The organism is Micrococcales bacterium, assembly GCA_009784895.1.
In the GTDB taxonomy this organism is placed as follows: domain Bacteria; phylum Actinomycetota; class Actinomycetes; order Actinomycetales; family WQXJ01; genus WQXJ01.
The window spans coordinates 1-45,657 of sequence record WQXJ01000015.1; the positions used below are offsets into that span (position 1 = coordinate 1).

A 45,657-nucleotide genomic window follows, 5' to 3' on the forward strand; every position below is an offset into this window, starting at 1 on the left:
GACAACACAAGTCACCGCCTGATCACCCGGCAGATCGACATAGAACCCACCCGACACACCAGCCGCATTAGTAGTCGCGACGCTTTGGCTCGGATTATTGGTTAGATGACAAGTCGCCACCAGCCCCGACTGTTGTAGCAACTCCCAATCAGTCTTATTGGATTGAGTCACCAAAACCGTGGTAGTGCCCGTAGCCGAAGTCACTGGCAAAGGCAACGCCGCCAAACCCGAAGCGTTGGTCGTGTCCTGAACCTGGGCCGTGGTGCCAATCGCCGCCGTGTAATGCCAACCCTGGGCCGGCGAACCAGTGGTGGCATTCACCGACGCCTTGTCCTGGTTAGGAGAAGCTTCACGCGACAACACTTGTAGCGGGGCAGTGAAATACTGGCCGTTCACCACAACACAAGTCACCGCCTGGTCACCCGGCAGGTCCACATAGAACCCACCAGGCACACCAGCCGCATTAGTGGTCGTGACGCTTTGACTTGGACTATTGGTCAGATAACAAGTCGCCACCAGACCAGACTGCTCAAGCAACTCCCAATCGGTCTTGTTTGTCTGGGTCACCAAAACCGTGGTAGTGCCCGTAGCCGAATTGACTGGCAAAGGCAAAGCGGCCAGGCCAGAAGCGTTGGTCGTGTCCTGAGCCTGGGCCGTGGTGCCAATCGCCGCCATGTAATGCCAACCCGAAGCCGGGCTACCAGTGGTGGCATTCACCGACGACTTGTCCTGGTTAGGCGACGCCTCACGCGACAACACCTGCAACGGGGCAGTGAAATATTGCCCATTGACGAAAACACAAGTCGCTATTTCGCCGGCCGGTAGGTCAAGGAAAAAGCTATCGCCCGGCCCAGGAGTCGTGGACAGGATCGTGTTCTGGTCAGATTTGAGAAAACACGTGGCGTTCACACCGGACTGTTGCAGCAGTTCCCAGCCGATTTTTGTTGTTTGAGTGACAAGCACCCGGGTGGTGGTGTTCGGTGTGATCGGGACTGGCAGGCTGACCAGACCGGTGTCGTCAGTGGTCCCGTCGACCTGCTCGCCGCTCGAAACGACCTGGGCGGTGTAATGCCAATCCGAAGCCGCAGCACCGGTCAGCCTGTTTACATATGCCTTGTTCTGGTTGACGGGCGCCTCACGCGCTTCGATTTCCAGGGCGGCGGTGCATCGGCCGGCAGCTATTTCCTCGAGATATGTCGACACCTGGGCAAAATTGGCGGCCAAATAGTAGTCACTGTCCAGTGTCCGTCCACTTATGGACTGGAGTGAAGTGGGTGAAACCGAGACTTGGCCCACGCCAAATCCAATCACCCGTGTCCCGGCCAGTTTGAGGGCATTGGCAGCCTGGGCGCCGGCTGGGTCGTCTGACGGGGCGCCGTCTGTCATGAAAATGACCACGTCGGTTGGGTTACCAGCATTGATCACATTGCGCAAAGGGGGGCCATAGTTGGTGCCACCAGTGGCCCGCCACCCACTGTAAGTAGCCTTGACCTGGTCGGCCCCCGCTTGTGTGCGAATCGAAATGGGCGTTGTCCGATTAGTCATTCCGGGGATTGGAGAAACGTTTGAGAAGGAATAGACCGTGAAGGTCGTGTCTGTCCCGGTCAAGGCGTCGACAAAGACGTCGGCCGCGTTGGTCATGTCCCGCTCGTAGCCGGCCATTGACCCGGAATAGTCCATCACCAATGCCACGTTGAGTGAACAGCCGGCCGGCAGGGGCGGGTTCGGGGCAACCAAATGGAGTGCCGGCTGCTGCAGCGTGCGGCCGAACCTGTTGTTCATGATGCTTGTTTGGAACTGGCTGGCCGGATTGGCGGTGTTGTGAACAAAGACCCACCATTCGCTGCCGGCAGGTGTTTGCACTCTCCAAGTCTCGCCTGAGTGGTTCTGGTGGTAGGAGGCAGGCACAAAGAAACTGCAAAAGCCGGCGGTATCAGACACACAGGTCGACCAGTTTTCACCGACCGGCGTCCAGGTTGGTCCCGGACCTAGAACCGCCAGTTCGAGCTCAATCCCCCCCATCGTTAGTGGCTGAGCCGCTACCACGCCAGCGATGTGGGTGCCCCACAGAGGGAACTGTAATTCCACTTCGTCCGGTTCGACCGCCTGGGCCGGCGGAGTCAGGGTTGGCGCCGCTAGCACAGGCACGACCAACGCCAAAACGGCGCCAAAGGCCACCAAGGCTCGAGAAAATAACGTAACGGAGGGGGCGCCTAGACGCCCGACCGGCAGCTCCAGTGCCATCGTCGGTCATCCTTACTGGGTTGTCGAATCGGGACTAGGTTTCCTGAGAGCTTAGTGGTCGACCCGACCCGGGCTGTAGGGCCACGCCGTCGCCACGGGCCAGACTCGGCCCATACAGCGCTTGGTCCGGGCCATCGCCTGCCACTAACCGGGTGTCGAAATGGGCCGTGGTAGTCGCCTGTCGTGGGGTTATGCGATCCGCCCGAGGCCAAAGCGTCACCTGCTACCGATTCCCAGCCGAGCGACATCGGCCGCCCAGAGCCCATCAAAACATCTAGGTGGTAATGCCCACCGTGCCTTGACAACACCACGGTGGCGAGCTGACTCATGCTAGGCGCGGTGCTGCGCCAAGCGGATTCGGCTTGAATGCCTGAGCCGTCTTCCAATCAGCGCCATGGTCAGTGCCAGCAGCACGGTTCCTAGCAGGGGCACCAGGCTGCCGGTAACGGGCAGGCCGCCGGCCGCGGACCCAGGCGGCGACCCAGGCGGCGAGCCCGGCGGCGTGAAACCGGCGTTGGCGGCGTTGCGAATCGTCACGGTGGTGACTGGATCGGCCGCACCGAGTAGCAGCGTCTTCGGGACGACGTCACAGGTCCCCCAGGTCATACCGTCGATCGCCGGTGGGGTGGCCTCAGTGAACGTCAGGGTGTCGCGGTGATGCAGTTTTGGGCCGTTGATGATTTTGCCGTCGGCCGTGATGGTCAAGAACCCGGGCAAAGCGTTGCCGTCGGCATCGGTGGTGACAGGCCGGCCGCTTAGATCTTCCACAGTGTAATCAACCCGGAACTGGGTGCTGGCCGGAACCAAATTGGCGCCGCTGCCGTGGACCACCTTTTGAATACGGAACGAGGCATCAACCTGGGGAAGGATAATCGAAACCCTTGGTGTGGCTTGATTGGCAACCTCAACGACCACCGGGTTGGCAGCGTCCAGCACCAGGGTCGAGGGACTGATGACAACGCTGCCCCAGGTGTAGTCCGCCCCCGGCAGGGCAGGGTCCTCAACAAAGGTAATCCGGTCACCGTGGTGCAGCCCGGACAGCCCGGTGACAATGTCGCCCTTGGCATTAATCGTCACGGTCCCCGTTCCAACTGGGCTGATATCCGGCAGGCAAACGGAAATCAGGGGGTTGGTGACAGTATGTGAATGGCAGGCGTTGTAGTGCACTGTGAACGTTTCGTTATCGTCAACAAGGCCTGTGGCGCCGGTTACCTTCTTGTAGATTTGCCAGTCGAGCGGGACCACGGGCAGCTCGATATCGGGATCCTGCGGGTCGAGCGCGGTGTTGGTGACGCTGATGGTCATGCCCCCGGCGTTGGCGGCATCTAGCCGCAGGCTACTTGGCACTATTTCGACGTTCCCCCAGACCAGGCCGCTTTGTGGGGCCGGCGCTAACTCGGTGACGGTGACCCAATCACCATTGTGCAAATCCTGGGGCGTGCACCACGGAACGCCTGGGACTATCTGGATTGTGGCCGGTAGTGGGTCGCCGTTGGCGTAGGTCGTGACCGGATTGCCATCAAAGTCGACAACAGTGAAGCTGACTGTGAAGGCGGTGCCAGCTGCGACCAGATTCCCCGGATCATCCAGGGTTTTCTCGATACAGAAGGGGACAGTGATAGTTGGATCACCGGTGCTGATGCCCAGGAAAGCCTCATTGGTCACCGTGACGTCGACTGGCGGCGTGGTGTTGCCATTGAGCACTATGGTGCTCGGGTCGATGGTCGCGTTACCCCAGTACCAACCAGTGGGAGGATCAGGCAGCGGGGTGACCTCCCTAAAGGTGACCCGGTCGCCGTGGCGCAGGATCGGTCCGTCCACCACCGTGCCATCGCCACGCAAAGTCAGGGTCGCCGGCAGCGGGTCACCCTGGGCGTCGAACAGCACCGGGGCGCAGGCGTCAATCGGGGCGACCGGCGGGGGGTCAAGAGGCCGGCAGACGCTGAACTCAACTGCAAACTGGGTGTTCGCCAGAGCGCCAGCGGCCTGGGGTGGTGTGATGTTCTTGTGAAGCCGGAACGTCGCCGGAGTCGCGACGGGCCGGGTCGCCCGGTTGGTCACGGTGACGAGTTGACCTGGGCTGCCGCCGCCGATGACGATGGTGCTGCCGGGCGTGAAGGTGACGTTGCCCCAGTTGACACCCGGGATAGCCCCTGGGGTGGCTTCCTGGAAGCTGACAAGATCCCCGACCAGGAACTGCGGTCCGTTGACGATGGTGCCGTCAGCCAGGATGGTGAGGGTAGTTGGCAAGGCCACCCCGTCTTCACTCTGGGTCAGGTCTGTGCAAACCGCGCCGCCAAGCTCAGGTCGGCAAGCGGTGACTAGAACCGTAAAAGCGGTGGTGGGTGGGACAAGCCCTGGAGGATCAGAGTCAACCGCCTTGTTGATCCGGAACGTTCCGGTGGCGTCCTTTGGCACGCATCCAAAGCCATAGCCACCTCGCCACGGGTAGTTGTGGTGCTCACCGCCGCGCCCGGCCCTAACCACGTTGCCGCCCAAGTAAAACCGGCCGTTGGTTGAGGCCGTGACGGTGGAATTGGTGGTGCGTGGGGCCACGATCGAACCCATCACCTGTGAGGACCCGGGAATGTCCAACGTGGTGGCATTCGGGAAGTTCCACAGCAAACCCGAGGCAGCTGCCCCATAGCCTTGGGGGTTGCCGGAGAAATCGTCAACCCGAACTCCATCGAAGGTGACATAGTTGTGCAGCAGAGTGGCAGGGCTGCCGGTGACATTGATGACCACGGGCACTGGAGCGCCATCAGGACCAGTCGGCAAGCCCCTGAAGTCCAAGGCGCCGTTGGCCGCCGTTAGCTGGGCCGCAGTAATAGAGAACACCTGCAGCGGCGCGGAGGCGTTCGTCACGGTGAAGGTCCCGCCGGCATAGGTGCCGGTGGTGGCCAACGCGTTGAGCGCATCGGAGGTGACGGTCAGGTCACTGCCGAAACTGGCCCAAGGCGCAATGGCGGCCGGACCCAAGTTGGTCCGGATGTCACCGACCGCGCCGGTGGCCGAATAGATGGTGCCCGTGGCTGTGCCGCCTATGTCAGCCTTACCGTTGATCAGGTCCGCGCCCATTTGCGCCCCAATCTGCAACGATCCGGGCGGGGTCACTGTGACGTTGCCGCCAACTGCCAGCATCACGCCATCGTGCGGGGCGACAATTCCGGAACCAACGCCAACCACACCAATTCCCAGCCAACTGCCGTTGTTTTGGGTCAGGTTACCTTCGACCACGGTGACACCCTCAGACTCCACGAAAGCTGGATTGAGCGTGTAATCACCGCCTACCCAGGTGGCGTTATTCGCGTCCTGAAAGAACGTGCCGGGAATGCCGACACCAGGCATATTGCCAGTATCAGGACAGTCATCCGGCGACATAACCATGGGTTGGTTGGCGCCCGGTGGCCCGCTGTTGGGTTGGCCCAAAACCGGCGGGGCCGGAATCGCCAGCAGACCAGCGACCAGGCCTAACAGGCCGAGCAAGGCCAGGCTAAGCGCGCCAGCCCGGCCTGCGCTGACATGAAAGCGGCGGCGGATGGCTCCTGCCGAGCCTCGTCCGGCCTTGGCGCCACGCAACTTGCCAGCATCAGAAAAGACCGCCAAGCGCCCTCGGTTACTTTGATTGGGGTGGCCATTTTTGCAGGCACCACCCTCAGATCCACGAAACATGCCACATCCTCATGGTTAATTTGTAAACCGAGGGGGGCGATCCGTCGCTGCCCTCCCTCGCTGGCTCCGCTCGCCAACGCAGGGCAGCGAAGCCCGCTGGACAGCTCACATAATTGGGCTGACTAGTATTTCGAGCGTAGCCTACCGGGACGCTAATCTGCTCGTTTATTTGGCTCGTTGTCTTGATTGTCCCGGAATCCCAGGCCATTCTCGAATCCAGCAGGCAAACGACTCACCGCAGTTTCGACCGGCGTTTTCATCAGTCCTCCCAAGTAGGCCTCGCGCGGTCAGTTGTGCGTCCACCGAGCGCTAAGGAAGGCGTGGAACGGCATGAACGGGCACCATCCGGCACCCCCGTGTCGGCCTGGCGTGTGCGTCATTTGCACAGGTCATGGCCCTAGAGTAGCCGCGACCAACGGCAGGTCGCAGGGTAGCGAAACGCCAATTGTGGAGCTGAGGGGAATTGAACCCCTGTCCGGCCCACGTGAACCAGGTCTTCTCCGGGCGCAGCCTGTCTGCGGGATTTCTCAGCCTCGGCACTCCGACAGGCGAGGTGCCGCCAGGCTCAGCCACCAAAGAGTCCCCAGGCGCCTGGTGGCGTGACACCTGAGCAGTGGGCTTCTAAACGACGCCAGATCCTAGGGCGAAGCCATCCCTAGGCTGACGGGCATGCGCGCTCGCCTCAGGCGGCGAGAGCAAAGCCGGTGCGATTAGATTTAGCACCTATTTTTGTACGTGGAGCGTTTACGAGATAACCACGCCTCCTCGGCCCGCTTCTCCTGCCTCGACGTACACCGTCGAAACCGATCAGCCCCTCTGTTAAGTTGTTTGAGTTGTGCCCAAGGATTCTATGCCATTGGCTTTGGCATCACATCGCTTCGCCCTTTTGTCTCCTAGGATTGGCCCATGGGAGATCACTCCCCAGCCAACCAGGCGGCAAAGGTTGGCGTTGGTGGCCTTCCCAGGCGCCGGCATCGGGCGACTGCCGCCTACTTGGCAACGGCGCTGGCCGCCACGCTATTCCTCAGCGCCTGTACCTCTGTCCCGGCGCCCGATGACGTTGCCACGCTTGAGCAGTCAACCTCACCTACCGCCTCGCTAACCCAGGCGGATACCGCCCGAGAAATGGTCAAATGCCTGGCCAGATCCGGCATCGAAATCGAGGCGAACCCACTCGACGACGGGCAGCTGATCGTTCTGCCACCGTTGGATTCCGTCTCCCACTTGATTGACCCTCAGGGCCTGCGCTTCGGTGGATTCGACCCACAGAAGGTGGACCCTGATCTGGTCGCTGGCCTGTCCCAGGCCATCGACCGGGCCGCGGCCGGCCGCGAAGGCAAGTGGGTCTTTGTGCAAAACGGGGAGGATCTGTCCGTCGAGTTTGAGGCCTGCGCCCAAGAGACCGGCTATTCAAGCCCGGTTGTTGGGCCGGACCCACTCGACGAGCAAGTCGAGCGCCAGCTACAGGCCCAGGCAGCGGCCGAATGGGCCAAATGTGCCCGTGAACACGGCTACCCCGAAATTGGCGATCCTGAGCCGGGCGAGGTCGGGTCGGGAGAATTCCCAACGGTCCTGCTGCCCTTTTCGATCAGCGAAGAGGATCTGACAGCGCTGGTTGCCGCCTGCCCAACCTTCGACCGCCAAGTCCAAGAGGACTTCGACGCCAAATACGACGAGGATCCGAAATCCAACCCCCGTGCCAGCGAGGTGCCCCACTGGCCACGGGTGATGATCGAACTTCAGGGCACCGACAGTCCCCTAGACCTCGACCCTGAGGCGCAGAAGCGCTACAACCGCCTCGACGCCATCATCAACGCCGAGAAGTACGACTACAACGGCGCTGGCTACGGCGACGACTAGCGCCGGACGGGCTGGCCGGCTTTGGAGCGATTGTGCCGTGCCTGCCGAGTTATCTGCCCGCGTGATGGGCCGGTAGTGTTACTACATGCGGCGCCCCCCAAAGCCCCAACGCCTACTGTGCGCGGGAGTGAGGGACACAACTGTGCACAGATCTGTGAGACTCGGCACGCCCCGGCGCCTGCTCCCCGAGCGTTTTGCAGCTGGTCTGGTTGCAGCGGTAATGGCCAGCGGCCTGGTCTTGGTGGCATGCTCTGGCAATTCGCCCGATGACGTGGCCACGCTTGAGCAGCCGACCTCACCTACCGCCTCCCTAACTCAGGCGGATGCAGCCCGGGCCTTGGTCAAGTGCATGGACAGGGCCGGAATCAAAATGGAGCTGATTGAAGCGGAAGACGACCAAGCTTGGGCCGGACCGATGGGCTACTCCTCCTTCGGCACGCGCGACCCAGACGGTTTGCCCGGCTTTGTCGGTGTAGAGACCGCTAGCTACGCGGACTGGCAGCGGCTGGACCAACAGCTCCGGCAAATCGGCCAGGCACGACCAGGCTCATGGATCTTGTTGATCGACGGCCAGGACTATTCCGAAGCCTATGACGCCTGTATCAAAGAGAGCGGCTATACCGAGCCGGGTTTCCAGATGGATCCGGTTGAAGACGCTCGAAATAGGCAGCTCAATGCTGAAGCGGGCGCCGCGTGGGCGGCCTGCGCCCGCGAACACGGCTACCCGAATGTCGACGACCCCGTTCCCGGCAAACCCGGAGACGACGACTACCCAACCATCGTCCTATCCTTTTCGATGACCGATCAGGCCCTCAAGGCGCTGATCGCCGAATGCCCCACCTTCGACCGCCAGATCCAGGAGGAATACGACAAGGCGTCCGAGGACCCTAACTTCGACCCAGACGGCTCTAAATACCCTCGGTGGCCGAGCATTGACTTCGACTACGTCTGGCCTGAAGATCCCAACGACGCCAGTCAGGCGGAGATTGACAGGCTGAATGCTCTTGTCGGCATCACCACCGCCGAGCAAGACGCCTACCGGGGCTCAAGGCTCGAAGGCGACGGGCCTGCAACAATGTTTCTCGGAGGCGGGTGACCGTCCTTGCGGCCATCACTGAGCCGCCAACAACTCGAAGACACATTGCTCGCAAACCAAGGCCATGCGCTTGGCTCAAGCAGCTCGTCCTCACTGCTTGCGGGGCAAATGCGCCAGGTCAACACCCGGTGCGATTGGCCGCTAGTATTATTACATGCGGCGCCCCCCAACGCCCCGACGCCTGTGGGCTAGGCGTCTGCTCCCCTGCCTGACTGCGGCGGCATTAGCCGGCGGCCTGGGCCTGGCAGGTTGCACTGACAATTCGGCCGATGTCGCCTCGCTTGGCACCGCCGGCCCCAAGAAGGGCCAACCGACCCAAGCTGACACCGCCCGCGCCCTGGTCAAGTGCATGGACAGGGCCGGAATCGAGATGGAGCTCATGGAGGAGGAAGGTGACCAAGCCTCGGTAATGCCCAAGGACTTTTCCATCTATGCCCAAGGCAACCCTGACGGTGGTTGGGGAGCTGCCGGCGACGAAGGTGCCACAGAGGCTGATTGGGACAAGCAAAACCAACTGATGGACAGCCTGGCAGAGTCCAAACCCGACTCGTGGATCCTGGTGATTGACGGCGAGGACGTCTCCGAGGCCTTTGACGCTTGCGTCAAGGAAAGTGGCTACACCGAACCGGAGTTCCAAGTGGACCCGGTTGAGGATGCCAAGCAAAGGCAGCTTGACGCCTCGGCGGGCGCCAAGTGGGCGGCCTGCGCTCGCGAACACGGCTATCCAAACATCAAGGACCCCGTTCCTGGAAAACCCGAAGACGACTACCCAACCGTGGTTCTGCCGTTTTCAATGACCGAGGAGGCCCTAGAGGCGCTGGTCGCCGAGTGCCCCACATTTGACCGCCAGGTCCAAGAGGACTACGACCAGAAATCGCAAGACCCAGAGTTCGACCCGGACGGCTCAGAGTATCCGCGCTGGCCAAACATCGATTTTGACTACGTCTGGCCTGAAAACCCAGACGATGTCGATCCCAATATCGAGCAGAAGTGGGACCGTTTCTGGGAAATCCTATTCGCCGAGCAGAACGCATACTACGACTCTTTGTCCGGCGATGGCGGATACTCGGTCTCGGTCTTCGGGGGCGGGTAACCGACGTGAACGTAGCCCCCAGGCTGAGTCCCCTTGAGGGCCCATGACGGCCGGATCAAAGCCCAGGAAGTGGCTTAAGCCGCTTATCATCACCACGTCGATTGCCCTGGTGTTGGCGCTAGGGGCTGGGCTGGCGGTGTGGCTGGGCCAGCGGCAAGGTACTGGCCAGGACAAGGCCGAAATCCACACCGCCCAGGTCGAACTGACCTCGCTGACCGCCGCCTTGGAGCTGACCGGATCACTCGGCTACGGCAAGCCACAAGACCTTGGCGGCGGCGGCGGCATAGTCACCAAGGTGCCGAAGGCCGGCCAGGAGTGCCAGGCCGGAGAGGTGCTACTAGAAACTGAGGGCAAGCCTGTGTTCTTGCTGCATGGGGACACGGTTATGTACCGGGACATCAAAGCTGGCACCTCGGGCCCAGATGTCACCGCCCTGCGAGCCGCATTGACTGAGCTGAAATACGACGCTGGCGCCGCCTCGCCCATCTATGACGCTGCCCTATCAAAGGCCATCGACAGTCTCTATGCCAACGCCGGCTACGCCTCGCCATCGGAAGACCCCGAGGCCAAAAAAGCCAAACAAGAAGCCGAACAGGCCCTAATCCAGGCCAAAGCCGCCCTCAGCGAGGCCGGCAAGACCGACCAGGCCGCCCTAGCCCAAGCCGAAGAAGACGTGCTCAAAGCTCAGCGCGAGCTGGCCAACCCGCCTGAAGGCATGAGCCGGGAAGACGCCCGTGGCGCCCTGCGCGTAGCCCAGGCAGCTCTCAACGATCTGAAAGCACCGCGGGACACCAGCGCTGAACAAGCCGCAGTGGCCGCGGCCCAACAAGCGTTCGACGACGCCTTGCTGACGCCGGTTGGGCCGAAAGACATACTCATGGTGCCGACCGAAACGCTGCGGGTGGACCAGGTCAAGGTCAACCCCGGGGCGCCAGCTGATTCGGTTGTGGTGACCTGGACCGACACCACCATCTTTGCCAACGTCGAACTGACCGACGCCCAGAGAGCCAGCTTTTCGACTGGCGCTGAGGTCAAGGTGACCTTGTCCAACGGCGAAGTGGTGGACGGCAAGGTTGGCGAGTTGACCGAATCCACTGTGGATGAGATGGGCCAGTTCTTCCCAGCCAAGGCCCGCATTGACATTGAGGACCAGGATGCCCTGGCTGAGGTTGGGCTAGGTTCGGTCAAAGTTGACCTGGTACAGGACACTGCCAACGAGGTCTTGGTGGTACCGGTGACCGCCCTGGTGGCGTTGGCCGAGGGCGGCTATGCGGTCGAACTGAAAGACGGCACTCTAGTTGGGGTCGATGTGGGCCTGGTGGCCGACACCCGCGCCGCCATTACACCGACCACCGGTGAGCTGAACGAGGGCGATGAGGTGATCATCCCTTGAGGCCAGCCCAGGGTCTGCCTCATTTGGCCTTGCGTGGCGCCTCGAAGACCTATCCCGGCAACCCGCCCATCCACGCCTTGGACAACGCTGACCTGGATATCGCGCCGGGTGAGCTGGTGGCGGTGGTGGGGCCGTCCGGTAGCGGCAAAACCACCATGTTGTCTCTGATGGGCACGCTCGACCAGCCGACCTCCGGTGAGGTTTGGGTCGACGGGGTTAACACCGGGCAGTTGGGTGAGGCCGCCCGTTCGCGGCTGCGCTCAGACAAGATCGGCTTTGTCTTCCAGCAGTTCTATCTGCTGCCTTCGCTGACTGCTTTGGACAACGTTGCCACCGGCATGCTCTACCAGGGCATTAGCGCGTCACGGCGGCGCGCTTTGGCGATGGAAGCTTTGGGCCTGGTCGACCTGTCCAACCGGGCTACGCACCGGCCCGGTGAGTTATCTGGCGGCGAGCAACAGCGGGTGGCGATAGCCCGGGCCATGGCCGGCGGGCCGTCGATATTGTTCGCGGACGAGCCGACTGGCGCGTTGGATCAGGCCTCTGGCAGGCGGGTGCTTGAAGCCTTACGCCAGGCCAACCAGACCGGCGCCACTGTGGTGGTGATCACCCATGATGAGCACCTGGCCGAGGACTTCGACCGGCGTGTGGTCATGTTGGACGGCCGGATCGTGGCCGATGCCGGCCCATCAGTTGCCTGGGATGCCTCACCTGAGGAGACAGTGGTGTTATGAGACTGTCGCGGCGCCGCCGCCTGCGGCCAGGCGACGTGGTGGCAACAGCCACCTTGGGGCCGCGCACGCGACTGGTGCGTTCGCTGCTTTCGGCCGTGGGAATCGCCATCGGCGTTGCCGCCCTGGTGGCCATGCTGGGTTTGCCAGCTTCGAAAACAGCCCAGTTCGAGAAAGAGCTAGACGAGGCCGGTGCCAACCTGGTCAGGGTTTATCCCGGCCAGGACATGCAGACCCAAGCGACCTACCCTTTGCCAGAGACTGCCCCGGCCATGTTGGCCCGGATCCGACCGGTCACCTCGGTCGTCACGACCTGGACGGTACCGGACGGCCGTGTCTACCGCAGCGACCTGGTGCCAGCCAACCAGACCGGAGCCCTCTCGGTGGGCGTGGCAGAGGGCGACTTGCTGGGCACGTTCAAGGTCGAAATGGCCCAGGGCGAGTGGTTTTCCAGGGCCAACCTCGAACTGCCGACAGCTGTGTTGGGATCCTCGGCCGCCCAGTATCTTGGCGTTGGTGTGGGCGCGCGGATTTGGTCCGACCAACGCTGGTGGGCCGTGGTTGGCGTGCTCGAACCGATGATGCTGGCGCAAGAACTTGACGCCACCGTTTTTTTGGCCCGCGGGCCTGTGACCGAGGCCTACCCCGATCTAGAGATCGACGCCGTTTACGTGGCCGCCGCCCCGGCCAAGGCGGCCGCCGTCAAATCTGTCGCCGCGGCCACCGCCAACCCGGCTGATCCTCGCCACGTTTCGGTCGAATCGTTGGCCGACCTTGGTTGGTTTCAGGACATCGCCCTGGACCAGTTCAGGAACCTGGCCCTAGGCCTGGCGGCGATCGCCCTGCTGGTGGGCGGAATTGGCATAGCCAACACCATGGTTGTGGCGGTGATGGAGCGCCGGGGCGAAATCGGCTTGCGCCGTGCCATGGGTGCACGCACCGGCCAGATCGCCCTCCAATTTGTGCTCGAGGCGGCCCTAATTGGATTCACCGGCGGCCTGATCGGTATTGGCCTTGGGGCCTATCTGGTTTTCTTGATCACGGCCTTCCAAGCCTCGGTCTTCGTTGTCCCGACCTGGGTGCTGTTGGCCGGGCCGGGCATCTCAATGCTGATTGGCGCACTGGCCGGCCTGTATCCCTCGATCAAAGCCGCCCGGGTCTCCCCCACTATCGCCCTGCGCGCCATCTGACTCGCCTTGACTTACCCTGGCTGGCTTAGGCTCGCGCTGGCCTGGCCTGGCTAACCCTGGCTAGGGCGACCAGACCTCCACCAACGCGTCGATTTTCTGCTGTGTGATTTGGTCAGGGGTAGCAGCATCTCGGCGCGGTTCGCGTCCGTCCCAGCCCGGGGCGTCATACCCTAATCTGGGTTCAATGTCACCGGCCACGAATCTACTGATCGGACAGGCCTCGAACAGCAGACCGAGCTCGGTTGGGGTGATGCTGAGAGGCAACACCGCCATCGGCTCGGTTTGAAAGCCGTCCGCGCTAAGGGCCTCGACATCGGCGATACCCGGATGGCCGTTGTCCCTGGCGCAGGCAATCCACTCGTTTGTGACTTCTGCTACCGCCTGTTTGAAGGCCAACTCCTGAGCCGGATCAAACCCCCAAATGGGCGGTACGTAATCGATCGTCTCGGCGCATTGCCTGTACGGTTCGGTGAAGTCGCCAGTATCGGAGATCAGATAGCTCCACCCAACGGCATCCGCCGGCGATGACGCGAGTTCCGCCTGGTACTTGGCTTCCAGGTCCCCCATCCTGCGCTGCTTGGCCTCAGCCTCTGCCGGGCTATCGTTTTCCCCTCCGCCCATGTGACACATGCCGTCTTGCTCCTGGCACAGAATCCAGGGTGGATCGGAATCGAACCCGAGTTCTGCCTGGCCGTCATCCCAGATGTTGAGGCGAGCTGGCACACCCTTGGACTGCAGACACTTCACAATCGCCTTCGCAGACTCGACCTGTCTTGAACTCACAATTGATGACACGCTTGGAGTCAGGCTGGCGACATCTTCGGGCCCGGCCGAGCAGGCAGCCGCAACCACCGCGGTGGCGATGGCGCCCAAGACTCGATCAATGCGCAACCTGCGCAGACGCTCGCCTTTCGCCATATGTTCCCCTGGTGTGCGTGCCCTTCAGGGCAATCCTAGGGGTAGTAGGGACTTGGCTGGTCGCCCACCAGACCCACCTGCGGTGCGTCAGATTCGCGCAAAAGGACCGGCGGGTTGGTCATGCTTTGGCCGTGAGGCCCTCTCCAAATGGTGCTGCCGGCAGCTGGGTCTCGCCGCACGGCCCAGCCCTGGTCGTGACGCATTTTGTGGTGCATCCAGCAGACACAAGCCAGGTTGCTGGCACGGGTCTGGGTTTCGGGCTCACGGTATCTTTTGAAAGGCTCAAGGTGATCGAACTGGCACTTGGTGGCCGGCACGGTGCAACCCGGCCAACGACAGGTTTGATCACGGATTATCAGAAGCAGCCCGAGCCAGCCGGACGGCTGGTAACTGCTCGAGGAGGCGCTTTCAGAAGGCCAGGTCGACGGCTCGTCCCAATCCCAGGTGACTTCGGGGATCAGTAGCCTGCCTTTTGGGGGGCTGGGCCCAGATCCCAGGGTGACAAGCCGGCCGGTGGTCTGGTCCGCCACGATCGCCTGGCGATTGGCAAACGCCAGTATGGCATCCAGGTCCGGCCCGGTCACAGTTGAGCCGGAGCCAACCGCCAAGCCCACCGGTTCCCCAACTAACCTTTCAGGAGCATCCGACCGGGCACCGGTCCCAACCCAATCGCCAGGTCCCGCATTGCGCGATCCCGCCGCCACCTGCCCGGACCCCAGCCATGGCGGCCCGGCCCTGGTTTCAGGTATCGGTGGCCGGGCAAGGTTGTCCCCTGGGCCGCCTGGGGGCTGAACCCCGATCCCCGGTCCGGGTGACCGAACTTGGCCCAGTTGCGTTGGGCCCAACTTGACCAGCAGCCGGCCGGTTTCGATGGCCGATCGTTGGCCTGGCGTGAACTTGCCCACTGGAGGCGGGCGCGTATCCGACGGGCGGACTGCGCCCAGAGCCTCCGCACTGACCATGACCAGAAACTTGGCGCTGCGCGCGGTTGACCGCCGCACGCGATCACGTCCGGATGGGCCCGTCCTGACGCGGGCAGGCCGGCCTGCGTTACCTGGCGAAGGCAGTCCGGTGCCCTGAGCCCCGATGAACAGGTCAGCCGGCTCGGCCTGACCAACAGAGTCGACAGGAACTGAGGGCGCGACTGGGGAGGGCCGCGGCACATGGCCGGTTGGGGAGGGCTGCGGCATCGGCTTGGTGCTCGAGGGTGGCGAAATGTGACTGGACGGAGTGGGCCCCTGGTCACTGCTGGTCAAGGAGGACTGGTCGCAGCCTCGCCCGCCGTCTACGTCTGATCGCCCTGCTACCTGGTCAGCCCTTCCGGCGGCCCTGTGAAGACAATCAACCAGCAAATCAGCTTCAGCGTTGGCTAGAGTGCGGCCAGTAGGGGGCTGGCTGTGGGCCTCACGGCTGAGCGACTGTTCAATCAACGTGGCGTCAGTCGAGGAAATGTAGGCCCTTAGCCAAGACATGCCATCTGCCACGGCCGTGACGCTGACATGCCGCTTTTTCATGGCCGTTGTGTGCCGCGCGGCCGCAGTGTCTTGGTGTTCTTGCTCAACTTTGAACCTGGCAACGCGACGCAACTGCGCCGGGTTGGCCGCTGGGGTATCGCTCAACACCCGGCTAATGACTTCGCCGGCGGCCTGGCTGGTCAGTCCCCCGGTCTCCCCTATCAGGGCCGTAGCGCCCTGAAGGCTGGTACTACCGTGATCCATTGCTTCTTTCAGGGCCGGAGCTGCCTGCCGGGCCTGGCCGACTTGTGTCAGGCGAGCGGCGTCGCCGTGAGTTGATCTGGTGGCCCTGGCCAGCCAGTCCACCAATGAACGCCGGTCTTCTTCGTTGCCGGCATGCCGGTCGAACAGTGTGGCCGAAACGTCAGCGGCTTTGCCGTGGCAGGCTGTGGCGACCTGCTCATACAGCGCCACCAAACGCACCTGCTGCGTCGAAGTCAAGCCCCCGGCCGAAGCCAGTTCATCAAGTGCTTTGAAACACTGCCAGTCCCTGGGGCCGGCCCCCAAGGAGTCCAGGACCTCATCAGCGTCACGGACAACCTCAAGGCTAACGGCGCTGCTTGATCCCATGATTCTAGTATAGATGTGCGCTACGACATCGTTAGTCATCACCGGCCCGGCGGCCTGACTAGCGGATCCCACCTGACAAGTTGTCACAGCACACAAGACCCCATGACGAGGCTCCCCAACCAAGGCAGCAGGTGTACCCCACGCCCGGCAAGGCACGCCCAGGCCCGCTCTTAGGCATCAATGCGTTGGCGGTCCAAAGCTCCGGCACCTTCAACAATGAACTCCCGCCGCGGCGCCACCTCGTTACCCATCAGAAGCTCAAAGATCCGCTCGGCCGCCGCCGCGTCCCGCATTGTCACCCGGCGCAGTAAGCGCCGCTCGGGGTCCATAGTGGTCTCGGCCAGCTGGTCGGCGTCCATTTCGCCCAGACCCTTGAACCGTTGGACCGGCTGGGTGTAGCCCCGCCCAGACCGCTCCAACCGGCTTAGCAGCGATTTCAGTTCAGCCTCCGAATAGGTGTAGACATGCTCCGGTTTTTTCGACCGAGATCCAGAAATCTGCACCCGGTGCAGCGGCGGCACGGCCGCATAAACCCGGCCGGCCTCAACTATGGGCCGCATGTAGCGGAAGAACAACGTCAGCAGCAGAGTCCGGATATGAGCTCCGTCCACGTCAGCGTCTGTCATCAAAATGACCTTGCCGTAACGGACCTGGTCCAACTCAAAGGTCCGCCCCGAACCGGCCCCGACCACCTGGATGATGGCGGCACATTCGGCGTTCTTCAACATGTCGGTGATCGAGGCCTTTTGCGTATTAAGGATCTTGCCGCGAATCGGCAACAAAGCCTGAAAGTTCGAGTCCCGCGCCGGCCGGGCCGTGCCCAGGGCCGAATCGCCCTCAACGATGAACAGCTCCGAGCCTTCGACCTCGCTAGACCGGCAGTCGACCAGCTTGGACGGCATTGAAGACGTTTCCAAAGCAGTTTTCCGCCGGGAAATTTCCTTGTGGGTCCTAGCCGCGATCCGAGCTCGCATTTCGGCCACCACTTTGTCCAAGACCACATGGGCTTGGGCCTTGGCGTCCTTCTTAGTGGCGGCCAAGCGCTTGGACAACGCCTTGTAGACCACCTTGGAAACAATCGCCCGCACCGGCGCGGTACCCAGCACCTCCTTGGTTTGGCCCTCGAATTGTGGCTCGGCCAGGCGGACCGTCACCACCGCCGTCAAGCCGGCCAGCACATCGTCCTTTTCGATCCGCTCGGCCCCATCCTTGGCCGAGATCTTCAGCCGCCGGGCGCTAGCCTCGACCGCGCCCCGCACCGCTTTGACCAGACCCTGTTCGAAACCTTGCAGGTGGGTGCCACCTTTGGTCGTGGCGATGATGTTGACGAACGGCCGCACCGTCGTGTCATAACCCGTGCCCCAGCGCAGGGCCACCTCAACCTCGCAGGTTCGCTCGACTTCCGCCGGGTGCAGCTGACCGTCCTCGTCCAGCTGCTGGACAGATTCGACGAATTCACCACTGCCGCGGATATGCCAGGTGTCCTGGATGGCATGGTCAGGGGCGAGATACTCGACATAGTCAACCACTCCCCCAAGGTGGACGAACTCTTCAACTCCGCCGCCGGCGCTGGCCCGGGAATCCTTGACCAACAGCTTCAAGCCGGGCACCAGGAAAGAGGTCTGCCGGGCTCGGTCCTTCAGCGCCTCGATCAAGTAGCCCTGCGGGTCGGGGAAGACTTGGTCATCCGCCCAGTAACGCACGCGCGTGCCGGTCCTCTTCGCCGGGGCTTTGCCGGTCACGGCCAGCAGGCTGGCGTCGGTGAAAGGCCTGAAGGCCGATGCCGGACCCCGCCCGCCGGCATCGTCGAACTCGCCTGGCTCGCCCCGGTGGAAGCACATAGTGCGGACCTTGCCGCCGCGGGTGACCGAGACGTCCATCCGAGCCGAGAGCGCGTTGACAACCGAGGCCCCAACCCCATGCAAACCGCCAGCCGCGCCGTAGCCGTTGCCGGCGCCGCCAAATTTGCCGCCGGCATGCAGCTTGGTGAAAACCACCTCAACCCCGGTCAAGCCGGTTTTTGGCTCAATGTCAACCGGGATGCCACGGCCGTTGTCTTCGACCTCAAGTGAACCGTCGGGGTGCAACGTAATGACAATCTGGTCGCAATAGCCGGCCAAAGCCTCATCGACGGCGTTGTCGATAATCTCCCAGGCGCAGTGCATCAGGCCGCGCGAATCGGTCGAGCCAATGTACATGCCCGGCCGCTTGCGCACCGCTTCGAGTCCCTCAAGGACCTGCAAGTGGCGGGCGGTGTATTGACCAGGCGGCGCTAACGACACCCCAGCAGTCTAGGTATACCCACTGACATCGCTTCTGCCCCGCGCCGGTTTCGGTAAAGTCACTCAGAGGTGGTTAAGCGTGCAGCAGAACATCACCGGCATTGGTTTCATTGGGGGTGGTATGTGGTTTGATGCGACGGTGACTACGACCCAGGCCCAGCGGCTTTCCAGCGCCGACCGCTGTGATCGTTGCGGCGCCCAGGCCTATATCCGGGCCGTGTTTCGAAGCGGCGACCTGCTATTCTGCGCCCACCATGGACGCCGGGCAATGGAGCAGTTGCAGCTAGTCGCCCGCCAAATCGACGACCAGACCGACCAGCTAGGCAAAGCCGACCAACCGGAATGAGCCGGGAGTAAGCCGATTAGCTGAATCAGGCCGGCCGCCAGCCCCCTAGTCCAGGTAGTCTCTCAAAACCTGCGACCGGCTGGGGTGGCGCAGCTTCGACATGGTCTTCGATTCGATTTGCCTGATCCGCTCGCGCGTGACGCCGTAGACCTTGCCAATCTCGTCGAGTGTTTTGGGCTGTCCGTCAGTCAGGCCAAAGCGCATTGAGACCACGCCGGCCTCGCGTTCGCTCAGAGTGTCCAGCACGGCGTGGAGTTGCTCCTGTAGCAGCGTAAAGCTGACCGCGTCGGCCGGCACCACTGCCTCGGAATCCTCGATCAGGTCTCCAAACTCGCTGTCGCCGTCCTCGCCCAACGGGGTGTGCAGCGAAATCGGTTCGCGGCCGTACTTTTGGACCTCGACCACCTTTTCCGGTGTCATATCGAGTTCCTTGCCCAGTTCTTCCGGAGTCGGTTCGCGTCCCAAGTCTTGGAGCATCTGCCGCTGGACCCGGGCCAGTTTGTTAATGACCTCGACCATGTGGACAGGGATCCGGATGGTCCGGGCTTGGTCCGCCATGGCCCGAGTAATGGCCTGGCGAATCCACCAGGTGGCGTAGGTGGAGAACTTATAGCCCTTGGTGTAGTCGAACTTCTCCACGGCCCTGATCAAACCCAAGTTGCCTTCTTGGATCAGGTCCAAAAACAACATGCCACGGCCGGTGTAACGCTTGGCCAGCGACACCACCAACCTTAAGTTGGCTTCAAGCAGGTGGTTCTTGGCCCGTTCGCCATCGTTGGCCAACCACTCCAGTTCGCGCCTAAGTTTGGGCTCGGCTTCAGGCGGGCTGGCCAGCTTTTCCTCAGCAAACAGCCCGGCCTCGATCCGTTTGGCCAGCTCGACTTCCTGTTCGGCGTTAAGCAGGGCGACCTTGCCGATCTGTTTGAGGTAGTCCTTGACTGGGTCAGCCGTAGCGCCGGCCACCTGGACCTGCTGGGCTGGCGCGTCGTCATCGTCGCTGTCCGAATAGACAAAGCCGACCTCGTCCTCAGTTTCTGGTTCGCCGCCGGGCACAGGCTCAGCCCCGGCTTGGCCTTTGGCCGCCGCGACGGTGGCGGCTGCCGCAGCAGCTGCGGCTGCGTCGGCACTGCCAGCCTGCAATTCAGCTTCAGCCACCGCGACGACCTCAACGTCCACCGCGACCTGGCCGTCGACCTTGACCTCAATCTCTTCGACCAAGACCTCGGTCACGACGACTTTGTCCGCTTTGGCTTTTCTACTCCTACCGCCGGTCTTCTTGGCCGGAGCCTTAGTGGCCGTGGCCTTTGCGCCCGAGTCCTTGGCGGCCGGTTTCTCAACGGCGCCCTTGGCGGCGCCATCCGCATCCGTTCCGCCCTTGCCCGATGTCGCTTTGCTGGCCGGGGCTTTTTCCGCAGCTTTGGCTTCGGCTGGCTTTGCGGCCTTGGTCTTGGCGGTGGTGGCCTTCTTGGCCGGCGCCTTCTTAGCTGGTGCCGTCTTGGTCGCTGCGGTGGTCTTTTTGGCCGGGGCCTTAGCGGCGGCAGCGGTCTCGGCCTCAACCGGCTTGTCAGCCCTGGCCTTGGTCACTGGCGCCTTCTTCGTAGTGGCCGTTTTGGCCGCCGCCGTCGTCTTGGCGGCGGTGGTCTCCTTGGCCGCCGCCTTCTTCGCTGGTGCCGACTTGGCCGCCGCCGTCGTCTTGGCGGCGGTGGTCTCCTTGGCCGGCGCCTTCTTAGCTGGTGCCGTCTTGGCCGCCGCCGCGGTCTTGGCGGTGGTGGCCTTCTTAGCTGGTGCCGTCTTGGCCGGCGCCGCGGTCTTGCCGGTGGTGGCATTCTTGGCTGGCGCCTTTGTCGCGGTCGTGGTCTCAGCCTCAACCGGTTTGTCAGCCCCGACCTTCGCCACTGGCGCCTTCTTAGCTGGTGCCGTCTTGGCCGCCGCCGCGGTCTTGCCGGTGGTGGCCTTCTTGGCCGGCGCCTTTGTCGCGGTCGTGGTCTCAGCCTCAACCGGCTTGTCAGCCCCGACCTTCGCCACTGGCGCCTTTCGAGCCGGAGCCTTGGCGCCTGTGGTCGTCTTGGCCGCGGTTGCTTTTGCCGCCGAGGTCTCTTTGGCCACCGCTTTGGCAGCCGTGGTCTTAGCAGCCGAGGCCTTGGTTGTGGCGGTTTTCGCGGCGCCAGTCTTGGCGGCCGAGCTAGCTTTGGTCCCAGTCGCCTCTTTGACCGGTGCCGTCTTGGCAGGTGCCGTCTTGGCAAGGGCCGCCTTCGTTGCCGGTGCCGCCTTGGCAGTCGTTGCCTTTTTGGCTGGAGCAGTCTTTGAGTCAGAGGCCTTGACGGCAGGGCTGGCCGGTTTGGTGGCGACCTTGGCCGCGCGCGGCGAAGCCGCCGCGCCCGAGCGGGCAGACTTGGTTGCCGGCTTGGCACTTGTCGCCTTCTTGGCGGGAGTTTTGTCAACGGACGGCGCGGAAGCCTTTGCCACCGGTGGTCTCCTTAGTAGATAAACAGTTCAGCAGGACTGAACCGAGTTGACGGCGCCTCGAGCGCCGGGCTGGTTGTCGCACCGCAAACCGGACGCCAGTCTGGTAGCGGGAGAGTATTAGGGCGCGCGAAGTCCCGGCAAGTATAACGGTGCTCTGGTCAGTGGTGTTCCCGTCAAGCCGCGATTTGAGCCAAAACCTCACCTGTCGGCAGAACCGACCCGGCCAGGGCGGGGGAGGCCAACCGTGCCCTGTGGGCCTCAGGACAACAGCTCGGCCACACCAAGTGTTTTGCGTCCCCGCCTGACCAGGGCGAACCGCCCGTGTAGCCAATCGTCAGGCTCAAGGGGTTGATCCTCGGATTGGACCTTGGCGTTGTTGAGGTAGGCGCCCCCAGATCTGATGGTGCGCCGCGCCGCCCCTTTTGATGCTTCGATGCCGCTAGTCGCCAGCAGGTCACTGACCAGCGGCGCTGGCTCACTGGTTGTGGCCCGCGGCAACTCGGCCACGGCCGCCTGAAGGGTGGGCAAGTCCAGCGCACGGAGGTCACCACCACCGAAAAGCGCCGCCGCCGCCTGGGTGACCTGCTTCGTCGCCGCAGGGCCGTGGACAAGGCAGGTTACGTCATCGGCCAACGCCCTTTGAGCCGCCCGCTCATGGGCACGCTCTTGTGTTGCTTGGGCCAACTGAGCCAATTCCTCCATCGACCGGAAGGAGAAGACTCTGAGGTAGTTGTCGACGTCGCGGTCATCGGCGTTGAGCCAGAACTGGTGGAAGGCATAAGGAGTGGTCATGGCGGCGTCCAGCCAGATGGTGCCGGATTCGGTTTTGCCAAACTTAGTGCCGTCAGCCTTGGTCACCAGCGGTGTGGTGAAGGCGTGGGCCTCAGCTCCCAGGGCTTTGCGGATCAGCTCAACCCCGGCCACCAGGTTGCCCCACTGATCGTTACCCCCGGTCTGCAGGGTGCAGTCGTAGCGTTTGTACAGCTCCATGAAGTCCATGCCTTGCAGCACCTGGTAGGAAAACTCGGTGTAGCTCAGGCCCTGGTCGGATTCGAGGCGGCGGGCAACCGTCTGCTTGGCCAGCATGTTTGACAGCCGGAAATGCTTGCCGACCTCTCGCAGCAGGTCGATGGCGCCGAGCCCCGACGTCCAGTCGAGGTTGTTGACCATGCGGGCGGCGAATGGCCCTTCAAAGTCCAGCAACGGCTCGATCTGGACGCGAATCCGGTCGACCCAGCCGGCCACCACATCCGGGGCGTTCATGACCCGCTCACCGGTCAGCTTTGGGTCGCCAATCAAGCCTGTGGCGCCGCCAACTAGTCCCAGCGGCTTGTGGCCGGCTTGCTGCAGCCGGCGCAAGGTCAGGATCTGTACCAGGTTGCCAATATGCAGCGACGGCGCCGTTGGGTCAAAACCGCAGTAATAGGTCGCTGGGCCCTTGGCCAGATGAGCCGCCAGGGCCGCTTCATCGGTGCATTGGGCCATTAGCCCGCGAGCCGTCAGGTCCGCCAGGACCACCGGGGAATTAGACACGCGCTCTATTATGCCCAGCGGCTGGCCCTAAGGGCAGCAAGAACTGCCCAAACGCCCCGCGCCGCACCAGAAGCCCGGATCATGCCAAAGCTCTCTCTCGCGCGAATGAGCTGGTTAGGCGGCTAGCGCATGACACGGTGGGTGCGCGCCACTAGGCGGCGCGTCCCCACTGTTGCCGGGTTATGCCAAAGCTCTCTCTCGCGCGAATGAGCTGGTTAGGCGCGGTGCTTGAGCGTGTTGATGCGGCTAGCGCATGACACGGTGGGTGCGCGCCGCTAGGCGGCGCGTCGCCACTGCTGCCGGGCTATGCCAAAGCTCGGCCTCGCGCGAACGAGCTGGTTAGGCGCGGTGCTTGAGCGTGTTGATGCGGCCGTGGCGCCTGAGCAGGCCACCAGCCACCGCCATGGTCAAAGCGATCGCTACGTAAAGACTGAACCCAGCAGTACCGGTGAAGGACAGGCCGCCACCCGGTCCAGCTCCGGCTGCCCCTGGGCCGCCCGGCCCTGGACCTGGACCCGGGCCTGGACCTGGACCAGCCGTGACCGTGACCGGTACCTGAATGGAATAGGTCACGATGGTGCCATTGCATTCGACGTCAACAGTGATGTTGAGCACGGTTGTGCCGGGGGTAATACCGGTGATCGTGGCTACATGCGAGGTAATGACGCTGCCAAAGGTGCCAACGACCGAGGCCACACCCGGATGGGCTGTGCCCGAGGAGAAGTTGATAGCGGTGATGTTGCCCGGAGCTCCGGCCCTGGCCAACAGCGAGTTCAGTTCGGCTGTCAGGCTAACTGATTGGCCAACCCCCAGAGTTATGGCCGCAGTTGAGACGTCAAGCTGGTGCACCACTGGAACAAAGTCGACATCCGCCAGCATCACGCTCTGAACAGCTCCAACGGTGAAGTCAGTCTGGAGGCTGCCCGTGACCTGGGTGTTGTCCAAGACGGTTGGGATCCACGAAGCGGACTTGGCTGCCAAAAGCGTGCCGGCGTTCAATACCAGCTGGTCGATCGACGCCTGCGACAGGGGCTGTGGTGTCACGCTAAGCGAATACGGAATACCCATGTAACTGCTATTGACGTTGAGACCCGCAAGAGCGGTTCCAAGCAACGCGTTAATCTGGGCCGAGGCCGCATTTAGAGCCGCCCCAAGCGCGGCCTGGACGGTGCCATTGCTAAAGGCCGCGGTGATCGCGCCGGACACGGCGTTGGCTAGGATAGTGGACAAGTTGGCACCGCCAATGTTGGTGGTACCTGGTACCCAACTGCCGCTAAAGCTCTGGTCAAGCTGGGCCAACCAGGTGCCGGGGACAGCACCTGCCGGATCAAGCACGGCGTCATTGCCGTTGACCAAGTTAGAAAACTCCTCGCCAAAGATGAACGGCACATTGACGTTTTGGTTGACGTTAAGCGGCGGCACCGCGGCCAGGACATCGCTCAGTGGAATACCCAGCGTGTAGGCGGCCAGGGCAGTCCTGATCTGGCCCTGAAGCTGGGTGTTGAGCAGGCCCTCTACAACACTGTCAATCGGAGGCAAGCTCGTGGACACCTTTGCGGTGCCGGCACCGAGATCAATCGTCGCAGTCCCGGTGACGCTTACGGCACCACCCAAGACCGATCCGGCCAGATCAACCGTTAACTCTACGCCCGTAAGCAGGCCGAGGATGTCATCAATATCCAAGGTCAAAGATGGATTGTTGGCCGGATTAGCCAGCTCGAGCAGGCCCTGGATTTGCACCTGCAAGGACCCATTGGCCTCGGCAAAGACGTAACCCACGTTGATATCGTCCAGCGGGCAGTCTTCTACTGAGACGAAACCCTGGCCAGCATTGACGCCGTAGTCAATGTGATCAAGCTGGTGCTGCTCAAGACCGGCCTGTGGGTACAAAGTCACCCCAGACAAGCCCACCGCCGCGAGGTAACCAGTTGTGCCGGGAAGGCCCGCGAGCGTGCCGGGCACAGGCGGGTCAACCGGGTTGCCAGAAACAGTGGTCGCCCCCGCCACTTGTCCGCCCAAAAGGGTTGCGCCAGCCAGAACCAGCGCCGCAAATCCGCCTACTACCTTGCGTTTCATTCTTCGTGTCTCTCCCTCGAGAACACCCAGCACCGAACGCCATGTTTGGCACAGGGCAACATCCAGCCCAGGCAAGTGCCTAGGCCACGGCCTAGAGTACCTGATTTGCTGGGCATTTCACATAGTTGGCGCGACAATTCCCTTAGACGTTAAACCCCAGGGCACGTAGCTGTTCGCGGCCATCCTCGCTGATCCGATCCGGCCCCCAGGGCGGTGTCCAAACCCAGTTGATAACGACGCTGGCAGCCATACCCTCCAGCGAGGCCGCAGCCTGGGATTCGATCATGTCGGTCAGCGGACAGGCGGCCGAGGTCAAGGTCATATCTACCCGCACATGGCCGTCCGGCTGGATGTCGACTCCGTAAAGCAGTCCCAGGTCTACCACGTTAATACCCAGTTCGGGGTCGATTACGTCGCGCAGGGCCTCGGCCACATCGTCTTCGGTTGGCAGGGCCGGGTTGTCCGATGCCGCCGCGGCGGCGGCCGCAGCTTGGCTCGCCCCGGCAGCCGGGCTGGCTTGGGCCAGGTCCACCGGTGGCGGCGCGGCAAAGGCCGGCGAGGTGAAGTCGGGGCCAGATGCACTGGTCAAGATTCGATCCCTTCTGGAACTTGGGCAGGGCTATTATCCCCCGCTCTGGCCTTAGCCAGGGCGTCTTTCAGGGCCATCCAGCCCAGTAAGGCGCATTTGATGCGCATTGGGTAAAGCGAGACACCCTCAAATGCCATGGCGTCACCCAGCAAGTCTTCGCAGTCAGAACTAACGCCCTGGCCACGCGAATGCATCAACTCGTTCATGGCCTCAGACAAAGTGTCAACCTCAGGTAGAGCCTCACTCTTGGTCAGCTCGGTCATAATCGAGGTCGAAGCCATCGAGATAGCGCAACCCTGGCCGTCCCAGGTGACGGCGGCCAGCTGGTCGCCGTTGACTGACACTCGCAAGCGGACCCGGTCGCCACAAGTCGGGTTGACCTGAAATGACTCGCCATCAAATGACTCAGCCAAGCCGCGCCCGCGTGGGTAGCGGGCCTCGTCCATAATCAGCTGCTGGTAGAGCTGGTCCATCGCCACCATCAGGCCACTCCAAAATAGGGCCGAACCTGAGCCAAGACTTCAAGGCAGCGGTCCAGTTCCTCAGTTGTGGTATAAACGCCAAGTGAGGCCCTGGTCGAGGCCGTCACGCCCAAGGCCCGGTGCAGCGGCTGGGCGCAATGGTGACCCACCCGCACGGCCACGCCTTCTCCGTCAAGGTACTGGCCGGCATCGTGCGGATGAACCCCGGCAATCTCAAATGAGACCACGCCAATTCGCGCCGAAGTCTCGGTCGGTCCCAGCACCCGGATGCCATCGATCAAAGACAGGCCATCAAGCAGCCACCTGGTCAGTTCGGTCTCCCGGGCAGCGATCCGATCCAGCCCAACCGACTGAAGCCACTTCAAAGCGGCAGCCCAACCAATGGCGGCACTGACCGGCGGCGTGCCGGACTCAAACCGGGCCGGCGGTGGCATGAAAGTGGCCTCCCGCATCGTCACAATCTCCACCATCGAGCCGCCAAAAGCACCCGGGGTCAGGGCCTCAAGAAGTTCGTAGCGCCCATAGAGTGCGCCAATCGCCATAGGCCCATACATTTTGTGACTGGAAACGGCGGCGAAATCGACCCCCAAGGCGGCCAGGTCAACCGGTTGGTGCGGCGCGGTTTGGGCGGCATCCAGCACCGTGAAGGCGCCCACGGCCTGGGCGGCGGCGGTTATGGGGGCGACATCGGCCACGGCCCCGGTGACATTTGAGGCATGGCCAAAGGCCACCACCTTGGTCCTCTCGGTGACGATCTGATCCAGGCCGGAGATGTCGATCCGGCCGTCCGGCCCAACTGGCAAATAGGCCAGCTCAGCCCCGGTCATGGCGGCCAGACGCTGCCAGGGCACCAAGTTTGAGTGGTGCTCGGCCTGGGTCACGACGATCCGGTCGCCTTGGCCAACCCTGGATGAGGCGTTCAGCGACCAGGCCAACAAGTTGATGGCGGCAGTGGTACCGGCGGTGAAGATGATTTCGTTGTCCCTGACCCCAAAGAAGGCGGCCGTCTGGGCCCGGGCAGCCTCGTAAAGCAAAGTGGCTTCTTCAGCAATGGCATGAGTGGCCCGGTGCACAGCGGCGTTATGTGAAGTGGCGAAATCATGCTGGGCGTCCAGGCCGGTTTTGACGCGTTGGGCGGTGGCAGCCGAATCGAGGTAGATCAGCCGGACGCCGCCGCGCACAGAGCGCGATAGTTCAGGAAACAGATGGCGCAGTTCCTCTACCTCGCCACCCGTCAGTGGGTCGGCGGGCTGGTCAGCCAGGCCCGCCGGCTGGGCGTCGCCATCAACGCGCATTACTCACCAACCCCCCGAACAAAGCGGTCGTAGCCATGGTCTTCTAGCACTGTGGCCAGGTCAGGGCCGCCCTGCTCGACCACCCGGCCTTGGACCAAAACATGAACGAACTGCGGTTTGATGTAGCGCAAGATTCGGGTGTAGTGGGTGATCAGCATGATGCCGCAGCCGCTTGTGGCCTGAGCCCGGTTGACCCCCTCAGAAACGATCCTGAGCGCATCAACATCCAAACCGGAGTCGGTTTCATCCAGGACGGCGTATTTCGGTTCGAGCAACTCCATTTGCAGGATTTCCAGCCGCTTCTTCTCTCCACCGGAAAAGCCTTCGTTGACCGAGCGTTCAGAGAAGGACCGGTCGAAGCGCAGTTCATCCATAGTTGAGCCAACCTGTTTGACCCAGGCTCTGAGCGGCGGCGGCCGGCCGGCCACGGCCGTTTTGGCTGTGCGCAGGAAGTTGGCTACCGAGACTCCAGGCACCTCGACCGGGTATTGCATGGCCAAAAACAGCCCGGCCCGAGCCCTCGCGTCGACCGGCACGGCCAGCAGGTCTTGTCCGTCCATGGTGACTTCGCCGCGGGTGACCTTGTAGCCGGGCCGGCCAGCCAAGGCGTAGGCCAGGGTCGACTTGCCTGAACCGTTTGGCCCCATAATGGCGTGGGTTTGACCTGGTTCAACCTTCAGGCTCAGCCCGTTCAGAATAGGGATGTCGCCTTCGGCCGTCTCGACAGAGACGTGCAGGTCACGGATGTCAAGTGCTGTCATACCTGGCCGCTTCCCGCACCACCACTTGGTTCGATTTCGAGGTAGACAACGTCATCTGCCACAACCACCTGGTAGGTCGCCACCGCCTCGGTGGCCGGGCCGGCTAGAACCCCGCCGGTGGCCAGGTCAAAACGGGCGCCGTGGCGTGGACATTCCAACTGGCAGTCTTCGACAAAACCTTCAGATAGAACGGCCGGCCGGTGTGTGCACAAACCGCCAAGGCCATACCAGTCGCCGTCTTTAGTCTGGACCACGGTCACAGCCACTGTCCCGGGCGGGCTTTCTTCACTGGCCGGGCCAATCACCAAAGGTGGTTCGCCGGCCGCCCGGCCCAGCCGGATTTGAAACCCCATGACCTGGCCAGGGGGGATTTGGTTGGTGGTTCCAACTCGCACACGGGTCATCAGGTCTGTCCTCCTGGTTGTAGTTTGCGGTCAGTCAGTTCGAGCAAGTCTTGTTCAAGTCCGGGCAGGTCGAGGCGGCCAATCAGCTCGGCGAAAAACGCCCGTACCACCATTGAGCGGGCCTCACCAGCGCTAATCCCCCGGCTCATCAAGTAAAACAGCTGCTCAGCGTCGAATTGACCGGTGGCGCTGGCATGACCGGCGCCTTCAATCTTCCCGGTCAGGATTTCCAGATTGGGCACCGAATCCGCCCTGGCCCCCTTGGCCAGCACCAGGTTCCGGTTTTCCTGGTAGGTGTCGGTGCCGGTGGCCTGGGCCCGTATGACAACGTCGCCAACCCAGACCGAGCGGGCGGTTGGTTCAAGTAAGGCGCCTTTGTAGGTGGCGCGCGAGACGCAGTCAGGAGCCTGGTGGTCAATCAGCAGCTGGGCTTCGTGATGCTGGCCAGCGCCGGTCAGGTTGATGCCGTCGAGTTCAAGCTGTGCGCCCTGGCCGGCCAAGGCGGCTTGCACGGTTGATCTGATCAGCCCGCCGCCGGCGTTGACCAGGATATGGCGCAGCTTGGCGCCGGGCCCCAAGACCAGGCGGTGGGCGCTGTGGTGGGCGGCCGGTGCCGTGTCCCCGGCCTGGCAGCTGCCGCCGTCCCAGTTGTGGATTGCCGCCAGGGTCAGCTCGGCCGCTTCGTCGACCACAACCTCGACGGTCTGGTTCAACCGGCCTTGGCCTTTGTGGTCCAGCACCAACTTGGTCTTTGATCCGGCCTTGGCGTGGATCACCAGATGGCTGACCGCCACCTCTCCCTGGTTGGCCAAGACAAGGCGCCCTGTGGCGGCTTGGTCGCTGCTGCCCTCCAGTGTGATCAGATCAACGGCACCGGCTTGAACCCAAGCCAAAGCCGCCACCTGGTCGATTGGCGGCGGAGCCAAACCAACCTGCCCATGCGCCTGGGTGACCTTGGCGTAGCTGAGGTGAGGGCCGGCATCGGCCAAAAGCAAATCCGGCGCCGGCGTCCAAGGCCCATCGAGTAGCGGGGCCAGGCGGCCCAAGGGACAAAAGCGCCAGGCCTCTTCCCTGCTGCTGGGGCGGGCAAAGGCAGCCGGGTCATAACTGGCCAGGCGCTCGGCCCGGTGTTTGGGTGGAGCCAGGACCGGTCCGGCTGTGGCTGTCATCTAGCCCACCGATCCTTCCATCTGCAATTCGATCAGGCGGTTGAGCTCAAGGGCGTATTCCATGGGCAGTTCGCGCGCCACTGGCTCGATAAAGCCGCGCACCATCATGGCCATGGCCTCGACTTCCGGCAAGCCGCGTGACATCAGGTAGAACAGCTGATCTTGGCTGACCCGCGAGACGGTGGCTTCGTGGCCCATGGTGACATCTTCTTCGCCCACGTCAACATAGGGATAGGTGTCGGTTTGGGAAATGTCATCGACCAGCAGGGCGTCGCAAACGACCGAGCTTTTGGCCTGGTGGGCGCCAGCCTGCATTTCGATCAGGCCGCGAAACGAGGTCCGCCCGCCGCCGCGCGAAATCGACTTCGACACCACCGAACTGGAGGTCTTGGGCGCGGCGTGGATCATTTTGGCGCCGGTGTCCTGGTGCTGTTTCTGGCCAGCGAAAGCGATTGACAAGGTCTCGCCGCGGGCGCCTTCACCGGCCAAGACGCAGGCCGGGTATTTCATCGACGTCTTCGAGCCGATGTTGCCGTCAACCCACTCCATGACGCCGTGGGCCTCGACCCGGGTGCGTTTGGTCACCAGGTTGTATACGTTGGTGGACCAGTTTTGGATGGTGGTGTAGCGGACGCGGGCGTTTTTGCCCACCAGGATCTCGACCACGGCCGAATGCAGCGAATCGGTTTTGTAGATCGGGGCAGTGCAGCCTTCGACGTAATGAACCTGCGAACCTTCATCGGCAATGATCAAGGTGCGCTCGAACTGGCCCATGTTCTCAGTGTTGATCCGGAAGTAGGCCTGGAGAGGGATTCTGACGTGGACGCCGGGCGGGACGTAGATGAACGATCCGCCGGACCAGACCGCAGTGTTGAGGGCAGCGAACTTGTTATCGCTGGGCGGGACAATAGTGCCAAAGTACTGCTTGAAGGTGTCCTCGTGTTCCTTCAAGGCGGTGTCGGTGTCAAGGAAAACGACGCCTTGTTCCTCCAGGTCATCACGGATCTGGTGGTAAACCACTTCCGATTCGTATTGGGCCGCCACGCCGGCAACTAGCCGCTGCTTTTCTGCCTCTGGGATACCCAGCCGGTCGTAGGTGCGTTTGATTTCTTCCGGCAGGTCCTCCCAGCTGGTGGCCGGCCGGTCGACCGGCCTGACGTAGTACTTCATCGAGTCGAAGTCGATTTTGGTCAGGTCGGCGCCCCAGTTTGGTAGCGCCTTGCGTTCGAAGATCTTCAGGGCTTTGAGCCTGGTTTGCAGCATCCATTCAGGCTCTTGCTTGATGGCGCTGATCTCTTCGACCACGGCTTGGGTCAAGCCGCGCCTGGCACTCTCACCGGCGGTGTCCTTGTCGCGCCAGCCGTAGGCGTACTGCCCCAGTGACTCTAGGTTCTGATCCTGGCTGGAAGTCATTCCCCAACCTGGGCCGAGATACAGGCGCCGGTTGTGTCAAGCGGCACACAGGTGGTGCAAACGTGGTGGCCGTCAGCCAGGGTTGCCAATCGTTGGACGTGCACGCCTAGCAGTTCGCCGATGGCGCTGGTCTCGGCCTGGCAAATCTCGGGATAGGCCTCGGCCACTTGGTGTACCGGGCAGTGACCCTGGCATAGCTGCACCGCGAAACCGCCTGGTCCTGGACGTACCGTGGCAGCAAAACCATCTTCGTTCAAAGCCCGGGCCAGGGCGTTGGCCCTGGCCTCCGGGTCAACTCCGGCTTGTTCGACCCTGGTGGCGTAACGGTCAACCAGCACGCCGGCCCGGTGCCGGGCGAAGCCTTTGGTTGCCTCTGGGCCAACCAGGTTCGCTAAGTAGCTCAGCGCGTCAACAGCTAGTGAGTGGGCCTCGGAAACCTGCTCCCGGTGGGCGGCGTTGGTGGCGACAAAATACCTGGCGGGGCGGCCGCGGCCGCGACCGGTGGTGGAGATCTGGTGCTCTTCGATCAGGTTCCTGGATTCCAGCACAGATAAGTGACGGCGAACACCGGCCTGGGCCAGTCCCAGGGCCTGAGCAATGCCACCGGTGGTGATTGGGCCGCGGCGCAAGACCAGCTGCAGCACGGCGTCCCTAGTGGGGTGGTCTCCGTCCAGGCTGGGGGCTCCAACTATTTCTTGAGCCAACGACACCGGCCGCCCCTTTCCCAATGCGCAACAAGTCTGTGACGAAAACCTCATCAGCCTACAAGGTGATTCAGCTCAAAGCCAATCAACCGGGCCCAAGTGTCAGCAACTGGATCATCCCCGGGCCCCTGGGCCCTATTCGGTTCCGCCAGGTTGCCAGCATGCCAAAGCTCAACCTCGCGAGAAAACTGCCTCTAACCTGCTCCTTTGCAGCCAGACCGAGCTTTCGATGACTTGCTATTCAGGCCAGGTCCGCATCTGCGAATTTGGCTCCATGCCAAAGCTCAACCTCGCGACAAAACTGCCTCTAACCTGCTCCTTTGCAGCGAGTCCGAGGTATTGCAGGAAAGAGTCTAGGCCGGGGGCAGGGCGTCGAAGCCAGCGGAGTCCCTAGGACGGGGGCAGGGCGTCGAAGCCGGCGGTGTCCCTGGCCCGGACGGCCGCCAGTAAGCCCACCACGGCCGTGGGCGAACGCAGGGCACCGGACATGACTAGGGCGCAGGCCTGATCCAGATCCAGCCAGACAGGCACCAGATCGGCCTCTTCATCGACCCGCTCATGCCGCTCAGCCGCTGGAACCTCGGCCAGGTCGCGCGCCAGGAAAACGTGAATGACCTCGTCCGTGCCGCCGGGTGTGGAGTTGAATGTCAACAGGTGGCGCCAGTCCCCCGCCATCAGGTCAGCCTCTTCGGCCAGTTCGCGTTTGGCGGCTTCTATGACCGGCTCGCCCACCTCGTCCAGTAGGCCGGCCGGCGGCTCAAATAGCTCGGCGCGAACCGGGTGTCGGTATTGCCGCTGCAGCAGCACCTGGCCGGCGGCGTTCAGGGCAATCACAGCGGCGGCACCAGGGTGACGCATGTACTCCCGGCGCACCTCTTGGCCGGAAGGCAAGGCCACGACATCGGCCACGATGTCCCAAATCCGCCCGGCAAAAACGGTCTCGCTATCCCTGACAGGATGACTTACCGGCAGGTCGTGAACGCCTTCAGCCCCCGGGTTGTGCACGCCTTCGCCGTCCAGGCCCAAATCGGCATCGGCGCCCAGGTTGGCGCCCGCGGTCAGGGCCCCAACAAAGGCCTTGGCCCGGTCTTTCACGCCTCGACCTCGAGCAGGCGGCCTTCCGATTGCCTGGCCAAGGCGGCACCGATCAGCCCGGCGAAGAGCGGGTGCGGTTTGGTGGGGCGGGATTTGAATTCCGGATGGGCCTGGGTGCCAACGTAATAGGGATGCATGGACGTCTCCAGTTCGACGCATTCAACCAGTTGGCCGTCCGGTGAGGTACCGGAGATGCGCAGGCCGGCTTCGCTGAGCCGGTCGCGGTAGGCGTTGGCCACCTCATAGCGGTGGCGGTGGCGCTCGTCGACCCGAAGCGTGCCGTAGGCGTAGGCCACTAGCGAATCGGCCACCAGGGTGGCCGGGTAGGAACCCAAACGCATCGAACCACCCAAATCGCCATTCCCGTTGACGACCAGTTCTTGTTCAGCCATTGTGGCGACCACCGGATGAGGTGTCTCCGGGTCGAACTCGCTGGATGAGGCACCTTCCAGACCCAAGACGTTGCGGGCGAATTCGATCACCATGCATTGCAGGCCTAGGCACAAACCCAGGGTGGGGATGCCGTTTTCGCGGGCGACTTTCAGTGCACCAACTTTGCCGTCAATCCCTCTGATGCCAAAACCGCCTGGCACCACGACGGCGTCAACGTCAGCCAGGAGCTGGCGAGCGGTAGCCGGGTTGTCGCATTCGTCGCTCTGGACCCAACGCAGGTTGACTTTGGCGCTGCGTTGGATACCTCCGGCCCGCAGGGCCTCTGTCACCGACAAGTAGGCGTCCGGCAGATCGACGTATTTGCCCACCAGAGCCACGGTCAGCTCATGCGACGGATTGTGAACCCGGTCCAGCAACTGGCCCCAATCGGTCCAGTCGACATCGCGGAACGGCAGTTGCAGCCTTTGGACCACATAGGCGTCCAGGCCACCGGTGTGCAGCACCTTCGGAATGTCGTAGATCGAGGCAGCGTCCTCACAAGTGACCACGGCGGCCACGTCAACGTCGCACATCAAGGCGATTTTCCGTTTGATCGATTCCGGCAAGTCGCGGTCCGCCCGGCAAACTATGGCGTCTGGTTGGATGCCGATAGAGCGCAGCGCCGCCACCGAATGCTGGGTTGGTTTGGTCTTGAGCTCCTGCGAGGGCCCAATGAACGGCACCAGCGAGACATGGCAGAAGAAGCAGTTGTCGCGCCCCAGGTCCTGGCGGACCTGGCGGGCGGCCTCCAAGAAGGGCAGTGATTCGATGTCGCCGACTGTGCCGCCAATCTCGGTGATGACCACATCGACCTGGTCGGTGGCCTGGGCCCGCATCCGGGCTTTGATCTCATCGGTGATATGCGGGATGACCTGGACAGTGTCCCCTAGGTACTCGCCTTGGCGTTCCTTGGCGATGACTTTCGAATAGATCTGACCAGTGGTGACGTTGGCGCCGGCGTCCAGGGCCGTGTCTAAGAAACGCTCGTAGTGGCCAATGTCGAGGTCGGTTTCCGCCCCGTCGTCTGTCACGAAAACCTCACCGTGCTGGAAGGGGTTCATGGTGCCTGGATCGACGTTGAGGTAGGGGTCGAGCTTTTGCATTACTACGCGCAAACCGCGCGAGCGCAGCAGTTGGCCCAGTGACGATGCAGTTAGGCCCTTGCCTAGGGAGGAGGCCACACCCCCGGTGACGAAAATCTGCCTGACGACGGTGGGCGCCTCATCGGCGCGCAAGCTGGCGCGTTGTTCCACGGGCCTCCAGTCTACTGGCGGTAGCGGGTTGGCCTTGTCAACACGCCCAGGCCGGGCCGGCTTGTCATCCCCTCTGCCCGATGCCGCCTCCCGCCCCGGCCCTCATGCCAAAGCTCAACCTCGCGGTAACGGGGCTGGTCAGGGGTGGTTTATGCCAAAGCTCAACCTCGCGGCCAATAGCGGCGCAAAGCCGGTGGCAGATTGCGCTTACCAGCGCCGTAGGGCTGGTAGCAGGTCACGTTCAACCAGCAGGACTGTGCCCGCCACCACCGCCGCCGCCACCAGGCCACCGGCCAGCGACGCCACCACGGCACCACCCAAACCAGGCCAAAGCGCCAGCCCAGCCACCAAACGGCCAGCCACGGCGCCAACCACCCCGGCCACCACGGCCAGCACCGACGTGCGGCCAAGCCCGGCCAAAGCACTTGAGCCCAGGCTGCGCGCCACCGCTACCAGCAGTCCAATCCCCGCCACCGTCATGCCTATCGAGGTGCCAAGACCCAGAGCCGCCAGGGTAAACAGATCGGCCCAGCCAGCTTCTCGCGAAACTCCACGCGACATAAGAACCAAGACATAGACCGGCACTAACGCCACTGTTAACCAGCCCAGGGCGCTGGCCAGAGCCGCCAAATGGCCCTTGTGGACGGCGTAGAGCAGCCTTTGGCAAAGCGCCATCAACCCATAACCCACCAAACCCGGCGCCATTAGACACAGGCAGATCCACAACGAGCCGACGTTGCCGACATCGAGCGCAGCAAAAGCCTGCTCCAAGGCCGGCGCCACCGCCACTAATGCCACCGCCCCGGCCACAGACACTGCCACCACAGCCCGCAGGGCCAAGGCCGCACTGGCGTTGAGGGCTTGGCTATCGCCTTTGGCCGCGGCGTTGGCCAACTGCGGGAAAGCGGCGATGGCCAAGGGCACAGCGCCGATGGCGTAAGGCAGCATGTACAGCGCCTGGGCGTAGTAGTAGGTCGGCAAGGTGCCACCGGCGCCATAGTTGCCTGCCAGCAGGGCGATCACTAGAACCGAAGCTTGCTGGGCCAGCAAGGCGCCAATCCCAGCCAAGGCCAGGTTGAAGGCTTGGCGGGCGACCCCCGCCGGGAAACGCAGGCAGGGGCGCAGCCGCACTCCCGAGCGCCACAGTGGCACCAGCAACGGCAGGGTCAGCACCGCCACACCGGCAGTGGTGCCCCAGCCCAAGAGTGCCACCGCACTGCTGCCAAGCGTCTGGGGGGAATCGGGATGGCCCTTAACTAGCCCACCAAACAGCAGGTAAACCGTGATAACCGCGGCCGAGGACAGCGCCGGCGCCAAGGCTGGCCACAAGAACCGCTGGCCGGCCTGGAGACAGCCACCGGCCAGCACACCCAATCCGTAAAGGGGCACTTGAAGGGCGAACATCCTGATCAGCGTGGCCGCCAAGGCTTGTGTGCCGGGGCTAGCCGCCTCGATATCAGGGCTGATCAACAAGCCAGCCAGCGGCCCGGCCGCCAAAGCCAAGGCGCCGGCCAGGGGCAGCAACACGATCATGGCCCACGTCGCCAGGGCCGAGGCGATTTGGGAGGCCTGGCCGCGCAGTTTGTCGGCTAGCGGCACCGCCAACAATGGCACCACCACCGAGGCCAGGGCCCCACCGGCGGCGACCTCGAAAACGACATTGGGCAGAGCGTTGGCCCCGGTGTAGGCCGAACCGGCCGCCGTCGAGCCGACAGCATGGGAAAAAGCCGCCCAGCGGGCAAAACCCATCAGCCGGGAAATGATGGTCACGACCGAAATCAGCAAGGCCCCCCGGGCGACCCCTTTGGCCACGCCTTTCATTCCGGCTGTCCCGGGCTCGGATCTAAGGACATCGACCCAGGACCTGCCCCAAGACTGTCTGGCTGTGTGGCTTCGGGAACCCGCCCTTGGTACGCCTGCTCGACCAGTTCGGAACCCGGCTTACGAGTTGTGCCAAGCTGATCGAGCCGGTCGAGCCAGGGCGACTTGGCGATGACGGCGCTGAACGAGGCTCGCTCTGAGGCCAGGGTCAGCCCGGCCACCAAACCAGCCACCGCCGTTCGCACCGGCAGGGGCGCCGAACGCACCACCGCCAGCCCGGCGGCCGTGCCCAAAGCGCCGGCACCGCAGTCGCCCAGCATGGTCTTTTCCCCTAGATCACCCGGTAGCGCCGCCGCGCTCATGGCCAACGACAGGCCACCCAGCCACCGCCCGCCCCTGCGGCCAGCTAGCGAGGCCGCCAGCGGCAGCGCCGCCGCCTTCAAGGCCCGGCCAGGGCGTAAATCCAGCAAGTTGACAACGTTGGCCAGCCCAGCGATTACCGTGGTGTCGATCGCCCAGGCCGCCCCAGCCCTCAAACCAGGGCGCCGGGGCGCGGCACTGGCCAATGAACTGCCAGGCTCGCAGGCCGCAGCTAACGCCGCTGCCGTACCCAGTCCAACTATCTTGATCAGGCCGGTGGTGACGCGCCCTTGGCGCAAGGCGCCCAGGTGGCCACGTAGGCCTTTGGACGAAGCGTCACCCCGGTGGTCGTCAACGAACCCCACCGCCGCGGCCAGCGCCACCGCCCCCGAGGCGCCCAGGCGCTGCCTAGCCCGGCCCGGGGCCAGCAACCCCGCCGCCACCAGGCCGCCGGCCAAGACCAACCCACCACGTAGATCAACGACTTGGCCCCGGTAGTTAGGCCGTTGCCATTGGTTCACCGGCCGCCCCCGTTTACCGCCAGGCCGTTCTCCACCACCCGGGGCGGCGCCGGCGGCAAGGCCTGTTCGCCGGGCCCGCCCAGGCCATAGTCACCAAAAATCCCTTGCAACCCCAGCCCTGCGGCCCGCACGGCCCCGATCACCTCAGCCGCAATCACCGGTGCGTCCAGGGTTGAGACCACCTCCCTCAGCGCCTCTTCCGCCCGGCCCAACGCCACCAGATCGCCTTCTTGGCTCGAGGGACCGCAAATCACCACCGATAGTTCCTGCTTGGCCAAGGTCAACCACAACCCGTTCGCCGTTTCAGCCCGGCCTTCGAGTTCGTCATTAGCCGGCGCCTTATCCTCCTGGTCAAGATGAGAGGTCAACACCACTACCACCTGGGCCGCTTGGCTTGGCGCCTCGCCGCCCAGCAGCCGGGCCCCACTCAAAATGTCCCAGGCCGCCCCCACATCGAAGGCCTCGACTGGTTCGGCTGGCATATTGCCCTCGCCGGAATCGGGGCTAGGCGATACTGCCTCGCCGCCAAGGCCCTCGCCGCCGCCCACTGGCGCGGCGTCACTGGCCTCTTCACCACCGGGCAGCGCGGCCGGCGGCAGGCGACCGGCCAGCACCGCCGCCAAGGCCTGGCTAATCAAGTCCCCGGCCAAGTCCTGGCCCCGCTCCAAACCCAGTTCGAGCAGCGCGGCTTCAATATCGACCCGCTCGGCCCCGCCTAGGTCAAAGTATTTGTCCTCAAGCCGCACCACATTGGTCAATTCCGCCCCAGCCCGATCCAGCCCAAGACGCACCGCCTCGAGGCGTTCCTCCAGGTCAGGCCCGTAGGCCAGGATCGCCACGGGTGTCTCGGCCAGTTCGCCGTCAATCAACTCGGTCCAAGTCGCCTCGAAACCATCACCAGCAAACTGGTTGATGGCCAAGGCCTGGTCAAGTTCGGAGCGCAACACGTCCTTGTCTGCCCGCAGCGACTTGATCTGGTCCTCGAAACCAGACTCGATCGGTCCGCGCAAAGGCCCGGCACCCAGCACAATCCCAACTGCCAGGGCCAGGAAAACCGAAACCAAGGAAACAATGTGATAGCGGAAGTTCATCATCCTGGCATCACCGACTTGATCCAAGCCCAGGCGTCATCAAAACTGGCTCCAATTACCTCGAAGAAGGCGTGCCCCACTGGGGTGGCCCCTAACGCTGCCAGCAGCGTGACCAGTCCGGCCGCGCATAGAGCGACGATTTGCAGGTTCGAAACCCCGCGGCGGTAGAGCTGCGAGACGCCTTTGGCGTCAACCAGTTTGCCACCCACTCGCAGGCGAGTCAGGAAGGTCGAGGCCATGCCTTCGCGGCCTTTGTCGAGAAACTCAACCAGTGTCATATGGGTGCCGACCGCCACAATCAGCTCCGCGCCCTTATCGTCAGCAATCATCAAGGCGACATCCTCGCTGGTGCCTGGGGCTGGCAGGGTGACAAACTCCAACCCCAGCCGCTCCAGCCGGCGCGCTCCAGGCGCCCGGCCGTCGCGATAGGCGTGCAGCACTAGCTCTGCCCCGCAGCTCAGGGCCTTGTCACCGACCGAATCCATATCGCCCACCACCATGTCCGGTTTTAGGCCAGCTTCGATGACGGCGTCGGCTCCCCCATCAACACCGATGATGACCGGTTTGGCCTCTGACACATACGGTTTCAGCACGGCCAGGTCTTCGATGTAGTGGTAGCCGCGTACAACCACCAGGACCGGCCGACCCGCCAAATCGGTTTTGATCTCCGGCAGGTCTTGGTGATCGAAGAATTGCTCGTATTCGCCTTCCAGATAGGTCATCGTGTTGGCGGCGAAATCCGTCATGGCGGCTTTCAGGCCACGCCGGGCCAGCGCCATCGAATGGGCCACGGATTGCTCTGTCTGGACCTGACCGGTGGCGATAGTGCGGCCGTCCAGCTTGACCTGCCCGGAGCCGGTCAAGACTTCGACTTTGTCACCTTGACCCAGTTCCATCACTGCCGGGCCCAAGTCATCGATCAGGGCAATCCCAGCCTGGATCAAGACCTCCGGTCCAAGATTGGGAAAGCGCGACGAACACGACTTGGCCGCGTTTAGCACCGCCACCGGCCGGGCTGCCGCCAGCGCCTCGGCCGCTATCCGGTCCAAGTCTTGGTGGTCAATTACCGCGACTTCACCAATTTGGAGCTTTGGTGTCAGGTTCTTGGTGCGCGCGTCGCGGCGCACCTGGCCGCGCAGGGTCTGCCCGGCGGGCGGCGGTGACGATTTGCGGTGCAGCAGCTTTTTCATGGGCCAGCCCTATTGTCCCACGGCGGCATGACCTGGCAAAGCGCCCCTGGCCCCGGCCCGCCGGCTCAGAACAGCGCTTCAGGCGAGGCTTCAGGCGGCCGGCTCCGCTGGCTAGGTAAGCCAAGCAGCTCCTTGGCGTGGGCCAGGGCGCTGGCCGAATCCTGCCGCCCGGCCAGCATGCGGGCGATCTCAGTTGTGCGGGCGTCACCTTCTACCTGCCCGATGCCGGCCCTGGCCTCATCCTTCACCACCACCAAGTGGACCTGCCCTTGGGCGGCGACCTGCGCCAGATGCGTCACCACCACAACTTGCCTGCGCTGCCCCAGCCGGGCCAGCCGCGCGCCTACTTGGGCTGCGGCCCGGCCTGCTACACCTTGATCAACCTCGTCGAAGACCAAAGTGGTCTGGGCCTCGACGCCGCTTTGGGCCAGGACCAGTTCCAGGGCCAACATCAGGCGGGACAGTTCGCCGCCGCTGGCGCCTTTGGCCAGCGGCCTGGGCGGTATCTGTGGGTGGGGCGAAAAGACGAATTCGACCGATTCGCAGCCGTTTGGCCCAGGCGTTTCCAGCGCCTTGAGCTTCACCTCGAAGCGGGCCGTGCCCATGCCCAGGTCACTTAGTTCGCCGGTGACGGCCTTGGTTAGCTGGGCGGCGGCCGCTTTGCGGGCCTGGCTCATGGCCTCGCCGGCTTGATCGAGGCCGGCCTTGGCCTGGGCCAAGTCTCGCTCCAGAGCCTCAATCCGGGCCGGGCTGGCCTCGAGCTGGTCGAGTCGTTGCCTGGCGCCATTGGCCCAGTTGAGCACCTCAGCCACAGTTGAGCCGTGCTGCCGCAAAAGCGTAGTGATCTGAGATCGCCTGGTCTGGGCGGCTTCAAGGGCAGCCGGATCAAGGTCGATATCCAAACGCATGCCGGCCACGTCAGCTGCCAGGTCGGAGGTCAAATAGGCCAGTTCACCGGCCCGTTCAGCCAGCGGGGCGAGGGCCTGGTGATACCGGCTCAAGGCTTCAAGCTGGCGGCGAGCGGCCTCGAGCGCCACTGCCGCGCTGAGTTGTGAGGCCTCTCCGCCCACCAGGGCGAAGTGGACTACGCCAAGGCCTTGATGCAGCTCTTCGGCGTTGGCTAGCCGCTCAATTCGAGCCGGTAACTCGTCTTCTTCACCGGCCTTTGGATCGACTCGTTCGATCTGGGCCAAAGCTCCAGCCAGTGCTTCAGCCTCGCCTTGATTGGCCCTAAGCGCCTGGCTGGCCTGGGCCAGTTGACCGGTCAGTTCGCGCCAGCGATCGTAGGCAACTTGGTAGGCGGCCACCTGACCGCCCAGGCCGCCGGCTTGGTCCAGCATGTCGCGCTGTTGGGCCGGCCCGCGCAGGCGCAGCTGGTCTGACTGCCCGTGCACCGCCACCAAATCGCCCAGCACCTGGGCCAAGGTCCCAGCCGGGACCGCCGTTCCGCCCAAATGCGCCCTGGTGCGCCCCTTTGAACTGATCGATCGCAACGCCACCAGCTGACCGTCACTGTGCATGGCACCGGCCTGGCTGGCCTTGTCCAAGGCCGGATGGCCCTCAGGCAATTCGAAAACGGCCTGGGCCAGGGCTTGTTCGGCGCCGGGGCGAACCAGGGCCGGTTCGGCCCGGCCTCCTAGCAGCAGGCGCAGAGCGTTGAGCAGCATGGTTTTGCCGGCCCCGGTTTCCCCGGTGATGACGTTCAGGCCAGGGGCTAGTTCCAGCTGGGCCTGTTCAATTACCCCAAGTTGACTAACAGCCAGCTCAATCAACATGGGGCTGGCTAGCGGTGGAGTCGCGCCAACCCTTTACCGGCAGGGCGAATTTGCGAACCAGCCGGTCAGCGAACGGCGCCTGGCCAAAGCGGACAAAACGCACCGGCGAGGCCGAGCGCGTGATCTCAACCGTGCAGCCGGCTGTCAAAGGCCGCGACCGCCTTGAGTCGCCTGTGACCACGCCGCCGGAACGCGAATCAGCCCTCACCGTCACCGCGACCTTCGAGGTTGGTGCCACCACCAGCGGCCTGGCGAACAGGGCGTGGGCCGCCAAAGGCACCACCACCAAGGCTTCAACCTCCGGCCACAGCACCGGTCCACCAGCGGAAAAGGCGTGTCCGGTCGAGCCAGTCGAGGTTGCCACCATCAGACCATCGCAACCAAAGGTCATCACGGCTTTGCCGTCGATCACCAGCAGCAGTTCAACCATGCGCAACGGGTCGATCTTCTCGATACTGGCCTCGTTCAGGGCCCATTCGGTCCAGCCCTTGCCATCGGCGTCTTGGCCCCGCATCGACAAGGTGGGGCGCTCTTCAACGGTGTAGTCTCCAGCGTCGATCCGGGCGATGGCGCCGTCAAGGTCCTCAACGTCACCCTCGGCCATGAAACCAAGGTGTCCTAGGTTGATGCCAAACAGCGGCGCGTTGCGTTCGCGGGCCACCCCGGCCGAGTCAAGCAAAGTGCCGTCGCCCCCAAGTACCAAGATGACGTCAAGCGGGCCGCCGTCATCGGACAAGGTGGCCTGCCAGCCCAGCTCGGTGAAGCGTTTGACCGCAGCTTTCTGGTACTTGACCCAGGACGGGTTATGCGGGTTGGAGAAGATCAATGCTCGTTTCATGCCATCGCCTGTACTAGGTCGCTGCCGGTTTCTTGCCCGATGCCGTGCCTCACCTCAGGTAGAGACAAGCCAGATTGGCCCTTGGCCAGGGACAAGAAGAACTCATGGTTGCCGCTTGGACCTGGTAGCGGCGAATGGGCTACACCCATCACGCCCAGGTCCAGCTGGCGGGCGGCTTGCGCCACCTGCCAGACCGTTTTGGCTCGCGCCGCCGGGTCGCTGACCACGCCGCCGCTTGGCAGCGCCTGCTTGCCGACCTCGAATTGTGGTTTGACCATCAGCAATAGCCTAGCCTGCGGTGTCGACACCGCCACTAGGGCCGGCAGGACCTGTCTTAGTGAAATGAAGGACAAATCCGCCACCACCAAGGCTGGTGTGGGGTCAAGGTCTCCGGCTTCGAGGTAGCGGACATTGGTTCTGTCCTTGACTTTCACCCGCGGATCGTTGCGCAAGGTCCAGGCCAGCTGGCCGTAGCCAACGTCGACGGCGTGGACCAGGCTGGCGCCTCGGCGCAGCAACACGTCAGTAAAACCCCCAGTTGAGGCGCCGGCGTCAAGGCAGATTTGGTCGGCTATTTCCGGACAGGCCCCGGACCGTTGGGCCAGGGTGTCCAAGGCGCCGGCCAATTTGTCGCCGCCGCGAGAAACGTAGGTGGATTTGGACACCTGGGCCACTACGACGGCTTGGGCGCCGTCGATTTGACTGGCCGGTTTGGCCGCTACCCGCCCGTCGACTGTGACTAAGCCAGCTGCTACCAACTCTTGGGCCTGGTTGCGAGAGCGGGCCAGCCCGCGGCGCACCAGTTCAGCATCAAGTCTGCGCCTCATTGCTCCTGGGCCTCGGTGAACAGTGTCTCTAGCTGACTCAGGGCCTTTTCTAAGGCCCTGACCTGTTCTTCAAGGGGAGCTTCGGGTTCAAGGCTGGCGGCCTCAGCCACAGCCGCGGCCCGTTCTTCCGGTGTCATTTGCCCTCCTTGGCTCAACCGTACCTGAGCTAGCCGGGGCCTGTTCTAGTAACAGGCCCCTAAAGCCCTCGGCAAATCGGCTGGCCGGAGTTGGCCGCCATGATCGAGGTAGTGCCAAGCCGCTTGCACGGCCACCCGGATGGCCTCATCGCTGACACCTTGGCCAGTGGTCTTGAGCTGGAGCTGGCCGGCTTCGACCCAAGCTTCGGCTCCTTGAAGGCACCAGCGCCCGGCTTGAGCCTGCGGCGCCCGGTGAGGTTGGCTCAGCACCCGCAGGTCTTGAGCAATCATGGCCGGCCGCTGCGACGGCGGGCAAAGGGCGGCGTCAGTGGCTGTGCTGACTCCGGTTAACACCAACAGGCCCGGGTAGCCGGCGTTGCGGGCGCCGGCCATGTCGGTGGCTAGCCCGTCGCCCAGCACCACCGGACGCCTGGCTCTGCCTGGACCGTGGCCCGCCAAGCCCAAACTGGCAGCCTCAGCCCGGCTGGTGGCCAGGATGAAAATCTCCGGCTGAGGTTTGCCCGAGGCCTTTGGCTCCACACCGGTGGTCGCCACCAGTGCCGCCACCATGGCACCGTTGCCAGGGGCAAAGCCGGACTCAGTTGGTCTGGTCAAGTCAAGATTGGAGGCGTAGTAGGGCGTGCCGGCCTCGATGGCGTAACTGGCCTGTTCCAGGTCCCGCCAACAGACATCCGGGCCCCAGCCCTGCATCACTGCCGCCGGGGCGTCATCGGCCGCCAAAACCACTTCGAAGCCGGCCTGTTCGACGGCGTCTCTCAGCCCTTCTGCCCCTATTACCAGCACTTTTGCTCCGGCCGGCAGATCTTGGACCAGCATTTCCGCACCGGCCTGGGCGGCCGTAACGACCATGGCGCTATCCGCCTCAATGCCGAGCGCCACCAGTTTGGCGGCCTGAGCGGCAGGCGTACGCGAGGCATTGTTGGTTACAAAGACGAATCCCACCCCGGCCCGCCGCGCCAGGCAAATGGCCTCGACGGCCTGCCCGATGGCCTTGGATCCCGCGAAGCAAACCCCGTCCAGGTCGCAGATGGCTAGGTCAAAGGCTTCAACCAGCGGAACCGCCACGTCAAGAAGCTGACTCACCTGGGTGCTCCTCTTCCGACCCAAATCCACCTGTCAAGGCCCCACTAGACGCGGTGCTGCCGGCCGCAGCTTGACCTTGCTGGGCACCGTCAGGCTCACCTTCGCTCTGCCCCGTGCCCCCACCACCTTCGCCGTCACCACCAGTCCGAGCTTCGTCACCACCACCTTCGCCGTCACCACCACCTTCGCCGTCGCCACCGGTCCGGGCCTCGTTACCACCAGTCCGAGCTTCGTCACCACCAGTCCGAGCTTCGTCACCGTCGCTCTCGTCAACCGGATCAAGGTCAACCCAGTCCACTACGCCGTCTGGCGCCACTTCAAGAACCTCGATCTCGTTGGCCACGACTTGGCCGGCGGCAAGTTCCTTAATTCGGGTCAACGCCTCATCAATCCGAGTCTTGAAACCAGGGCTAGTGCAGCGGCGGCGCAGCTTGGTCAGCTGGGCCACGGCGGCGTCGAATTGGCCCAGATCTGCCCGGGCCCCGGCCAGCACCAGTCCCAATTCGACCCATTCGTCTGGGTCCATTTGGCTGGGATTGGCAGCCAACGCCAGGTCGATCGCTTCGACCACCTGACCCTGGGCCCGGAGCGAATCAGCCACCAGAGCCAGATAGTGCTTCGTTCCGCTCAAGCGCTGGAAGGTTCTCAGCTCCCTGGCGGCCTCGGCGTAGCGTCCTGAATAGTAGCTTGTCAGCCCGGCATACTCCCTGACCAGGTCAATCCGACTGGCGCGATCCGCCGCCGCCCGGGCATGGCGGTAGGCTAGTTCTGGGTCGTCTTGGAGTAACTCGTGCACCATCAACAAATGTCGAGCGACATAGTCTCTGTCCTGCTGGCTCAGGCCCGCTAGTCTCCGGGCCAACGGCTTTGGCAACTCCCCCGCCGTGATGTCCTCTGGCAGCTCGGGCACAGACCCCGCCGCCAGCCGGTTGTGGGGCCGCATCTTGCCCGGTCCGTCATCAACCCGCTCACGCCACTCGCCAGCTCCATCACCGCGAGTCCGAGCTTTGGCATCACCCCGCCCAGGCCGCCCGGACCCATTTCCGCGAGGTTGAGCTTTGGCATCATCCCGCCACGGCCGCCCAGCTCCTTTTCCGCGAGGTTGAGCTTTGGCATCATCCCGCCGCTGACGCCCCCACTTGTCCTGCCGCTGCCGGTCCCCCTGGCCTCGCCTCTCATCAGCCCCATCACCGCGAGTCCGAGCTTTGGCATCACCCCGCCACGGTCGCCCGGCTCCATCACCGTGAGTCCGAGCTTTGGCACTATCCCGCCCAGGCCGCCCCTGCGAACCCCACCGACTATCCTGCCGCTGCCGGTCCCCCTGGCCTCGCCTCTCATCAGCCCCATCACCGCGAGTCCGAGCTTTGGCATCACCCCGCCACGGTCGCCCGGCTCCAGTTCCGCGAGGTTGA

36 protein-coding genes, 1 other RNA gene and 1 pseudogene are annotated in these 45,657 nt (G+C 63.4%); 8 read left to right on the forward strand and 30 right to left on the reverse strand.

Annotated features, from left to right (window positions below; all coding sequences use genetic code 11):
• From FWD29_04115 to ssrA, 3 genes are all read right to left on the reverse strand, one after another.
• Positions 1-2,244: VWA domain-containing protein (locus FWD29_04115; protein MCL2803126.1), on the reverse strand; the 2,244-nt coding region annotated here is incomplete at its 3' end.
• Between the two features lie 330 nt (positions 2,245-2,574).
• Positions 2,575-5,916 carry a choice-of-anchor A family protein gene (locus tag FWD29_04120; GenBank protein ID MCL2803127.1) on the reverse strand — a complete coding sequence of 1,114 codons (3,342 nt, stop codon included), beginning with the start codon at positions 5,914-5,916 and terminating at the stop codon, positions 2,575-2,577.
• Between the two features lie 445 nt (positions 5,917-6,361).
• Positions 6,362-6,731, reverse strand: a transfer-messenger RNA (tmRNA) gene (ssrA, locus tag FWD29_04125).
• A 91-nt stretch (positions 6,732-6,822) separates the two neighbouring features.
• On the opposite strand from ssrA, the gene FWD29_04130 reads away from it, so the two are divergent.
• The 6 genes from FWD29_04130 (at position 6,823) to FWD29_04155 (ending at position 13,279) form a co-directional block, all read left to right on the forward strand.
• A complete protein-coding gene (locus tag FWD29_04130; GenBank protein MCL2803128.1) occupies positions 6,823-7,776 on the forward strand; it encodes a hypothetical protein in 954 nt (317 codons plus the stop codon).
• Between the two features lie 142 nt (positions 7,777-7,918).
• Positions 7,919-8,872 (forward strand): hypothetical protein, encoded by a 954-nt coding sequence (locus FWD29_04135; GenBank protein MCL2803129.1) that lies wholly within the window; start codon positions 7,919-7,921, stop codon positions 8,870-8,872.
• A 154-nt stretch (positions 8,873-9,026) separates the two neighbouring features.
• Entirely contained in the window at positions 9,027-9,965 is a 939-nt protein-coding gene (locus FWD29_04140) for a hypothetical protein (protein ID MCL2803130.1), read from the forward strand.
• Between the two features lie 43 nt (positions 9,966-10,008).
• Positions 10,009-11,358 (forward strand): hypothetical protein, encoded by a 1,350-nt coding sequence (locus FWD29_04145; protein ID MCL2803131.1) that lies wholly within the window; start codon positions 10,009-10,011, stop codon positions 11,356-11,358.
• Positions 11,355-12,092, forward strand: coding sequence for an ABC transporter ATP-binding protein (locus tag FWD29_04150; protein MCL2803132.1), 738 nt, complete (start codon positions 11,355-11,357; stop codon positions 12,090-12,092). Before FWD29_04145 ends, FWD29_04150 begins: the two co-directional genes overlap by 4 nt.
• The gene (locus FWD29_04155; protein ID MCL2803133.1) at positions 12,089-13,279 is read left to right on the forward strand and encodes an ABC transporter permease; all 1,191 of its coding nucleotides are present in this window, start codon (positions 12,089-12,091) and stop codon (positions 13,277-13,279) included. Before FWD29_04150 ends, FWD29_04155 begins: the two co-directional genes overlap by 4 nt.
• 60 nt (positions 13,280-13,339) lie before the next feature.
• Here FWD29_04155 and FWD29_04160 read toward each other — a convergent pair whose 3' ends face one another.
• The 3 genes from FWD29_04160 to FWD29_04170 all read right to left on the reverse strand — a co-directional run bounded on the left by FWD29_04160 (position 13,340) and on the right by FWD29_04170 (position 18,563).
• Positions 13,340-14,197, reverse strand: a complete 858-nt coding sequence (locus FWD29_04160; protein MCL2803134.1) for a hypothetical protein — start codon at positions 14,195-14,197, stop codon at positions 13,340-13,342.
• A 35-nt stretch (positions 14,198-14,232) separates the two neighbouring features.
• A complete protein-coding gene (locus tag FWD29_04165; protein MCL2803135.1) occupies positions 14,233-16,281 on the reverse strand; it encodes a DUF222 domain-containing protein in 2,049 nt (682 codons plus the stop codon).
• Positions 16,282-16,451: 170 nt separating this feature from the next.
• On the reverse strand, positions 16,452-18,563 hold the full coding sequence (locus FWD29_04170; protein MCL2803136.1) for a type IIA DNA topoisomerase subunit B: 2,112 nt from the start codon (positions 18,561-18,563) through the stop codon (positions 16,452-16,454).
• Between the two features lie 121 nt (positions 18,564-18,684).
• Between FWD29_04170 and FWD29_04175 the strand changes: the two genes are divergently transcribed.
• Positions 18,685-18,909: a hypothetical protein gene (locus FWD29_04175; protein MCL2803137.1), complete on the forward strand. Its 225-nt coding sequence runs from the start codon at positions 18,685-18,687 to the stop codon at positions 18,907-18,909.
• 45 nt (positions 18,910-18,954) lie between these two features.
• Here the strand turns inward: FWD29_04175 and FWD29_04180 are convergent, their stop codons facing one another.
• Positions 18,955-20,805, reverse strand: a complete 1,851-nt coding sequence (locus FWD29_04180; GenBank protein ID MCL2803138.1) for an RNA polymerase sigma factor — start codon at positions 20,803-20,805, stop codon at positions 18,955-18,957.
• Between FWD29_04180 and FWD29_04185 the strand changes: the two genes are divergently transcribed.
• Positions 20,783-21,397 carry a hypothetical protein gene (locus FWD29_04185; protein ID MCL2803139.1) on the forward strand — a complete coding sequence of 205 codons (615 nt, stop codon included), beginning with the start codon at positions 20,783-20,785 and terminating at the stop codon, positions 21,395-21,397. The two genes, FWD29_04180 and FWD29_04185, sit on opposite strands and share 23 nt — an antisense overlap.
• 236 nt (positions 21,398-21,633) lie before the next feature.
• Here FWD29_04185 and tyrS read toward each other — a convergent pair whose 3' ends face one another.
• From tyrS to FWD29_04300, 23 genes and pseudogenes are all read right to left on the reverse strand, one after another.
• On the reverse strand, positions 21,634-22,860 hold the full coding sequence (tyrS, locus tag FWD29_04190) for a tyrosine--tRNA ligase (protein MCL2803140.1): 1,227 nt from the start codon (positions 22,858-22,860) through the stop codon (positions 21,634-21,636).
• Positions 22,861-23,247: 387 nt separating this feature from the next.
• On the reverse strand, positions 23,248-24,984 hold the full coding sequence (locus FWD29_04195; protein MCL2803141.1) for a hypothetical protein: 1,737 nt from the start codon (positions 24,982-24,984) through the stop codon (positions 23,248-23,250).
• 142 nt (positions 24,985-25,126) lie between these two features.
• Positions 25,127-25,435 (reverse strand): metal-sulfur cluster assembly factor, encoded by a 309-nt coding sequence (locus tag FWD29_04200; GenBank protein MCL2803142.1) that lies wholly within the window; start codon positions 25,433-25,435, stop codon positions 25,127-25,129.
• 134 nt (positions 25,436-25,569) lie between these two features.
• The gene (locus tag FWD29_04205) at positions 25,570-26,055 is read right to left on the reverse strand and encodes an SUF system NifU family Fe-S cluster assembly protein (GenBank protein ID MCL2803143.1); all 486 of its coding nucleotides are present in this window, start codon (positions 26,053-26,055) and stop codon (positions 25,570-25,572) included.
• Positions 26,055-27,350, reverse strand: coding sequence for a SufS family cysteine desulfurase (locus FWD29_04210; protein MCL2803144.1), 1,296 nt, complete (start codon positions 27,348-27,350; stop codon positions 26,055-26,057). The genes FWD29_04205 and FWD29_04210 overlap by 1 nt, the downstream gene beginning before the upstream one ends.
• Positions 27,350-28,111, reverse strand: a complete 762-nt coding sequence (sufC, locus tag FWD29_04215) for a Fe-S cluster assembly ATPase SufC (protein MCL2803145.1) — start codon at positions 28,109-28,111, stop codon at positions 27,350-27,352. The genes FWD29_04210 and sufC overlap by 1 nt, the downstream gene beginning before the upstream one ends.
• On the reverse strand, positions 28,108-28,515 hold the full coding sequence (locus FWD29_04220; protein MCL2803146.1) for a Rieske 2Fe-2S domain-containing protein: 408 nt from the start codon (positions 28,513-28,515) through the stop codon (positions 28,108-28,110). The genes sufC and FWD29_04220 overlap by 4 nt, the downstream gene beginning before the upstream one ends.
• Positions 28,515-29,684: a SufD family Fe-S cluster assembly protein gene (locus tag FWD29_04225; GenBank protein ID MCL2803147.1), complete on the reverse strand. Its 1,170-nt coding sequence runs from the start codon at positions 29,682-29,684 to the stop codon at positions 28,515-28,517. Before FWD29_04225 ends, FWD29_04220 begins: the two co-directional genes overlap by 1 nt.
• Positions 29,685-31,097, reverse strand: coding sequence for a Fe-S cluster assembly protein SufB (gene sufB / locus FWD29_04230; GenBank protein ID MCL2803148.1), 1,413 nt, complete (start codon positions 31,095-31,097; stop codon positions 29,685-29,687).
• On the reverse strand, positions 31,094-31,807 hold the full coding sequence (locus FWD29_04235; GenBank protein MCL2803149.1) for a helix-turn-helix domain-containing protein: 714 nt from the start codon (positions 31,805-31,807) through the stop codon (positions 31,094-31,096). Before FWD29_04235 ends, sufB begins: the two co-directional genes overlap by 4 nt.
• A gap of 384 nt (positions 31,808-32,191) precedes the next feature.
• Positions 32,192-32,896 carry an NUDIX hydrolase gene (locus tag FWD29_04240; GenBank protein ID MCL2803150.1) on the reverse strand — a complete coding sequence of 235 codons (705 nt, stop codon included), beginning with the start codon at positions 32,894-32,896 and terminating at the stop codon, positions 32,192-32,194.
• Complete coding sequence (locus FWD29_04245; protein MCL2803151.1) at positions 32,893-34,581, reverse strand: CTP synthase; 1,689 nt, start codon at positions 34,579-34,581, stop codon at positions 32,893-32,895. Before FWD29_04245 ends, FWD29_04240 begins: the two co-directional genes overlap by 4 nt.
• 207 nt (positions 34,582-34,788) lie before the next feature.
• A complete protein-coding gene (locus FWD29_04250; protein MCL2803152.1) occupies positions 34,789-36,393 on the reverse strand; it encodes a virulence factor MviN in 1,605 nt (534 codons plus the stop codon).
• Positions 36,394-36,398: 5 nt separating this feature from the next.
• Complete coding sequence (locus FWD29_04255; GenBank protein ID MCL2803153.1) at positions 36,399-37,283, reverse strand: hypothetical protein; 885 nt, start codon at positions 37,281-37,283, stop codon at positions 36,399-36,401.
• Entirely contained in the window at positions 37,280-38,374 is a 1,095-nt protein-coding gene (locus FWD29_04260) for a copper transporter (GenBank protein MCL2803154.1), read from the reverse strand. The genes FWD29_04255 and FWD29_04260 overlap by 4 nt, the downstream gene beginning before the upstream one ends.
• The gene (gene steA, locus FWD29_04265; GenBank protein MCL2803155.1) at positions 38,374-39,564 is read right to left on the reverse strand and encodes a putative cytokinetic ring protein SteA; all 1,191 of its coding nucleotides are present in this window, start codon (positions 39,562-39,564) and stop codon (positions 38,374-38,376) included. Before steA ends, FWD29_04260 begins: the two co-directional genes overlap by 1 nt.
• Positions 39,565-39,629: 65 nt before the next feature.
• Positions 39,630-41,339 carry a DNA repair protein RecN gene (gene recN / locus FWD29_04270; protein ID MCL2803156.1) on the reverse strand — a complete coding sequence of 570 codons (1,710 nt, stop codon included), beginning with the start codon at positions 41,337-41,339 and terminating at the stop codon, positions 39,630-39,632.
• Entirely contained in the window at positions 41,329-42,177 is an 849-nt protein-coding gene (locus FWD29_04275; protein ID MCL2803157.1) for an NAD kinase, read from the reverse strand. Before FWD29_04275 ends, recN begins: the two co-directional genes overlap by 11 nt.
• A gap of 86 nt (positions 42,178-42,263) precedes the next feature.
• Positions 42,264-43,004: pseudogene (locus FWD29_04280) on the reverse strand (TlyA family RNA methyltransferase).
• Complete coding sequence (locus tag FWD29_04285) at positions 43,001-43,141, reverse strand: hypothetical protein (GenBank protein MCL2803158.1); 141 nt, start codon at positions 43,139-43,141, stop codon at positions 43,001-43,003. The pseudogene FWD29_04280 and the gene FWD29_04285 overlap by 4 nt, the downstream one beginning before the upstream one ends.
• 45 nt (positions 43,142-43,186) lie before the next feature.
• Entirely contained in the window at positions 43,187-44,245 is a 1,059-nt protein-coding gene (locus FWD29_04290; protein ID MCL2803159.1) for an HAD-IIA family hydrolase, read from the reverse strand.
• Positions 44,229-45,155: a hypothetical protein gene (locus tag FWD29_04295; GenBank protein ID MCL2803160.1), complete on the reverse strand. Its 927-nt coding sequence runs from the start codon at positions 45,153-45,155 to the stop codon at positions 44,229-44,231. The genes FWD29_04290 and FWD29_04295 overlap by 17 nt, the downstream gene beginning before the upstream one ends.
• Positions 45,092-45,657, reverse strand: a 566-nt coding sequence (locus FWD29_04300; protein MCL2803161.1) for a hypothetical protein, incomplete at its 5' end; no start/stop codon positions are given. The genes FWD29_04295 and FWD29_04300, both read right to left, overlap by 64 nt.

Coding starts and splice junctions, on each gene's coding strand:
- FWD29_04120 (MCL2803127.1), bottom strand. CDS start 5,916: ATGTTTCGTGGATCTGAGGGTGGTGCCTGCAAAAATGGCCACCCCAAT.
- FWD29_04130 (MCL2803128.1), top strand. CDS start 6,823: ATGGGAGATCACTCCCCAGCCAACCAGGCGGCAAAGGTTGGCGTTGGT.
- FWD29_04140 (MCL2803130.1), top strand. CDS start 9,027: ATGCGGCGCCCCCCAACGCCCCGACGCCTGTGGGCTAGGCGTCTGCTC.
- FWD29_04145 (MCL2803131.1), top strand. CDS start 10,009: ATGACGGCCGGATCAAAGCCCAGGAAGTGGCTTAAGCCGCTTATCATC.
- FWD29_04155 (MCL2803133.1), top strand. CDS start 12,089: ATGAGACTGTCGCGGCGCCGCCGCCTGCGGCCAGGCGACGTGGTGGCA.
- FWD29_04160 (MCL2803134.1), bottom strand. CDS start 14,197: ATGGCGAAAGGCGAGCGTCTGCGCAGGTTGCGCATTGATCGAGTCTTG.
- FWD29_04165 (MCL2803135.1), bottom strand. CDS start 16,281: ATGGGATCAAGCAGCGCCGTTAGCCTTGAGGTTGTCCGTGACGCTGAT.
- FWD29_04175 (MCL2803137.1), top strand. CDS start 18,685: ATGTGGTTTGATGCGACGGTGACTACGACCCAGGCCCAGCGGCTTTCC.
- tyrS (MCL2803140.1), bottom strand. CDS start 22,860: ATGGCCCAATGCACCGATGAAGCGGCCCTGGCGGCTCATCTGGCCAAG.
- FWD29_04195 (MCL2803141.1), bottom strand. CDS start 24,984: ATGAAACGCAAGGTAGTAGGCGGATTTGCGGCGCTGGTTCTGGCTGGC.
- FWD29_04205 (MCL2803143.1), bottom strand. CDS start 26,055: ATGGTGGCGATGGACCAGCTCTACCAGCAGCTGATTATGGACGAGGCC.
- FWD29_04210 (MCL2803144.1), bottom strand. CDS start 27,350: ATGCGCGTTGATGGCGACGCCCAGCCGGCGGGCCTGGCTGACCAGCCC.
- sufC (MCL2803145.1), bottom strand. CDS start 28,111: ATGACAGCACTTGACATCCGTGACCTGCACGTCTCTGTCGAGACGGCC.
- FWD29_04220 (MCL2803146.1), bottom strand. CDS start 28,515: ATGACCCGTGTGCGAGTTGGAACCACCAACCAAATCCCCCCTGGCCAG.
- FWD29_04225 (MCL2803147.1), bottom strand. CDS start 29,684: ATGACAGCCACAGCCGGACCGGTCCTGGCTCCACCCAAACACCGGGCC.
- sufB (MCL2803148.1), bottom strand. CDS start 31,097: ATGACTTCCAGCCAGGATCAGAACCTAGAGTCACTGGGGCAGTACGCC.
- FWD29_04260 (MCL2803154.1), bottom strand. CDS start 38,374: ATGAACTTCCGCTATCACATTGTTTCCTTGGTTTCGGTTTTCCTGGCC.
- steA (MCL2803155.1), bottom strand. CDS start 39,564: ATGAAAAAGCTGCTGCACCGCAAATCGTCACCGCCGCCCGCCGGGCAG.
- recN (MCL2803156.1), bottom strand. CDS start 41,339: ATGTTGATTGAGCTGGCTGTTAGTCAACTTGGGGTAATTGAACAGGCC.
- FWD29_04275 (MCL2803157.1), bottom strand. CDS start 42,177: ATGAAACGAGCATTGATCTTCTCCAACCCGCATAACCCGTCCTGGGTC.
- FWD29_04285 (MCL2803158.1), bottom strand. CDS start 43,141: ATGACACCGGAAGAACGGGCCGCGGCTGTGGCTGAGGCCGCCAGCCTT.